The organism is Hamadaea flava, assembly GCF_024172085.1.
In the GTDB taxonomy this organism is placed as follows: domain Bacteria; phylum Actinomycetota; class Actinomycetes; order Mycobacteriales; family Micromonosporaceae; genus Hamadaea; species Hamadaea flava.
The window spans coordinates 5,197,290-5,254,650 of sequence record NZ_JAMZDZ010000001.1; the positions used below are offsets into that span (position 1 = coordinate 5,197,290).

Consider the following 57,361-nt stretch of genomic DNA (forward strand, 5'->3'; position numbering starts at 1 on the left):
AGCAGGCGGCCATCGTCCCGATGGGCAGCTGTGAGGTCGCCGTCGTGGTGGTGCTGTTGGTCTGCGACGGCTGGGTCGAGCAGCTGGCCGGGTCCGCCCTCGTCTCCGGCGACCCCCGGCAGGCGGTCGTACGCGCGACGCTGGCGGCGGTCAACCGACGATTGAGCGCCCTGCTGCCATGAAACGCGCCGTCCTCGCCGAGGACGACGAGCTGCCTCCCGGCGGCCCGCCCGTACCGCCCTGGCCTGGTCACGCCGTTCAGCTCGACGGTCGGTCGGTCTTCGTCCGCTCGACGCCGTCGCCCGGCGCCGAACCGGCGCTCTACGTCCACGGGCTCGGCGGCTCCTCGCAGAACTGGACCGACCTCGCCGGACTGCTCACGCCGCGCGTCGACGGGCTCGCCGTGGACCTGCCCGGCTTCGGGTACAGCGATCCGGCCCGCCGATACTCCCAGCGGGCGCTGGCCGACTGCGTCGTCGCCCTGATCGAACAGACCGACCGTGGTCCGGTGCACCTGATCGGGAACTCCCTCGGCGGTTCGGTGAGCGTACGGGTGGCGGCCTTGCGGCCCGATCTCGTCCGCACGCTCACCCTCATCTCCCCGGCGATGCCGTTTCTCGATCCGCGACGGTCCCTGCAAGGCCGCGTCGTGCCGTTCCTCGCCCTGCCCCGGGTGGATCGACTGGCCGCCCGGCAGATGGCAGCGATCCCGCCCGAACAGCTCGCCGCCGAAGTGCTCAAGGCGTGTTTCGCCGATCCCGACGCCGTACCGCCGCAACGGCTCGCCGAAGCGGTCGAGGAGGCGCGGCGGCGGTCCGAGGTGCAGCACTTCGCGAGCGCGTACACGGGGGCGATGCGGGGACTCGTCCTGTCGTTCCTGCGGGCGCAACTGCCCGGCCCCGGATCACTGTGGGCGATGGCTCGGCGGATCACCGTGCCGACGCTGGTCATCGCTGGGCTGCGGGACAGGCTCGTCGACGTCCGGGTGGTCTCCCGAGTGGCTCGGGCCATTCCGGACACCCGACTGTTGCTGCTGCCGTACGTCGGGCACGTCGCCCAGATGGAGGTCCCGAGAGTGGTCGCTCGCGCGATCCTCGGGCTGCTCGACTCGGTCTCGCTCGAGCACGTGGGGTTGTCGCGCCACCCTGGATGATTCGACTTCTCGTCGAGCTGCTTGCTGTGTCGCGCTGAGGCGCTTTGTCTTGCCGCGCTGGGTTGCTTGCTGTGCCGAACTGCGGTGCTTTGCTTTGTCGCGCTGCGTTGCTTTTGCTTTGTGGCGCTGCGGTGTTTTGCTTTGTGGCGCTGCGTTGCGGCGCTGGGTTGGCGTGCTGCGTTGTGGGCCCGCGGGCGGCGTTGGGTACGCGGGCCGTCACGACGGGTGCGAATCTTCGTGTGTTCGAGCCCGATGCGCCTGATCTCCTCAGATCTATGGCAGTCTGGAGCGCGTCATGAGCCACGATCGCCGGCACCCGCCCACCGAGCCGGAGCAGTACTACCCTCGCCAGGAGTCCGCCCGGTCACGGCGTACCGACCTGCGCGAGCGGCCGTCCTCCCGCTCCTCGGATGCGTACGCCCCGCAGTTCGACGGGGGCCCGCCCTGGGACGGGGCTTCTCCTCAGGACGGTCCTCCTCGGGACGGCGGACCGTATCGGGACGCCGCGCCCCGCCAGCCCGGACCCCGGGCGCAGCGCCGGGCCGCCCGTCGTCGAGCGCAGATGCGTCGCCGTCGCGTGCTGGCGCTGGCGGTCCTGGTCATCCTGGTCGGCTCGGTCGCCGGGTTGCTCCTGCGTAGCCCGTCGTCACCGACCGAGACCGCTGCGGGCCCGTCGGCGCCGGGACCGGCTCCGTCCGCGTCGGTCTCGGCGAAGGCGGCCGCTGCCCCCGACCCGTCCGGCGCCACCACCGCCACCGTCGAGTCGACCGGCGTCCCCGAGACCGGTCCGGGCACCTTCGCGTACGCCGGAGGCACCGGCAAGGTGCTGGGCACCGCCGGGACGCTGCGGAAGTATCAGATCGCCGTCGAGGACGAGAGCGGGCAGAACGCGGCCGCCTTCGCCACGGCGGTCGAGAAGATCCTCGGCGACTCCCGGAGCTGGATCGCCGGCGGCAAAACCAAGTTCCAGCGCGTCCCCAAGGGCTCCAGCCACGAATTCGTGATCTACCTGGCCACCCCGGCGACCTCGGAGAAGATGTGCGCCGCCGGCGGCCTGCACACCGAGCGCTACACCTCGTGCCGGATCAGCGGCCAGGTGATCATCAACCTCGCTCGGTGGCTGACCGCGATCCCGGACTACAACGCACCGCTCGACGTCTACCAGGCGTACGCGATCAACCACGAAGTCGGTCACCAACTGGGGCTCTACCACGAGGCGTGCCCGGGTCGGGGACAGACCGCGCCGGTCATGCAGCAGCAGACGTACGGGCTGAAGGGCTGTGTCGCGAACTCCTGGCCCTACATCGACGGCAAGCGGTACACCGGCCCGCCGATCCCGTGACGATGAGGCGTTGATCGCCGGGGGCGAATATATTCCCGCGTCCCACGTGGTAGACGTCATGGCCAGAATTCACAGGCGCGAGCAAGAATGGCCAAGTCGCCGCAACATCACGCATCGCAGGCAGGAGCAGAACGTGTCTTTGCCGCCGCTGGTCGAGCCGGCCGAGTCGCTCTCGGTCGATGAGATCCGCCGCTATTCGCGCCACCTGATCATCCCGGACGTCGGGGTCGAGGGGCAGAAGCGGCTCAAGAACGCCCGGGTCCTCTGTGTGGGCGCGGGCGGCCTAGGCTCACCGGCCCTGATGTACCTGGCCGCGGCGGGTGTAGGCACCCTCGGCATCGTGGAGTTCGACGTCGTGGACGAGTCGAACCTCCAGCGCCAGATCATCCACGGCCAGTCCGACGTCGGCCGGTCCAAGGCCGAATCGGCCGCCGCGTCGATCCGCGAGATCAACCCGTACGTCCAGGTCGAGATCCACAACACCGCGGTGGACCGGGAGAACGTCTTCGACATCTTCCGGCAGTACGACCTGATCGTGGACGGCACGGACAACTTCGCCACCCGATACCTGGTCAACGACGCCGCCGTCCTCCTCGGCAAGCCCTACGTCTGGGGCTCGATCTACCGCTTCGACGGGCAGGCCAGCGTCTTCTGGGCCGAACACGGCCCGTGCTACCGCTGCCTCTACCCCGAACCCCCGCCGCCCGGCATGGTGCCGAGCTGCGCCGAAGGCGGCGTCCTCGGCGTACTGTGCGCCAGCATCGGCGCCATCCAGGTCACCGAGGCGATCAAGCTCCTGGCCGGGATCGGCGAGCCGCTGGTCGGATCGCTCCAGGTGTACGACGCCCTGGAGATGACCTACCGCAAGATCAAGGTACGCAAGGACCCGAACTGCGTCCTGTGCGGCGAGAACGCGACCCAGACCGAACTGCTCGAAGACTACGACGACTTCTGCGGCGCGGTGTCGGTCGAAGCGCAGGCCGCGACCGAGAACTCGACGATCACGGCGTCGGAGCTGAAGGACTGGCAAGACGCGGGGAAGGACATCTTCCTCGTCGACGTACGCGAGCCCGCCGAGTACGAGATCGTGCGGATTCCGGGGTCGACGCTGATCCCGAAGGGAGACATCCTCTCGGGGCAGGCACTCGCGCAGCTTCCGCAGGATCGGCAGATCGTTCTGCACTGCAAGTCTGGGGTTCGGTCGGCTGAGGCGTTGGCTGCGCTGAAGGCTGCTGGGTTCTCTAACGCTGTGCATGTTCAGGGTGGGGTGTTGGCGTGGATCAAGCAGATTGATCCTTCGCTTCCCGTCTACTGACTTTTTGTTGAGCCGGAAATGAGTAACCCGCTCCGGGCGGTCAGGCTTGATCCCTCCGCGGGTTACTCATTTCCGGCTCTTTTTGGTGCCCGACCGTGGGTGGTTGCGGCGAGTGGGGTCGGACGGCGTTCGCATAGTTGAACGGCGTTCGTAGGCGCCGGTCGCTCTCCGTTTGGGTTCTGCTTTTGATTTAAGGCTGGTCGCGCCGATATTTGGTTCCTGGCAAGGCGCACGACGCCGACGTTGCCTGGTGGCAACGAGGTGGCGAGCAACGCCGCCAGGGAGCAAATAGCGGGGCGCTAACGACACGCCCTAATGGCGGCTAGGGTGGTGTGCACGTCGAAGGCGTCGCCGTCGTCGCTGGTAAAGCCGCCGTCGCTGCGTTGGAGTTGGCGGAGGCGGAGCATCGCGTTGATGATCAGCGGGTCGTCGTCGCGTACGCCGACACGCCGGTTGGCGGCCGCGAGCCAGGCGGCGTCGGCTGCGGTCAGCTCGGGCAGCCGTTCGATCAGGCGCTGCTGGAGGCGTACGGACTCGTAGAACATGTCGTGCCGGTAGAGGACGGCGGCGGACAGCCAGGTCGCGACCAGGAAGGTCGGCATCGTCCCGTCGGGTTGCACTTCGGTCCGTAGCGCTTCGGCCGCTTTCACGACGACGCCCGCGTACGCCCCGCCGGGCCGGTCGTCGAGGGGGCCGGCGGAGCGGGCGTCCTGCCCGGCGACGGTGAGCCAGAAGGCGGCGTTGGCCGTGATGTAGAGCCGAGCCTCGGGATCGCCGGGGACTGCCCACGGCGGGGCGATGTCGGCGAGGCTGGAGTCTTCCTCCCAGCTGCCGTCGGCGTGCTGTCGAGTGGTCAGCCAGTCGAGGGCGCGGCGGGCCGGCTGTCGGCCGAGCGCGCCGAGGTCGTCGAGTTCGGCCAGCCGGAAGCACGTGGCGTCGACGGAGGCGACCCCGTCGGCCCAGTACGCCGGCCAGCCGCCGTCGCGGCTCTGGCCCGCCTCGGCCTTGTCGCGGATCTCTTCGGACGGCGCGGCCCCGGTCCTCAGGTACGAAAGGCGGGCACGGTCGACCTGGTCGCCCTTGGCCACCACGAAGCCGATGGCCGCGTCCATGTCGATCACGGAGAAAGGCTAGACGGTCACCGAGCGCACCCTCAACGGCCGGACGTGTGATCTTCGGGGTACCAGGAGGTAGTCTGCATGATCACCCGACCGGCCCTAAGCTGCACGCCTTCCTCCGCAAGGAGCTGTGCGGCCCGCTGTTCGTGCCCCGGCGGGAGCCGTCCTGACGAATTGACGACACGATGCCATGGGACCCCGCCGCCGTAGCGGGCCATGATCGTGCCGACCTGACGTGCCGAGCAGCGGCCCGAGACGTCGGCGAGGTATTCGGCGATCGCGCCGTAGCTCATCACCCGGCCGGCCGGGATCCGCTCGACGAGCTGCAGGACCTGCTCGCGATACTCCTCAGGGCTCACATCGCGCCACACTATGGGATCCACCCGACATCCGCGGATTCACGCAGGTCAGAATGGTCCGGTGCGGCAGACAGTCACGAACGCGCGGCGCATCGTGGTCAAGGTGGGGTCCTCCTCGCTGACCACCGCGTCCGGCGGTCTCGACGCGGCCCGGCTGGGTGCGCTGGTCGAGGCGCTCACCGCGGCCGATTTGGCGGGCAAGCAGATCATCCTGGTCTCGTCGGGCGCGATCGCGGCCGGCCTCGCCCCGCTCAGCCTGCCGCGCCGACCGCGGGACCTGGCCACGCAACAGGCGGCGGCCAGCGTCGGCCAGGGGCTGCTCATGCACGCGTACACCGCGGCGTTCGCCGCCCATGGGCGTACGGTCGGGCAGGTTCTGCTCACCGTCGACGACGTCACGCGCCGCTCGCACTACCGCAACGCGCGGCGTACCCTCCAGCGTCTGCTCGACCTGGGCGTGGTCCCGATCGTCAACGAGAACGACACGGTGGCCACGAGCGAGATCCGGTTCGGCGACAACGACCGGCTCGCCGCCCTGGTCGCCGCGCTGGTCGAGGCCGACCTGCTGATCCTGCTCTCCGACGTGGACGGGCTGTACACCGGTGACCCCGCGCTGCCCGGCTCGACCCGGATCGACCTGGTCCGCGGCGAGGACGACCTCGACGGCGTCGCCATCGGCAGCGCCGGCAAGGCGGGCCTCGGCACCGGCGGGATGGTCACGAAGGTCCAGGCCGCGCGCATCGCCAACGGCGCCGGCATCCACGTCGTCCTGACCTCCGCGCCCCAGGCCCCTGCGGCCCTGTCCGGCGCCGAGGTGGGCACTCTCTTCACGGCCCAAGTGGTACGCGCATCGGCGCGCCTGTTCTGGTTGGCCCATGCCACCGAAGCGCGTGGGCGGCTTTTCCTGGATCCGGGCGCGGTGGCAGCCGTCGTCGATCGGCGGAAGTCCCTGCTGCCGGCCGGGATCACGGGAGTGGACGGGGCCTTCTCCGCCGGCGATCCGGTGGATCTCGTCGACGAGGCCGGCAAGCCGGTGGCCCGAGGGCTGGTCAACTACGACGCCCTGGAACTGCCCGGCCTGCTCGGCCGGTCGACGGTCGAACTCGCCGCGTCGCTCGGCCCGGCGTACGAGCGTGAAGTCGTGCACCGCGACGATCTGGTGCTGCTCTGAGAGGGATGAAGATGTCGGTCACCGAACTGGCGCAGCGCGCCCGCATCGCCGCCCGCACGCTGGCCACCGCCACCCGCGCCGTCAAGGACGACGCCCTGGTCGCCATGGCGGACGCGCTCGTCACGCGTACCGACGAGATTCTGCGGGCGAACGGCGTGGACGTCGCGGCGGCGCGGGAGGCGGGCACCAGCGAGTCGATCGTCGACCGACTGGCGCTGACCCCCGGGCGGCTGGCGGCGATCGCCGACGGCCTGCGGCAGATGGCCGCGCTGGCCGACCCGGTCGGCGAGGTGGTGCGCGGCTCGACGCTGCCCAACGGCCTGCAGTTGCGGCAGGTACGCGTGCCGTTCGGCGTGGTCGGCATCATCTACGAGGCGCGGCCGAACGTGACCGCCGACGCGGCCGGGCTGACCTTGAAGTCGGGCAACGCGGTGCTGCTGCGAGGCTCGTCGAGCGCGGCGAACTCGAATGCCGCCATCGTCGACGTCCTCCGCGAGGCGATCGCGAAGACGGGACTGCCTGCCGACTCGGTGCAGTTGGTCGATCCGTCCTCCCGCGAGACCGTACGCGACCTGATGCGCGCCCGTGGCCTGGTCGACGTGCTGATTCCGCGCGGGGGAGCGGGCCTGATCCGCAGTGTGGTCGAGGATTCGACGGTGCCGGTGATCGAGACCGGCGTGGGCAACTGCCACATCTACGTCGACGAGACCGCTGACCTGGACATGGCGCTGTCGATCCTGATCAACGCCAAGACGTCGCGGCCGTCGGTCTGCAACGCGGCGGAGTCGCTGCTGGTCCACTCGGCGGTGGCCGACACCTTCCTGCCTCGGGCACTCGACGCGCTGCGTGCCGCCGGTGTGGTCGTGCACGGTACCGCGCCGGTGGCGCGCTTCGGGGAGGTCGTCCCCGCGACCGAGGAGGACTTCGCGACCGAGTACCTCGCGCTGGAGATCTCGGTGGACGTCGTGGACTCGCTGGACGCGGCGATCGACCACATCACGCGGTACGGCACCGGGCACAGCGAGGCGATCGTGACCGGCTCGTTGAGCGCGGCGAACGAGTTCACCGCCCGGGTCGACGCGGCGGCGGTGCTGGTCAACGCCTCGACCCGGTTCGTCGACGGCGGCGAGTTCGGCTTCGGTGCCGAGATCGGGATCTCCACCCAGAAGCTGCACGCCCGGGGTCCGATGGGCCTGCCCGAGCTGACCTCCACCAAGTACGTCGTGACGGGGGCCGGCCACGTCCGTTAGAGGACGTGGGCGTGCCCGCCCCGGCGCGGATCGCCGGCCGCTCCGGTACGCCCCACCGCGCTGACCCCGCCGAAGTAGTGGTTGGTCTGCTCCCACTGCTGGACGACGAACCCGGCGTCGGCCAGCGCGTCGGCGCCGTCGGCCGGATAGCCCGGTTCGAGATGAGCGATCTGCCCGGCGACGTGCAGTCGGGGCGCGGCGACCGAGTCGGGCACCGAGCGCCCCTCCACCAGGTACGCGATCAGGGTGCTGAGCAGCGCCGACCGGATCCGGGACGCGCCCGCCGAGCCGACGGCGAGGTCGAGGTCGCCGTCAGGGGTCAGCACCACCAGCGGGCTCATCATCGAGTGCACCCGGTCGCCGGGGTGGATGTGCCCCGCCAACAGTTCGCCCTCGCCCAGCATCGAGTTGAGGTGGATGCCGAGGCCGGGCAGCCAGACGCCGGAGCCGAGCCCGAGGGTGTGCGTGACGACGCAGGCGTTGCCCTCGCCGTCGACCACCGAGATGTTGGTGGTCTCGCCCAGCCCTTCCGGCCGGTGCGCGTTCTCCTGGAGCGCGTGCGCGAGCGCGACGGCTCGGTCCGGGCCGCTGAGCGGGTCCAGCCGCGGCAGGGCGGCGATCGTGGGGAGCGTCCGGTTGAGGTCCAGCCGCCCGCACACGTGGCGGCCGCCCAGCGTCGCGGACCGGACCGGCCGGGAGATCGGCTGGTACGCCTCGACGTCCTTGCGGCTCAGGCTGCCGCCGCCGGCCTGGACCGCCTCGACCATGAGACCCGAGGTGTAGTCGGCGAACTCGTCGTAGCCCGAGGCGAGCAGCGCGAACGCGTCGTCGAGTCCGGGGTGCTGCAACGTGTCGCCGCCTTCGAGCAGCCGGCCGGCCGGGGCGTACGCCGGACCGCCCTGGTCGAGGATCATCGCGGGGGCGATCGACCGCAGCGCCTCCGCCTGCGGCGGCGGGATCGGAACACCCGTGTGCGCGATGTCGTACGCCGGTTGCACGATCTCGAGCCAGGGCAGATGACCGAAGCGCCGGTGCAGTTCGGCACACCCGGCCGCGACGCCCGGCACGGCGACCGAAGCACCGCCGATGGAGTAGGGAATCGGGACCCCGCCGAAGTCGATCTCGATCGGTACCATCGGTCCCGGAGTCTGGCCGGACAGTCCCGGCATGGCGCAGAAGAAGTCGACGACGGCGACGCTGCCGGAGTTGGCCGAGAAGACGGTGGCGAACCCGCCACCGCCCAGTCCGCACAGGATGGTCTCGGCGGCGCAGGAGGCGAAGGTCGCGGCGATCGCGGCGTCGACGGCGTTTCCGCCCTCGGCGAGGACGCGCAGGCCGGCCTCGACCGTCGCGGGATGTCCCGCGGCGACCCCAGCCGGTACGCGACTGATTCTCACTCCCGTACGCTCTGTGCCCATGGAGGCGGTGCCCATGCAGAACAGTGTGGCCGTCGCTCCCGCCGACAGCGAACTTCTGTCCCCGCGCGTCCGCATCGGGTACTCGCTCGGTTCGTTGGTGACGGGAGCGTTCGGCACTGTTCCCGGGCTGCTCCTGCTGCCCTATTTGACCGATACTCTAGGCGTTTCCGCTGGTCTCGCAGGGCTTTTGGTCCTCGCTCCCAAGGCCTGGGACGTCGTCGCCAACCCGCTCGTCGGCCGGGTCTCCGATCGCACGCATACGCGCTGGGGCGCGCGGCGGCCGTACCTCCTGGGGGCCGGGCTGACCCTCGCGGTGCTCTTCGTCGCCCTCTTCGCCGCGCCGTTCGGGCCCGTCCCGCCGGGCGGCAGCCCCGTCCTCGCCGTGAGCTACGTGGCGGTCGCCTTCCTGCTCACCGCGACGGCGTTCGCGTTCTTCCAGGTGCCCTACGTCTCGATGCCGGCGGAGATGACCGACAGCGCCGCCGAGCGTACGCGGATGATGACCTGGCGGGTCGGGCTCCTCGCCACCGCCATCCTCGTGTCCGGCGCGGTCGCGCCATGGATCGTGGACACCACCGGCGGCGGCATCGTCGGCCACCGGCTGATGGGTCTGTTCGTGGCGGCGCTCATGGTCATCGGCACGCTCTGCGCCTTCTACGGCACCGCCACCGCGCCGATCGGCGCCGTCCAGGCGTCCGAACCCTCGCTGCGCGCCCAGCTCAAGGTGGTCGCGGCCAACCGGCCGTTCCGCGTACTGGTGGCGTGTTTCGTCGTGCAGGCCACCGGGGTCGCCGCCATGCTCGCTGGCGTCCAGTACTTCGCCGACCACGTCCTGCACGACCACGGCGCGACGCCGTTGCTCTTCCTCACCGTGGTCTCCCCGGCCCTGGTCGTGACACCGTTGTGGCGCCGGATCGGCGAGCGGCTGGGCAAGGTCCGCGGCTACATCCTGGCCTCCGCCACCCTGACCGCGGCCACGCTCGCCCTGGTCACCGCGCCGCTCGTCCCGCATTTCCTCGTGTACGCGATGATCGCCGTGATCGGTTTCGGGTACGCCGGTCAGCAGCTGTTCGGCTTGGCGTTGCTGCCCGACTGCATCGCGTACGACACGGCCCGGACCGGCAAGCGGCAGGCAGGCGTGTTCACCGGGGTGTGGACCGCCGGGGAGACGCTGGGGCTGGCCCTCGGCCCCGGGATCTTCGGGCAGGTCCTCCAGCTCTTCGGCTACGTCTCCAGCACCACCGGCGTCTCCGCCGTCCAGACCTCGCACGCCGAGCTGGGCGTGCTGCTCGGCTTCACCCTCGTCCCGGCCGTCATCGTCGGCGTGGCCCTGCTCTTCCTGCGCGGATTCACCACGGAGGTCGTCCCGGCGGCCGCGTGAGGGTCGTACGGATTAGGCTGGACTCATGGCACAGCTGCCCGCGGTCCTCGGCCACCCCATCAAGTTCGTGCTGAACTGGGGTCGCCGCTATTCGCTGTGGGTGTTCAACTTCGGCCTGGCCTGCTGCGCCATCGAGTTCATCGCGTCCAGCATGGGCCGGCACGACTTCATGCGGATGGGCGTGATCCCGTTCGCGCACGGCCCCCGGCAGGCCGACCTGATGGTGGTCAGCGGGACGGTCACCGACAAGATGGCCCCGGCGATCAAGCGGCTCTACGACCAGATGCCCGAGCCGAAGTACGTCATCTCGTTCGGCGCGTGCAGCAACTGCGGCGGTCCCTACTGGGACAGCTACTCGGTGACCAAGGGCGTGGACCAGATCATTCCGGTCGACGTCTACGTGCCCGGCTGCCCGCCCCGCCCCGAGGCGCTGCTGCACGGCATCCTGCGCCTGCAGGAGAAGATCGCGGCCGAGGACCCGGGCATCGGCGGCGTCGACCGGCCCGATCCGCTCGCACTCACCGCCCCCGTGGTGCCGCCGCCCGCCCAGTGACCCGTCAGGGGCACTGGATGGAGGCGTAGCCGGTGAGGTTCTCGTCAGGGCGTCCGGTCGCCTCGTAACGGGCCGACACTCGCACGAAGTCGCCGGTCTCGGTGGCCGCCGTGGCACATGCCTGGTCGAGGCTCAGCCCGATGACCTCGACGAATTCGTTCCGTCCCGTCCCGGTGACCACGAAGGTCTCCTCCTCGGTCGCGTACGCGAACCTCCCGGTCGGATAGGCGAACTGGACCGTCACCCGGATCGACCCGAACCCGCTGGTACGCACCACGATGTGGGCGGCGACCTCGGCCTCGGTGAGCAGCGCGGTCACCGCCAGCGGCTGGACCTGCAACCGGGGCAGTGCCCGCGCTGGGGAGCTGATCGGCCGGCGATCGTCATCGCGACCGCCGCCGGCGATGCTGGGCGGCTCGGGCGGGTCATCCGAGGGGGTGGGTGGCGGCGTCACCGCCAGCGGCACCCGGTCGGGGCCGCGTACGTGCGGGGCGAGGAACAGGCCCGTGACGGTCAGTGCGACGGCCGCCCCGGCAGCCGCGGAGCGGGCGAGTTTCCTTCGGCGTACCCGTTGCTGCACGTGAGCGAGCGGCGGGACCGTGACGTGCGCGCGCAGCTCGGCCTCCGCATGCCTCAGCAGCGCGCGGAACCGGTCATCCGACATGATCCACCGCCCGCTCGGGGAGGAGGTGTTCGGCGAGGGTGGCGCGGGCCCGGTGCAGCCAGGACTTGACCGTCCCCTCTGCGGCGCCGGTCAGCGAGGCGATCTCGGCGATCGTCAGATCCTCCAGGTAGAACAGGATCACGGCCTGGCGGTGGCGGTCGGGCAGCAGCCGCAGGGCGCGATGCAGCGCGACCCGGTCCGGCGTGGGGCCCGGCGTCTCCACCTCGACCCGATGCTGATGCATCAGCTCCATCCCGCGCCGCATCCGCCGCCACCGGCTGGTCGCCAGGTTCCAGGCCACCCGGCGCACCCAGGCCATCGGATCGTCGTATCCGCCGACCTCACGCCAGCGGATCAGGGCGCGGCAGAACGCCTCCTGCGCGACGTCCTGCGCCTCGGCCAAATCCCCGGTATGCAGGTAGACCTGGGTGGTCAGCGAGGAGAACGTGCTCGCGTAGAACTCCGCGAAGTCGCGGGGCTCCGGCACATCGCCTCCCGAGGGGACACCGGCGGCCGAGCCGCCGAGAGAAACCTGAGTGTACAAACGGGCCGCATCCGCGTAGCTCCCGATTCCCAGCAGCGGTTTAGGATCGGCGCATGACTCCCGAAGAGGTCGGCGCCCGGCTGACCGGCCGGCTGGCCTCCGCCGGGCTGGACGCGGCCGAGGTCGGCGTCTCCGGCGGCGGCGCACACGCCCGAGCCGTGGCCGACGTGCCGTCCGCCCAGTGGGTCGCGGCCGCGCGTACCGCCCGGGACGGGCTCGGCCTGGACTTCTTCGACTGGCTGTCGGCCGTTGACGAGCTGGACGAGGGCTTCACCGTCGTGGCGCACCTCTGGTCCATCCGCGAGCGATTCGGGCTGCTGCTGCGTACGCGGCTGCCGCGGGAAGACGCCAGCCTCGCCTCGATCGTCGAGGTCTATCCGGGCGCTTCGTGGCACGAACGCGAGACCAACGAGATGTTCGGCATCGGCTTCCCCGGCGACCTGCCGCGCCTGCTGCTCACTCCGGAGTTCGAAGGCCACCCGCTGCGCAAGGACTTCGTCCTGGCCAGCCGGGTCGCCAAGCCGTGGCCTGGAGCGAAGGAGCCCGGCGAAGGCCACGGCGACGCGCCGCGCCGACAGGCGGTCCGGCCGCCCGGCGTACCGGCTCCCGGCGAATGGGGACCCTCGCCCTCAGCCAAATAGAGGGCGCGCAGTGCGTTGGCGCGGCTATAAGATCACGCGCACTTGATCTCTCTCACCGGGGAATCCGCATGCTCTCCTTCCGGGCCGTGTCCTTGTCCGCCGCTGTCGTCGCGGTGTTGTTCGTCCAGACCGCGAGTGTTTCCGCGGCTGAGACCCCGCGACCGCGCGGAATGTCGACGACTGCCGACGTCGTCGCGTCCGCTACTCGCGACACCGTCCTAACGGCACCCGCCACGGGCAAGACCGCGGCCCGCGGCGCTCGGGAGGAAGCCGCCGGGCTATGGGACATGACGCTGACCGGCACGGTGATCGATTACACCACCGGCGCGGCGTTGGCAGGCGCGTGCGTCGACCTGCTCACCAGTGAATCCGTAGTCGTGGCCGGCAACTGCACCGGCGCGGACGGCCGTTACTCGATCGTCGCCCCGAAGGGGGACTACGCGGTTCGGGCGACCTCGGCCGGATACCGCGAACTGTGGTGGAAGAACCGGTTGACCGCGGCGACGGTCTTCTTCGGCTCCGACTCGACCGCCGACTTCCGGATGATCCACCAGGCGCCCTCAGCGCATGGCCGGATCACGGATGATCAGGGGCAGCCGGTCAAGGACGCGCAGGTCACCTTCAGGAGCGCCGGCAAGGGCGATCCGGACGTTCTCGTCCGCACGGATGCCGAGGGCGATTACTCGATTCCCGAGCTGCCCCCAGGTCCCCGAACCATCTGGGTCTATGCGATCGGCAAGGGCAGCCAGCAGGTGCCCGGGCAGACGTACGGCGGAAACGTCTATCAGCTGGACGACGGCACCGACCTGGTCATCAACGAGCAGTTCCTGCCGATGTCCCGGATCGAGCTGACGATCACCGATTCCGGGACGGGCCAAGGCGTCCCGAACCTCTGCGTGGAGATCACGCCGAATCAGCTCCAAACTCCGATGTGCACCGACGCGACCGGGCATTTCGCCTCAGACATCCCGTGGGGTTCATACGCGGTGACCGTTCCAGACGCGTTGTCGAGCACCCAAACCGTCCGCTACTACCCTCAGCCTGGACAGAGTGAGAGCCACGCCCTGGTCGTGTCGCTCGGTGGGCGGCTGCACATCCCGTCCCTCACGAGTGTCAAGACCGGATCGACCGTGCCTGGCTGCGTCCTCGTCGTTCCAGTCGATACCGGCGGCGGGCGATCGGTCGTCAACGGACGCTATCCCTCGGCCTGTAGCGGGCTGACGAACGACTTCACGATCTTCCTGCCGTTCTCTGGCAAGGTGCGGCTGTTCGCGTACTCGCGCACCGGCTCCTACGGAGCCCAGTGGGTCGGACCGACCGGCGGCACCGGCGACATGACCGAGGCGCGTGTCGTGGACGTCGGCTTCAGCGCGACGACGGAAGCCCCCGCGATCCGGTTCGACGGCTACGGCGAGATCTACGGATCGTTGTCCACCTCCACCGGCGCGGACGGGGTCTGCGTCAGCCCGCTGGGGCTGCCGTTCGTCGACACCGATCCGGTGGGCGCCTGCGCTTTCACCGTGGCTGAAGGCTCGCCTCGATTCGTCGTCAAATACCTCGGGCCGTACACCTGGCCGTTGCGCTTCACCTCGGCAAGCGGCCGACCGGCAATCTGGTCGGGCGGCTCCCCGACTCGTGCGGGCGCCCTGCGCATCCCCGTCAGCGAAGACCGGCGGACCACCATTGACCAGGCAATCCCCGAGGTAGTCGGTGGTCGCGTCCAGGCCACGGTGAAGTCGGCCGCCGACGGTGACCTCCTTCTGGCGTACGACGCCGCCACCGGCGACTACCTCGGCAAGGGCACGGTCAGCGGCGGTGTGGCCATGATCGGCGGCCTCACCAACCGGCGACTGGTCCTCCAGTACTACTCGCCCGGAAAGGTGTGCTGGCCGCGGCCGCCCGCGACATCGATTCGCACTCGTGGCGACGCCAGCGTGGCCGTGACCATCGGGCAGCTCACCACCGTCAGTCTCGACGTCACGCAGCGGTGCTCGCTGCAGACGACGGTGTCCACCCCGCTACCGCGCCGCTGAGCTACGGGGCCGCTGCCGGTGGTCCCGTATGCTGCGCGTGAGAGGGGCTGCGCACGACGATCGGGATGGGGTGAGCGATGCCGGTCTGGCTGGAGTTGGCGCTGCGGGTGGGCGGCGTCATGATCGCCTTCCTCGTCCTGCCCCTGATCGTCGGACAGACCGAGCACAAGGTGATGGCGCACATGCAGGGCCGGCTCGGCCCGATGTACGCCGGCGGCTTCCACGGCTGGGCGCAGCTCGTGGCCGACGGCGTGAAGTTCGCGCAGAAGGAGGACGTCACGCCCCGGGCGGCCGACCGGCCGGTGTTCAAGTTCGCGCCGATCATCGCGTTGCTCCCGTACATGCTGGCCCTGCTGGTGATCCCGCTCGGACCCGGCGACCTGGTCGGGCAGTCCCTCGACATCGGCCTGTTCTTCGTCCTCGCGGTCCTCGGCATCGGCGTGGTCGCCGTGCTCATGTCCGGCTGGGCCTCGGCGAACAAGTATTCGCTGCTGGGCGCTTTGCGGGCGGCGGCACAGCTGATGGCGTACGAGTTGCCTCTTGTGCTGTCGGCGGCCAGTGTCGCCATGGCGGCCGGGACCCTGTCGCTGAGCGGCATCGTGGAAGCCTGGCGGCCGTGGTGGCTCGCCTGGCAGCTGCCCGCGGCGATCATCTTCTTCATCGCCGGCCTGGCGGAGATCCGGCGTCCGCCGTTCGACATGCCGGTCGCCGACTCCGAGCTGGTCTTCGGCTACATGACCGAGTACACCGGCCTCCGCTTCGCGTTCTTCCTGCTCGCGGAGTACGTCGGCATCGTGGTCATCTCGGCGTTGACCTCGGTGCTGTTCCTCGGCGGCTGGCACGGTCCCGGCCCGGACAGCCTCGGCTGGCTCTGGATGCTGATCAAGACCTTCGCCGTGGCGTTCGTCGTGATCTGGATCCGGGTCTCCTACCCCCGCCTCCGGGAGGACCAGCTGCAGCGGTTGTGCTGGCTGGTCCTGGTTCCGGTGGCGTTGGCGCAGCTCGTGCTGACCGCGGTGGTACGCGTACTGGGGTGAGCCCGCGAGGGCGCACTCACAGGGATGCGGCTCGTCCGATCTGATGATCAATCGGCGGATCGGCCGAGTTCCGCCTCTGGTGCTGACCCGGTGCTCGCGCGTGTCGGCTGTACAGGGAATGATGTGCGCATGAGTGAGGGCGGTTTCCCGGGAGCGGGCCTGGCGAAGGGGCTGGCGGTCACGCTCAAGACGATGACCCGCCGGTCGCACACCCAGCAGTATCCGGATGTCGCGCCGGATCTTCCGCCGCGGTCCCGGGGGGTGATCGCGCTGCTGGAGGAGAACTGCACCGTGTGCATGCTCTGCTCGCGCGAGTGTCCCGACTGGTGCATCTACATCGACTCGCACAAGGAAGAAGTCCAGGTGCCGGGCGCGGCCCGGCCTCGGCAGCGCAACATGCTGGACCGGTTCGCGATCGACTTCTCGCTCTGCATGTACTGCGGGATCTGCATCGAGGCGTGCCCGTTCGACGCGCTCTACTGGACGCCCGAGTTCGAGTACGCCGAGTACGACATCCGTGATCTCCTCCACGAGAAGGAGCACCTGGGCGCGTGGATGCCCACGGTTCCGCCGCCGCCGGCGCACGATCCGATGGGCGAGCCGGCCAAGGAGGAACAGGCCGCCACGAAGAAGCAACAGGCTTCGTCATGACGGGTCTCGACCTGCTGCTCGCGGGGGTCGGTCTGCTCGCGGTCGGCGCCGGCTGGGCGGTGGTCGCCACCAACCAGGTGGTACGCGCCGGGCTCTGGCTGGTGGTCTGCCTGGGTGCCCTGGCGGTGGAGTTCCTGCTGCTCGGGGCCGAGTTGGTGGCCTGGACGCAGGTGCTGATCTACCTCGGTGCCGTCGTCGTGCTGCTGCTGTTCGCGGTGATGCTGACACGGGCTCCGATCGGGCCGAGCCAGGACTTGGACCGCCGGATCGGCCCGGCGAGCGTCGTCGGCGTCGGCGTCGGGCTGAGCCTCGGCACGCTGTTCGCGGTGGCGTACGGGTGGACGAGGTATGAGCTGCCCGCCCAGCATGGCAACGCCGAGACGGTCGGCGGGCCGATCTTCACCACCTGGGCGCTGCCCTTCGAAGTCGTCTCCGTCCTGCTGCTGGGCGCTCTGATCGGGGCCGTCGTGGTGAGCCGGGGGGCCAAATAATGCACCCCTTCATCCCGTACGCCGTCGCCAGCGCACTCTTCGGCCTCGGCGTCCTCGGCGTGCTGCGGCGGCGGAACGCGATTCTGCTGCTCATGTCGGTCGAGCTGATGCTGAACGCGGTGAACCTGATCTTCGTCACCGCCGACGCCACGCTGCCCAAGGCGGCGCCGACCGGCCAGATCTTCACCTTGTTCGTGATCGTCCTCGCCGCCGCCGAGATCGGCGTGGGCCTGGCCGTCGTGCTGCAGCTGTTCCGGCTGACGGCGGCGATCAACGTCGACGAGATCCCGCTGGCGGTGGCGGGCGACGACGACGCCGATGACTCCGGTGTGGCCGGTGCGGCGGCCGAGACTGCTGTTTCCGCTGACAAGACGGGGGTGACGGATGTCGCCTGACACCCTCGGCCCGCTGCTGCCCGCCGTTCCCGCCGTGCTCGGCCTGGCCGGCTTGCTGACTCCGCGGGGCAGCCGGCGGATCGGGGCGGCGCTCGGCGTGACCGGCGCGGCCGTGTCGCTGTTGATCGTGATCGCGCTGCTGGCGAACGACACCGCGCGCGCCGGGTTCGAGACCACCCGGGACTGGGTGACCTTGGGGAGCTTCCGGGTCACCCTCGGCGTCGCCATCGATCTGCGGGCCTTGTTGGTCGCGCTCGCCGTCGCGATCGTGGCCCTGGCGGTGCAGGTCTACTCCATCGGCTATCTCGGCGGTGCCGCTGTGGGCGGCACCGGCCGTCCTCCCGCCTCGCCTCGCGCGGCGGATCGAGCGACCGGAGCCGCTGGTGACGACCGCTACGGCCCGTACGCCGCACAGATCAGCATCTTCACCGCGGCGATGCTGGCGGTGGTCGTCGGCGGCGACCTGATCCTGGTGCTCGTCGGCTGGGAAGTGATGGGCGCCTGCTCGTACCTGCTGATCGCGCACGATCGGAGCCTGCCCGAGGCGCCGGCCGCGGCGATGAAGGCGTTCCTCGTGACCCGGGTCGGCGACGTCGGCTTCCTGCTGGGCATCGCCCTGCTCGGGGTGAACGCGCACAGCTTCCGGATCGCCGAGGTCATCCCGGCGCTGCCCCAGATGAGCCCCGGTACGCTCACCGCCGCCGCGATCCTGTTGCTCGCCGGAGTGGCGGGCAAGAGCGCGCAGTTCCCGCTGCACACCTGGCTGCCCGACGCGATGGCTGGTCCGACGCCGATCTCGGCGTTGATCCACGCCGCGACGATGGTCGCCGCCGGGGTCTACTTCGTGGCGCGGCTCTACCCGGTCTTCGAGCAGGCTCCCGGCGCGTTGACCGTCCTCGGCGTGATGGCCGCCATCACGCTGTTGCTGGGTGCGTTCGCCGCGACCGCGCAGGACGACATCAAACGCGTACTGGCGTGGTCGACGGTCAGCCAGCTCGGTTACATGACCGGCGCGCTCGCCGTCGGAGCGCCCGATGCGGCGATCTTCCACCTGCTCACCCACGCCGCCTTCAAGTCACTGCTGTTCCTCGCGGCGGGCTGCGTGATCCACGCCGTCGGGACGAACCTGATGTCCCGGATGGGTGGCCTGCGCAAGGTGCTGCCGGTGACCTTCTGGTCGATGACGATCGGGCTGGCCGCGCTCGCCGGCATCCCGCCGATGGCCGGGTTCTGGAGCAAGGAGGCGATCCTCGCCGCCGCCGAGCACGGCTCCGGCGGGACGGCGCTGGCCGTCTACCTCGCGGGTCTGCTCGGCACCTTCGTCACCGCCTGGTACGCGACCCGCCTGTGGCTGCGCGTGTTCTTCGGACCGGGCTACAACGACCACGTGCACGTGCCGAGCTGGGTGATGCAGGCTCCGGTGCTGGTCCTGGCGGTTCCGTCGGCCGGGCTGGGGCTGGGGGCGTACGCCGCGAATCAGGAGCTGACCGAACTGGACGCGCTGGCGCTGCTGCCGATCGTGCTGGTGATAGCCGGGATCGTCGCCGCCTGGTGGGGCTGGCGGCGTACGGGGGATCCGGCGAGCGTGCTCGGCGGGGCGCGCGGCTTCATAGCGTCGGCCTTCGGGCTTGACGCCGTCCAGAACGCGCTGGTCGTCGCCCCGGTACGCGGGCTGGCCCGGCTCACGCGTACGGCCGACGAGTCCGGCGTGGACGGCGTGGTGACCGGCGTCGGGGTGGGCACGCTTGCCCTCGGCGGCTCGCTCAGCCGCTGGCATCGCTCGGGCATCCCCCGGGCGCTGGCTGGGGTGCTGATGATCGCCGCGGCCTCCGTCGTGGTCTTCGCCCTGAATGGACTGCTGAGATGAGCGTGCTGCTGATTCTGCTGCTCGCCGTGCCGCTGGCCGGTGCGATCGCCGCCGGGCTGCTGCCGGATCGGGCCGGGCGGATCGTGGCCACGGCCGCCGCGGCGCTCACGTTCGTCGCGTCCTTGCCGTTGGCCGCCGATCGGGGCGACGGACTCTGGCATCAGGTCGGCTACGACTGGGTGGAAGGCTTGGGGATCCGCTTCGCCCTCGGCGTCGACGGGATCTCCTACCCGCTGATCGTGTTGACGACCCTGTTGACGCTGCTCTGCTGCGCGTACACGGCGTGGCGGGCTCCGGCGGACCGGCCGTCCGGCGGCAAGCTCGCCGCGCTGCTGCTCGCCATCGAGGTCGGCCTGATCGGCGTCTTCACCTCGCTCGACCTGGTGCTGTTCTTCATCTCGTTCGAGGTCGTGCTGCTTCCGATGTACGCCGTGATCGCCGGCTGGGGCGGGCCGGACCGCCGCCGCGCCGCCCGGAAGTTCGCGCTGTACACGCTGTTCGGCTCGGTGCTGCTCCTGGTGGGCGTCCTGGGCATCGGAACCTCGGCGGGAACCTTCGACATCGCCGCTCTGACCGCCAACCCCACCCTCTCCCGCGGTACGCAGATCGGCCTGTTCGTGGTGCTCGCCATCGCGTTCGCGGTGAAGGCGCCGTTGTGGCCGCTGCACACCTGGCTGCCCGACGCGCACACCGAGGCGCCGACGGTCGGCAGCGTGATCCTCGCCGGCGTGCTGCTGAAGATGGGCACGTACGGGCTGATCCGGGTCGGGCTGGGCGTCCTGCCCGAGGGCGCGAAGGCGGTCGCCGGCGTGCTCGGCGTGCTGGCCGTCGCCGCCATCGTCATCGGCTCGCTGGTGTGTCTGGCCCAGCGCGAACTCAAGCGGCTGATCGCGTACTCCAGCGTCGGGCACATGGGCTTCGTCCTGCTCGGCATCGCCGCCGGGGCGGCGAGCGGCGGGCTGGCCCAGTCCACCGGGGTTCAGGCAGCGCTGCTCGGCAACATCGCCCACGGCATCATCACCGGCCTGCTGTTCTTCCTCGCAGGCGCGATCAAGGACCGCACGCACACCGGTGACCTGCACGATCTCGGCGGACTGCGGGAGACCTCCCCCGCCCTCGCCGGGATCCTCGGCTTCGCCGCCCTCGCCAGCCTCGGACTGCCCGGCCTGGCCGGCTTCTGGGGCGAGGCGTTCGCCGTCGTCGCCGCCGTTCAGCAGGGTGGCGGCTGGCTCTGGCTGGCCGTCATCGCCGCCGTCGGCGGAGCGCTGACAGCGGCGTACCTGTTGAGATTGTTGAGGCGGGTGACCCACGGTCCGGCGGCGCCCGCGGTGACCGGGATTCCCGCGGTGACCGTGGCCGAGGGCCTGGCCTGGGCGCCGCTGGTGCTGCTCGCGCTGCTCATCGGCCTGGTGCCCGCGCTGGTCAACGGGTACGTGCTGGAGTCGATGCCGAGTCTGGTCGAGGCGGTGGCGCGATGATCGACCATATCGGACTGTTGCCGCTCTACCTCGCGGCCGGCACCGCCGTCCTCGTCCTCGTCGCGGACCTGCTGGTCGGCCGGGTCGCGGTCACGCTCGGCGCGGGCGTGCTAGGCGCGCTCGCGACCGCGGTCGGCTCGGCGATCGTCGGCTCGGGCGACGCACGCACCGCGTTCTGTGTGGACAGTGGCTGCTCGTGGGTCTTCGGCGACACGGCCACCCTCCTCGCGGTCGCGGTGGCGGCGATCGCCGCGCTGGTGCTGCTGCTCTCCGCGCCTACGCTCACGCGCGGCGACCTGCCCACCGGCGAGTACGCCTTCCTGCTGGCCGCCTCCATGACGGGCGGTGTGGCGCTGGGCGGGGCCCAGGATCTGATCACGCTCATCGTGGCGCTCGAAACGCTGACCTTGCCGCTTTACGCGCTGGTCGGGTTGCGCCGCAAGTCCGCCGAGTCGGCGCAGGCGGCGGTCACGTTCCTGCTGACCAGCGTCGCCGCGACCGCGGTGACCCTGCTCGGCGCGGCGCTCATGTACGCCGCCACCGGTCAGGTGCACTTCCGGGCGCTGTCGACCGCGCTCGACGTGACCGGACCCGGGCGGCCGCTGGCCGGGGCGGGCCTGGTCCTGCTGCTGGTCGGGCTGGCGTTCAAGGTCGCCGCCGTCCCCGCGCACGCCTGGGCGCCGACCACCTACGACGGTGGTCCGCTGCCGATCGCGGCGTACCTGTCGACCGCTTCGAAACTCGGCGGCCTGGTCGCCATCGTCTACGCCGCCGTCCAAGTCGGACCGGCGTGGACCCGGGTCACCGGCCCGGTGCTCGGCATCATCGCCGTCGCCACGCTGCTCGTGGGTACGCTCGTCGCCCTGCGCCAGCAGCGGATGGTGCGCCTGCTCGCGTGGTCGTCGGTGGCGCAGGCCGGCTTCATGCTCGCCCCGTTGGCCGCCCTGCACGTCGTCGAGGCCGGCCCACTGGTCACCGCTACCTTGGCGTACGCCGTGATTTATGTGGCCGTCGAACTGGGCGCCTTCGCCGGAGTGATCTCGTTGCGTCCGGCCGGAGCCGACGGCGGCACCCTTGCCGAGTACGCCGGACTGGGCCGGACCGCGCCGGTGCGTTCGGCGGCGTACGCGTTCGCGGTGGTGGGGCTCGCCGGGCTGCCGCCCGCGCTCGCCGGCCTGTTCGCCAAGGTCTTCGTGATCCGGGCGCTGGTCGACGCCAAGGCGTGGTTCGTGGTGGCCGCCGCTGCGATCGCCGCCGTCGTCGGGCTCGCCGTCTACCTGCGTGCGGTTCTGCCGCTCTACCGCGACGGGGAGGGTACGCCCGCGCCGCGCGCCTCGATCGCTGTCGCGATCGTGCTCGCTGTCGTGACGCTGGCCGCGGTCGTGGTCGGCTTCTTCCCGCAGTTCGTCCTCGACCTCACCACCTGACCGTTCGCAGCTCCCGCCGGCCGCACGTTCGCTGCTCCCGCCGGCCGCACGTTCGCTGCTCCCGCTGGCCGCACGTTCGCCGCTCCCGCCGGCCGCACGTTCGCTGCGGATCACGGTTATGCAGCCATCCTGGGCCGCGGGAGGCATGCGTAACCGTGATCTGCACGGAAGCACTGAGGAGCGAAAAGGGGTCAGGCGGAGGAGCGGACGACGAGTTCGGTCGGCAGCACCACCGACGAGGGGATGTCCTCCCCGGCGACGAGCCGGAGCAGCTGCCGGGCCATCTCCCGGCCCTGGCCGATGATCGGCTGCCGCACCGTCGTGAGTGGAGGTTCGGCGTATCGGGCTTGTTCGACGTCGTCGAAGCCGACCAGGGCCACGTCGTCCGGCACTCGCCGACCGGCCTCGCGGAGCGCCGTCAACGCGCCGAACGCCATCAGGTCCGACGCCACGAAGACGGCGTCGAGGTGGGGGTCGTCCGCGAGGAGCTGGCGCATCGCGACCGCACCGGATTCGCGGGTGAAGTCGCCGACGGCGACGATCGAGCGCCGGTCGGAGTCCTGGAGTTCGCGCCGGTAGCCGGCGAGCCGGTCGATGCCCGCGACCATGTCCTGCGGGCCGGCGACGGTGGCGATCCGGGTCCGGCCGCGCTCCAGCAGGTGGCGTACGGCCAGCCGGGCTCCGCCGACACTGTCGACCTCGACATACGGAACGGTGCTGCGCCCGAGCGGGCGGCCGCCGCAGACCACCGGGATCCCCATCCGGTGCAGCGAGTTGGGCAGCGGATCCGCTCCGTGCATCGAGGCGATGATGACCCCGTCGACGTGGCGTGCGAGCGCGTACCGCTCGATCCGGTCGTGGGCCGACGGCGAGCCGCCGACCATGAGGACGAGCTGTTTGTCGGCCGCTTCGAGTTCTTGCGACACGCCCCGGATGAAGCCGGGGATGGCCTGGTCCTCAGAGAAGACCCGGAACTCGCTCTCTGGGAGGATCAGCGCGATCGAGTCCGTACGCTGCGTGACCAGGCTGCGGGCGGCCTGGTTCGGCACATAGCCGAGTTCGGCGATGGCCCGCTGGACCGTCTCGCGGATCGCCGGGGTGACGGTGGGGGAGCCGTTGACGACGCGGGAGACGGTCGCCCGGGACACCCCCGCGCGCTCAGCCACCTGCTCCAGAGTGGGTCTGCCGGTCATCTTTCCACCCCGCATCGCCGCGTTGATCATGGACTTTTCACCCCCGACACTCTGACTGCACTCCTGGCGGCTCGCGCAAGCGCTCCCCGGCGCGAGACCAGGGTTAACTCCATGATCGACGAGGCGGGAAGAGGCCAGGGGTCAGCCGACTCGGAGCGCCTCGAGCAGGGACTCGTCCCCGGCCAGCTCTAGCACGTCGAAGCCGACGCGGCCGTACATCGCCAGGAGCAGGTCGGACGCGGTCCCGGACGCGGAGACGCGCGGGTCGGGCTCCTCGCTGTCGAGGATCGTGTCGGTGTCCAGCAGGGCGACTCCCGGGCCGCGCAGCCGCAGGAACCACTCCTCGTCGGTGTCGGCGGCGAGCAGGTGCACCACCCCGATCTTGTCGATCGGCCCCTTGCGGCGCGTCCCGCCCGCCGGGAGCCAGGTGTCGAGCACCTCGCTGACGCCGTCGGCGGCCAGCTTGTCCTCGATCGGTTCGGCACGTGCGATCGCCATCTGGGCGTCCCAGCGGTGCACCGCGGTCTCCAACGCGAGGCGGCGGTCCCAGAACGCGACCTTCTTCGCCTGCGGCGCCCAGTTCCAGGCAGGCATGTCGGGGTCGAGCGCGTCCAGCGTGGTGAGCAGCCGCTCGGCCCGTTCGTCGAAGACCCCGATGGCCTCGGCGGCCGGGGGACGCTGGTCGGCGGGGGTGCCGGCGTCGATCGGGGGTAGCTGCGGGTCGGTGCTCAGCCCGCGGCTGAGGTGCGACAGGTGCCGTTCATAGACATAGGTGAGGTGGTGAACCAGATCGAGGATGGTCCACCCCGGGCATGAGGGAACCTCGATGTCCGGGTCGGCGTCGAGCGCCTCGGCCGCCGCCGATCGGAAGGCCGAGATCTCAGGCCGCAGAGCGGCCAGCCAGAACTCCTTGCTGCCGTGCGTCCTGCTCATCCGGTCCTCCCGCGTACCGCCGTCCCGAGCACAGCTTAGGGTGAGTGCGTGCCTGAGGTCAGCCCTGATGTGTCGCTCGCTCGCTGGACCACCCTTGGCCTGGGCGGTCCCGCCCAGCGGATGATCGTCGCGAACAGCGTCGATGAGATCGTGCAAAGTGTACGGTCCGCCGCCGACGGCCCCGCGTTGATCCTGGCGGGCGGGAGCAATGTCGTCGTCGGAGACGACGGCTTCCCCGGTGTCGTCGTGCTCGTGCGGTCGGCCGGCTGGACGGTGACCGCCGACGACGGCGGCACCGTTGACCTGGTGGTTCAGGCCGGTCAGGACTGGGACGGCTTCGTCGCGTACACGGTCGCCGAGGGGCTGGCCGGAGTCGAGTGCCTGTCCGGCGTACCGGGGTCGACGGGCGCCACGCCGATCCAGAACGTCGGCGCCTACGGCCAGGACGTGTCCGAGGTGATCACGGCGGTGACGGTCCTCGACCGGCTCGCCGACGAGGTCGTGGAACTGTCCGCGGCCGAGTGCGAATTCGCGTACCGCGGCAGCCGGTTCAAACACAACGACCGGTGGGTGGTCCTGTCCGTGGCCATGCGCCTGGTCCGTTCGCCGCTCTCCACGCCCATCCGGTACGCGGAACTGGCGCGACGCCTCGGCGTGGAACCCGGCGACCACGTGAATCTGGGGCAGGTTCGCGAAGCGGTGCTCGCCCTTCGCCGGGGCAAGGGCATGGTGCTGGATCCGGAGGATCCCGATACCCGGTCGGTGGGCTCCTTCTTCATGAACCCCGTGCTGTCCGCTTCCGCGTACCAGATGTTCTTGGCGAAAGCCGACGGCCGGGAGGGTACGACGTGGCCGGAGGCGGACGGCAAGGTGAAGGTGAGCGCGGCCTGGCTGATCGAGAACGCCGGATTCCGCAAGGGGTACGCGCGCGGCGGCGCGGCGATCTCGGGCAAGCACACGCTGGCCCTGACCAACCGGGGTGGCCGGACCGAGGATCTGCTGGAGCTGGCCCGCGAGGTACGCGACGGTGTGCACGCGCGATTCGGCGTGACCCTGCGCCCGGAACCGGTACTGATCAACTGCGAGCTGTAGGTCGTTACAGCAGGTCAGGGCGGTCGTTACGTCCAATATGGGCGTTTTGCTAAAAACGCGGCGATGGGGTACGCCCGTCGCCGCTCTTCTTATGGCGGCCGGATCATCCGCTCTTCTGGCCGCCGGATCATCCGCGGTGGCGCATGCCGCACCAGTCGCCGGACCGCGGGCGCTGCCCGCTCCGCCGGCCGCGACGGACGCGTGGGCGACCTGCCCGAACTACGCGTACATGGTGACGTTGCCGGAGGGCAGCGGACGGTCGACCTTCAACCGGTACGACATCGGCACGGCGTCGCTGGTCCCGATCAAGCAGTTCGATTTCGTCGTGAACGCGATCGGCTACTCCAAGACGCAGAACCTGGTGTGGGGCGTGCACTCGGTCGACAACGAGCCCGACACTCTCGTCCGGTTCGGCTCGCAGGGCGACCTCGTTGAGGTGGGCGTACCGGAGGACGCGTCCGGCAACCCGTTGACGAAGTTCGAGGCGCTGGCCGGCACGGTCGACGGAAACACCTACATCGCGCATACGCGTACGCCGGCGAACCACCTGATGACGATCGACATCGACCCGGCCAGCTCGACGTTCGGCCAGGTGAAGACGGATGTGGCGCTGTCGCGTACATCGCCGGGGCGGAGCTATCTCAACGTCGGCGACTGGGACGTCTACGACCAGGACGGCCTCCTGTACGCCGTCGAACTGGACAGCAACTTCCGCAAGCTGGTCAAGATCGACCCGGCGACGGGCCAGGTGACCGACGCGGCGACCGTGACCGCCGACCTGCCCGACAGCGCCAACTACGGTGCGGCCTTCATGGAGGACGGCAGCGGCAACTTCTACGTCGGCGCCAACAACGTGCTCTCCGGCGGTACGCCGACCGGCCAGAGTCAGACCTTCATGCTGCGTACCGGGCTCACGCCGCCGCTGACCACGGCGTACGGGAAGGGCGGGGCGCTGCGTGTCAACGACGGCGCGGACTGCCTGCTCGCGACGGACTTCGGCGACGCGCCCGACTCGTACGGCACGCTCGACGACTCCGGCGGTCCGGCACACGTGCTGTCGTCGTACCTGCACCACGGCAAGAAACTGCGGATCGGGGCGAACATCGACGCCGACCTGGACGGGTTCAACGACGCGGACGCCAAGGTCGACGACGACAACGTCCCCGGCATGAACGACGAGGACGGCGTACCGGCCGGGACGAGGTTCACCTCGACCAAGCCGAAGCTGACGGTGAAGATCACGAACACGACCGGGCTCGCGGCCGTGCTCGCCGGGTGGCTGGACAGCAACCGGAACGGCGAGTTCGACGACGCCGAACGGGCCATGGTCCCGCTCAGCGCCTCGGCGACGAGCGCGACGCTCACGTGGAAGGCGTTCTCGCTGCCGAGCGCGTCGGCGAAGTCGTTCCTGCGGCTGCGTGTCTACGAGGCGGGCCGGACCGAGGCCGCCGGGCGTACCCGCGCCGGCCGCACCGAGGCCGGGCCGACGCCGGGCGGCTGGGTCGACGGCGGCGAAGTCGATGACCACGAAGTCACCCTGGTACGCACCACCGCCGCGCGCGCGGTGACCGCGGTGTCGAAGCCGAAGGTTCAGATCGACCCGGACACCTGGCCGGCGAACAGCGACGGACCGAAAGACCTCGACGACGACGGTGACGTCGACCAGCACGACCTGGACCTGGCGCTCGCCGCCACCGGGTTCGTGCTGCGGCCCTACCTGTTGCTCGGGGTCGGCATGGTGCTGCTCGGCCTGGTCATCCTGATCCTGGCCCTGATGGTCGGCCCCAAAAAGGTACGCCGCCGGATCTGATCCAGCCGAATCCGCGTCTGACCAGCATCTCGGGCATGATCGACTCGTTGGGTATTTCGTGCTGTTTATCCGAATCGGGAAACTTGTCGGAATAGCGGTGATCGGCTCGGCGGCGGTGGGACTCGCGCCCACCGCCGCCTTCGCCGCGCTGACGCCGCCCGCCCCGCCGACCGTGCCCTTCACCGAGTGCCCCAACCTCGGATACCAGGTCCAGTCGCAGGACGGGAAGACGTCCACCTACGGCTACTTCGACCTGAACACCTCGACGTTCGTGCCGATCAAGAAGTTCGCGACGGCCGTCAACGCGACGGGGTACTCCCGCGCGCAGGGCGTCTTCTGGGGAATGCTCACGAACTACGACAACAACCACCTGGCGCGCTGGGATCGACTCGGGAACCTCGTGGACGTCGGGCCGCTGGACGGCGTACCGGCGGGTCAGGTGATCCGGACCAATGTGGGCACCATCGACGACCAGGATCACCTGCTGATCCAGACCCGGGACCCGGCCGCCGACAAGCCCGGCCTCGTCGGGCCGACCAACGCGCTGATCACCGTCGACGTCGACCCGGACAGCGCGACGTTCGGCGAGATCCTGGGCAACGTGCCGTTGAGCCGGGCCACGCCCGGCATGGACTTCCTGCGGATCGGCGACTGGGACTACAACCCGACCGACGGAATGCTCTACTCGCTGGAGATGGTGGGCGACACCAAGCGAGAACTGGTCAAGATCGACCCGTCGACCGGGCAGGTCACCGACGTCAAGGACCTCACGGCGCAGCTGCCCGACTCGCAGAACTACGGCGCGGTCTACGTCGAGGACGTCAGCGGCACGGTCTACGTCTCGGCGAACGACGTCGACGACAAGCTGGCGCACAAGCAGCCCGGTGCGTCCAGCCGGACCTACGCGATCTACGCGCCGTACTCGAATCCGCACATCATCGCGTACACGCCGGGTGCGCCGCTGCTCATCAACGACGGCGCGGACTGCCTTGTGGCCACCGACTTCGGGGACGCACCCGACAGCTACAAGACGCTGAACCCGCACGGCGGACCCGGGCACATCTTCACCGAGGTCGAGCACCCCGGTCAGCAGTTGCGCATCGGCAAGCTGATCGACCCCGACCTCGACGGCATCCCGACCCCGAACGCGGACGGCGACGACAAGAACCTCCCCGTCAACGACGAGGACGGCGTAAAGCCCGGTACGACGATCTTCGCCAACTCGCCGGCGTTGAGCGTACCGATCACGAACACGACCGGGGCGAAGGCGACCCTGGCCGGATGGCTGGACCTGGACGGCTCGGGCACCTTCGAAGACTCCGAGCGGGCCATGGTCACCCTCGAACCCGGGCAGACCAGCGGCGAGCTGACCTGGCCCGCGCTGGAGAACGGCCGGACCGAGAGCCTGACGCAGACCTTCCTGCGGCTGCGGCTCTACCCGGGCGAGGTCGCCGACCCGAAGCCGACCGGAGCACGGTTCATCGACGGCGGCGAGATCGAGGATCACAAGGTCGTGTTCGGACTTCCCGCCACCGGCGACAAACTGATGCCGATCCTCGGCCTGGGACTTGGACTGCTCGCGGCCGGCCTGGTCATCACCGGGGTCACCGGGCCCGGCCGGCGACGGCCGACCCCGGCCGGGCCGACGAACCGGCGGCCAAGCCCTCGCCCCGCCCGCACCTGACCCGCCCGCTCACGCCCGACGCGCCTGCCCGCACATACCCACCAGATCAGGGATATGCATGCGATCTTGGCCCAAGATCGCATGCATATCCCTGATCCAGCGCCAGAGCGGGGAGCGCCAGAGCGGGGAGCGCCAGAGCGGGCGCGTACTAGAGGGAGGGCCAGGGGATGGTGAGTTCGCCGAGCCGCCACCGTGACGGCCCGTCCAGCACGGCCTGCCCGCTGTCGGCGTACGCCCGGAGGGTCGCCAGCCAGCGTTGACGTGACCCGAAGACACCCATCGGGGCGGCCCGTTCCCAGTGCTCGGTGAGCGTCGCCAGGACGGTGTGGATCGGCGATCCCGGCACGTTGTGGTGGATCAACGCCTTGGGCAGCCGTTCGGCGAACACCGCCGGGCTCTCCAAGGTGGACAGTTTGGCCGCGAGCGTAAGGCTGTCCGGGGCGGTGGAACCGGCGGCCAGCAGCGCCCAGGTCGCGATTCGGCCCAGTTCGTCGCAGGTCCCTTCGACCAGCCAGCCGCCCGGGGCCAGCCGCTCGGAAACCGTACGCCACGCGTCTGCCACGGCCGATTCGTCGTACTGTCGCAGGACGTTGAACGCGCGTACCACTTGGGGGCGCAGCCCCGCCAGCTCGAAGCCGCCGCGGCGGAACTCCAGCCGGGGCGGGTCCGCCGCCGGCTGCGCCGCGGCTACGCGTACGGGATCGATCTCCAGTCCGATGACGTGGGGCCGGAACCGGGCCAGCCGGTCGGCCAGTTCCACGGCGGTGATGGGCGTGGCCCCGTAGCCGAGGTCGACGACGAGCGGCGAGTCCACCGAGGCGAGCGTGGCGGCCAGCCGCCACGCGATCCAGCGGTCGACGCGGCGCAACCGGTTGGGATTGGTCGTGCCGCGCGTGATCTCGCCGAGCGGCCGCCTCAAAGCTTGCGGGCCACCTTGTGCTGGGCGGCCTGAGCGATCGGGCGAACCACGAGCCGGTCGACGTTGACGTGGTGCGGCCGGGTGGCGCACCACGCGATGCAGTCGGCGATGTCGTCGGCGACCAGCGGTTCGGCGACCCCCGAGTAGACGGCCGCGGCCTTGCCGGAGTCGCCCCCGAACCGGTTGACCGCGAACTCGTCGGTCTTCACCATGCCCGGCTCGATCTCGATCACCCGGACGGGTTCGCCGTTGAGTTCGAGGCGCAGCGTGCCGGTGAGCGCGTGCTGCGCGTGCTTGGCCGCGGTGTATCCGCCGCCGCCCTCGTAGACGATGTGCCCGGCGGTCGACACGACGTTCACGATCGTGCCCGCGCCGGACTCGATCAGTGCCGGAAGCAGCGCTCGCGTGACCCGGAGGGTGCCGAGGACGTTGACGTCGAACATCCACTGCCAGTCTTCGACGGAGCCGGACGCGACCGGGTCGGCGCCGTGCGCGCCGCCGGCGTTGTTCACGACCAGGTAGAGCGGTTCGCCGAGGTCGGCCACTGTCTCCGCCAGCGAGCCGACCGAGGTGTCGGAAGTCACATCGCAGGCCACGGGAGTGATCCGGCCCTGGGCGACAGCGGCGAGCGCAGCGAGCCGTTCACTGCGACGAGCTGCGGCGACGACGTGGAAACCCTCTTCGGCCAGCCGCCGCGCCGTCGCGGCGCCGATGCCGCTGGACGCGCCGGTGACCACCGCGATGCCTCTGGACTGCATGGCACGATCATGCCCGGTTCACCTCGGCACTCGACCGCCGGGTTGGGCCGGTCCGCCCGCCGGGACGGACAACCGCAAAATCGGCACAGCGTGATGTGGATCACGTCTGGCTGATGTGTCGGGATTATGAACAACCGCTGCGCTGTTGGAGGCACCGTGAGCCCTCGGACCCCACGCCGCATCGCAACGCTGTCGGTGCACACGTCTCCCCTGCACCAACCCGGTACCGGCGATGCGGGCGGCATGAACGTCTATATCGTCGAGGTCTCCAAACGCCTCGCCGAGGCGGGGGTCGAGGTCGAGATCTTCACTCGAACCACCTCCAGCGATCTGCCACGCAGTGTCGAGCTGGCTCCGGGCGTACTGGTGCGGCATGTGAACGCCGGTCCGTTCGAGGGGCTGGCCAAGGAAGACCTGCCCGCTCAGCTCTGCGCCTTCACGCACGGGGTGCTGCGGGCCGAGGCGTCCCGGCCGCCGGGTCATTACGACCTGCTTCACTCGCACTACTGGCTGTCCGGCCAGGTCGGCTGGCTCGCCAAGCAGCGCTGGGGCGTACCGCTGGTGCATACCGCGCACACCCTGGCCAAGGTGAAGAACCTGCAGCTGGCGGCGGGCGACCGGGCCGAGCCGCGGTCCCGCGTCATCGGTGAGGAGCAGGTCGTCGCCGAGAGCGATCGGCTTGTCGCGAACACGCCGACCGAGGCGCGCGAACTCATCGACCTCTACCAGGCCTCGCTCGACCGGGTCAGCGTCGTCGAACCCGGCGTGGACCTCGATCGCTTCCAGCCGCTGCCCCGGGTCGCCGCGTCGGCCGGCAAGCTCGCCGCCCGGAAGCGGCTCGGCCTGCCCGAGCGCGGGCGGATCGTCACCTTCGTCGGCCGCATCCAGCCGCTCAAGGCACCCGACGTGCTCATCCAGGCCCTCGCCGAACTCTGCGCGCGCGATCGCGATCTGGCCGCGGACACCACGCTGGTCATCGTCGGCGGCCCCAGCGGCAGCGGCCTCGACCGGCCCACCGCGCTCATCGAACTCGCCGCGTCGCTCGGGCTCCGCGACCGCGTGCGCTTCCTGCCTCCGCAATCCGGCGACGACCTGGTCGCGGTCTACCGCGCCGCCGACGTGGTCGCGGTCCCGTCGCACAACGAGTCGTTCGGCCTGGTCGCCCTCGAAGCACAAGCGACTGGTACGCCGGTAGTGGCGGCCGCCGTCGGCGGGCTCGTCACGGCGGTACGCGATGAGGTGAGCGGTGTTCTCGTCGACGGCCACGTCCCGGGCGACTGGGCCCGGGTGTTCGACCGGCTGCTCCGGGCGCCGCATCGGCTGACCGAGCTGGCCCACGGCGCGGTCGAGCACGCCCGCGCGTTCTCGTGGGCTCGCACGGCGTCCGGGTTGCTGGACGTCTACCGTGAAGCCATGGAGGAGAACCGGGCACGCCTGCTGCTCCGCGACCACGCGGATCTCGCCGGCGCCGCGACGTGGTAGAGCTGGGCGCCCTGCTCGACGAGCTGGGCGTCGCGTACGAGGTGTCGGCGCAGGGCAGCCTGGTCGTCGTGCTGCCCGGTACGCACAAGCTGAAGACGACGGTCAACCTCATCCCGGGTGAGCACTCCCTGCGGATCGAGGCCTTCGTCGTCCGCCACCCCGACGAGAACCACGAAGCCGTCTGGGCTTGGCTGCTCCGCAAGAACGCCCGGATGTACGGGGTGTCCTTCTCCATCGACGGCAACGACGACATCTACCTGACCGGCCGCCTGCCGAACCACGCGGTGACCGCCGAGGAACTCGACCGGCTGCTCGGAGCGGTGCTCTCGTACGCCGACGAGTCCTTCGACGCGCTGCTGGAGCTCGGGTTCGCCGAGGCGATCCGCCGCGAATGGGCTTGGCGGATCAGCCGTGGCGAACCGACGGAGAACCTGCGCGCCTTCCAGCACCTGGCGCCGGCGGATCACTTGCAGGAGTAGGTGACCTCGGCGTTCGCGGTCATCTGCACCGGGGCCAGGATGTTCAGCGTCGCGGTGCCCTTGTGGCTGCCCTTGCCGCTGAAGCCCCAGTAGTAGTGCACCTGCACCGAGCCTTCGCCCTTGCGTACGGTCTGGTCGAGGCGGCCGCTGCGATGGCCGTCGCTGTCGACCCACTCGTACGCGAAACTGCCGGGCTCGCCGTTGGTCACCACGGTCCCGACGACGTCCGCCTGCGTGTTGCACGTCGTCACGGCCACCTTCTGCACGGTGACCCCGGTGATCTGCGTCGAGCTGAACAGGCCCAACGGGTTGGGGATCCCGGCCTCCGGCAGGAACCGGAGCAGGAGGACGTAGCCCACGCCGAGCACGAGCAGCAGCGACACCAGGCTGCCGAGCACCCCGGTGACCCGCTTGAACAGGCTTTTCTTCGGCGGCTTGTACGCCGTCGGCGGCGGCGTCCAGTTGGGCGTCACCGGTGTCGCGACCGGCCCTTGGCCGAACCGCAGTACGCCGTCCGCGTTCCGTTCGACGGGGGCCGGCTGCTGCGGCTGCGGTTCGGTCGTCCGCCGCGCCATCTGCGTGGCCAGATGATCCTGCGCCACCGGCTGCTGTCGCACACCCTGCTGCATCGGCTGCTGCGGCATCGCCTGCTGGGGCATCGCCTGCTGAGGCACGGCCTGCGGCATCGGCTGCTGGGGCACGGGCTGCTGGGGGACCGCTTGTTGCGGGACGGTCTGAACGGCGGCTTCGGTGGCCGCGCCGGGGAGCAGCGTCGTCGACTCCGGCGGGGGGATGTCCAGCGGCACGACGATCGGCGGGGGCTGCTTCCGAAGCGCCGCGAGCGCGGGGCGATCGCCGAAGCCCGGCAGGGCGGAAGCGTGCGCCGCGAGTACCCGCAACCCGGTCTCCAAACCGGCGGCGGCCGCGGCGGCCACGATCTGCAGCGTCTGGTCGCCGCCACCGATGCGCCGGGCCAACTCCGCCCACGCGGCGGCATCCTCGGCCGCGGTGGGCTGCCGGCCCGCGGTGGCCGCGGCGACGCCGACCTCGCTCAGCAGCGCGACCCCGGCCGGGCTCACCACGACCGTGCTCGGATCGACCGCGCCATGCGCCAGACCGGCCTGGTGCAGGCGCATCAGGGTCTGGCCGGTGTCGGACAGGACGGTCGCGGCGGTCCCGGGGGTCATCCGCGTCGCCAGGTCGGCCACGGACGGCCCGACCGGCGCACCCGAGATCAGCCAGGCGCGCCCGCCGTGCCCCACGAGGTCGGCGACCGGCACAACCCCGGGCAGGGCGAGTTTGCGTACGGCGTTGACGGCCGCGACGACCCGCGTCAGCTGCTCCCGGTCCTGCTGCGGCAGGGCGAGCGCGCCCACCTTCCGACCGTCCGCAGTGGACGTCTCCTGCCACGTGCCGATGCTCACGGCCCGCCCCCTGTCTGACTGCGCTCCCGCCGGCTCGCCCGACGGCTCCCCGGCTTGATCGGCGTCAGGCTACAACCGGCCGGATGGGTCGCACACTGGCCGAAGGTATGGGCCACTGTCCGGAGCACGACGCTCAGGCCACGAGGCCCGACTGAGCGGCCATCACCGCCAGTTGTACGCGGTTCCCGCTGCGCGTCTTCGTCATCAGATTGGCGACATGGGTCTTCACCGTCGTGACGCCGAGATGCAGTCGCTCGGCGATCTCCGGGTTCGACAGGCCGGTGCCCACCAGGGCCAGCACTTCCCGTTCGCGGTCGGTGAGGTTCGTCAGCGCGGGTCGCGGCGGCTCAGCCGGTCGCAGCGCCTTAGCGACCAAGCGCCGCAGCACGTCCGGGCTGAACGGGCTCTCTCCAGCCGCCGCTCGGCGTACGCCGTCGAGCAGTTCGCCCGGCGACGCGTCCTTCACCAGGAAACCGCAGGCACCGGCCGCCAACGCCGGGTACAGGTGATCGTCGTCGTCGAACGTCGTCAGCACGAGGATTCGCGTACTGGGGCGGTCGGCGAGGATGCGCGCGGTCGCGGTGGTGCCGTCGACGCCGGGCATCCGGAGATCCATCACGATCACGTCCGGACGGAGTTGCTGGGCCATGCGGACCGCCGGGCCGCCGTCGGCCGCTTCGCCGACCACCTCCATTTCGGGATCCGACTCGCACAGCATGCGCAGCCCCGCGCGTACAAGTTGTTGATCATCGACCAGGAGCACCCGGATCATGACGCCGCCCGCATGGCCGGGACCAGCGCGGACAGGCGCCAGCCGGGGGTGGCTGGGGCGGCGAGCAGCCCGCCGCCCAGCAGTTCCACGCGCTCGCGCAGCCCCACGAGCCCGTGCCCGCCGTCGCCGGTCGGTGCGGCGCTGCCGCCGAAGTCGCGCAGCTCGAAGGCGACCTGCTCGCCGCGGACGTCGATGGACAGTTCGGCGCGAGCCGCTGTCCCGGCGTGCTTGGCCACGTTGGCGAGTCCTTCCTGGGTCAGCCGCAGCACCGCCAGCGCGGTACGCGAGTCCAGCTCGGTCACGGTCGGGTCGATCGCGGCCTCGACGGTCAGGCCGAGCCCCCGGCTGCGGTCGACCGCCGACTCCAGCGCGAGGACGAGCCCGGCCGGGTCCACGAGATAGTCCGCCGGTTGCACGTCCCGGAGCACGGCGACCAGCCTTCGCAGATCCGTCAGCGCGGACGACCCCGTCGTACGCACATCGTCGAGGACCTTGCGGACCCGGGCGTCCTCGATCGGCAGCACGTCGGCCGCGACCGAGACCCGGAGCACGATCGACGCGACGTGGTGCGCCACGATGTCGTGCAGTTCGCGGGCGATCGTGGCGCGCTCCTCGGCTCGGACGCGGGACACCACCTGGGCCGCCCGGTCCGACGCCTGCCGGGCCAGTTCCCGCGCCATTCGCAGCTGTACGCCGATGAGCAGCGGCACGACCAGGATCGCCGACGCGAAGAAGACGGTGATCGGTTCGCGCCAGGCGTCGTCGAGATCGGAGACGACACTGCCCAGCAGTCCCGCCGCGAGACCGATCCACATCGGACGCCCGGACCGGCGCATGCCCAGCTCGAACATGGCCCAGGCGAGGCCGACAGTCGGCACGACGTCGTTGTCCGCGCCGAAGAACCAGCCGGCGCCGATCGCCGCCGCGAGCCCGGTCACCGACCAGAACGGTGACCAGACCGCGGCGAATCCGTAGATCAGCGTGCCGATCGACAGAATCCAGTCCACAGTGTTGATCGACGCGCCGTCCGGCCGGATCGCGAGGTACCCGACGCCGGCCAGGCCCACGATGCTCAAGCGGCCGAAGGTGTGGCGCTCGGCGAACAGCCACTCCACCCAAGGCATGACGCGGATCCTATCGAGTCACCGCGTGACGGCGGACCATCGTTCGATCCCAGAACAACCCGATCACCGTGCCGACGACGAGCACTCCGGCAGCCGCCAGGGTCAGCCCGTCCGGCTGGGTCAGCGGCTGACCGCGCAACGCCTGCCAGGTCACGAGCGCGAGAAGCCCGGCATAGGCGCCGCCGGCCACCTGAATCAGCCGCGGCCGCCCCGGGAACAACATCGCCAGCAGGATCATCGCCTGCAGGCCGTGCACCCCTACGAAATGGCCCACGCGCAGGTCGCCGCCCGTGGTGCTCCATCCGGTGATCGGCAGTCCAGCTCCACCATCGGGTACGCCGACCGCATGTGCGCCGAGCATCGGCTGATCCTCGATCTCGTCCAGCCGCAGCTGTTCCTTCGTCGGCACCACCATCAGGGCTGCCTGTCCCATCCCGGCGAGCAGCAACAGCAGCCCGACCTTGGCGGCCACCATCGTCGTCCGATCCCGCACCGCATTGCGCCAGATCACGACCGCGACGATCGCCGTACCGACGCCGAACAGCGCCGCCATCGAACCCATCGCGTTCCAGATCATGTTGTCCAGCGCCGTCTCGACGTGGAAATGGCTCGCCCTGCCCCGCGCCGCCTGCGCGACGATAAGCGCGACCTCCAGATAGGACCCCACGATGATCAGGCCGACCGCGATCTTCTTCGTCCGCGTCGGCGTCACGAAACTCAGCAACCACGCCAGCGTGATGGCGTACACGGCGAACGAGGTGCCGAACTTGAACGGCTTGAGCCACGTCGGCTGGCCCAGCACGGTACGGTCGTCGACGATCAGCCCCAGCAGCGCCACGACAGCGAGCGCGGTCATCGCCGCCGCCATCACGGTGAGCCACGAACTTCCCCGGTACGCGTTCCTCAGTGCATTCCTCATGCACCTGACGGTCCTCGGAATCGGCGTACACCTCTTCCTGCTGTCAGCCGCAACGCCTCCTGCTATAGCAGGAGGCCGTCCTCCTGCCTTTACTGCTGTGGACAACTCGCCGGCCGGCCGTCGTCGGCGCGCCACTCTTGTCCGATGCGCCTCCCGATCGAGCCGTTCCGGGCACGTGACCTGCTGGCTACCGGCGCTCTCAGCCGCGACAAGCTTCGAGGACCACGGTGTCGACGGCTCTATCGGGGCATCTACGTCGACGCCGACATTCCGGTGGATCACCGGTTGTGGTGCTCGGCGGCCGCGTTGCTGCTTCCGCCCGGAGGTGCGATCGGTCTGCTCAGTGCGGCGGCCCTCTGGGACGTCCCGCTGCTCGGGCCCGCCGACCCGGTCACCGTGGTCGTGCCGCTCGGCACGAGCCTGCGTACACAGAAACACCTCGTGGTACGGAGAGCGCAGCTTTCCGCGCTGGACGTTTCGGAGATCTTCGGGGTCCAGGTGACGTCGGTTCCCCGGACCGTGTTCGACGTCGCACGGTTACTCCCCAGGGTGGACGCCGTCGTCGCCCTGGACGCGTTCTTCAAGCGGCGCAAGGCGTTCCCCGATCAGGTGCTGGCTTACCTTGACGCGCACACGGCCTGGCCCCACGTGCGGGCGGCTCGCACAGCGCTGTCGCTCAGCGACGGGCGGGCCGAATCCGTGATGGAAACCAAGCTGCGGTTGGTTCTCCTCGACGGTGGCCTGCCGTCGCCCGCATTGCAGGTCCGGATCACCCGTACGCTGCCCGACGGCCGGGTTCGGTTCCTGGCTCGGGTCGATCTCGCGTACGAGGAGTGGAAGCTCGCCATCGAGTACGACGGCGATCACCATCGGGACAAGGCCACCCACCGAAACGACATGGAACGGCAGAACGAGCTCTACGCCGCCGGGTGGACCGTGATCCGGTTCAACGCCGACGACGTTCTCCGCTTTCCGGACAGAACGGTCGCCCTGGTACGCACAGCCCTCCACCGGCTGGGGTGGCGGGATCCCCGTTAGTGCTGCGAGTGATGCGTTTGGGGGCTAGTTGATCTCCCCTCCACCCCCCAAACGCATCACTCACCTCACTTTCGACGCTAGCGTCACCCGATGCAGACGTAGTCGGCGACGTTGTAGGGCGAACCGCTCTCCTTCGCCGGCGTCGTGATGATCGAGACCTTGATCTGGTAGCCGGAAGTGCACCGGTCGCGCCAGAGCGTAGCTACGTCGAAGTCATCGGTGTCGGAGTAGGAAAGCGAACCCTGGAGCGTCTTCGTGTCCGTGTAGAGCACGGTGCCGTACTCTCCGCCGTTGGGGTCGACCTGGACGAAACGGAGCCGGTAGGTCAGCTTGTTCGTGTTGGAGGCGCGGATCGCCCAAGTCGCGCGGATGAGACTGGTCGATGCGCCGCATTTGCCGGAGAAGTAGCACGCAGTCGTCACAGAGGCCGTTGTCACGCGCGGCGCGGTGGGGCTGGGCGACGGGCTCTTGGAGGTGGGCTTGGGCGTCGGCGACTTCGTCTTCGACTTCGTTGGCGTCGGCGATGCGGTCGTCGGCGACACCGAGGGCGACGCCGACGGAGAGTCGGACGGCAACGGGGAGTCGGTCGGCGAGGCCGAGGGGGACTCTTCCGGAAGCACGGAAGAAGGCGACGACGACGGGAGGGCGGACGTGTTGGCGGCGTCCGTCGGGTTGAGGGCCACACAGCCGCCGACGCTGCCGCCGACGACGACAACCGTGATGGTCCCGGCGACCAGGGCCTTCTTCACCCCGCTCGACAGCGAACGGAGTCGGTGGCCGACGCCCTTGCCCAGGGCGGAGTCCGCGACGGCGGTGCCGGACATCGAGGCGAGCGCGAGTGGGAAGAGCGCGGCGAGCAGCAGGGCGCGGCGGGCGAGCTTCTTCTTGCCCTCTTCCTCCCATTGCGGGCCATACGCCGCGCCAGCCACAGCCTCCAACTCGCGGAGAAACATCGAAGCGTTGGTGGGGCGCTGCGCCGGGTCCTTGGCGAGCCCGCGTCGCAGCAGTCCGCGTATCCCTTCGGGCGCGGCGTCGACCGGGATGGGCGCGGACTCGTGCTGCCGGCGGAGCTGGACCAGGTCGCCCGGGGCCCGGTAGGGCGGCGCGCCGGTGAGGCACTCGAAGAAGGTGGCGGTGGCCGCGTAGATGTCGGTCTGCGGGGTGGCCGTGCCGGCCGCCCACTGTTCGGGGGCCATGTAGCTGGGTGTGCCCGCGAGCGCCCCGGTACGCCCGGCGCGGACGGCGATGCCGAAGTCCGCGAGCTTGCTCTGGCCTTGCGCGTCGACCAGCACGTTCTCGGGTTTGTAGTCGCGGTGGACGATGCCGAGTCTGTGTGAGGCGGCCAGGCCCAGAAGCGAGCCCTTGAGCACGACGAGCGCGGCCTCGGGTTCGGCCGGGCCCTGCTCCCGGATGATCTTGCGGAGGGCGACGCCGTCGACCAGTTCCATGACGATCGCCGCGCCGCCGGGGTTCTCGACGTACTCGTAGAGGCGGGCGACGTGGTCGTCTTGGACCTCGGCGAGGATGCGGGCCTCGGCCCGGAACTCGCGGAGGAAGGTCTCGTCGTTCTTCAGGTTGTCGGCGAGGTACTTGATCGCGACGGGCACCCCCGTCTGATCGTGCGTGGCGAGCACGACCAACCCGGACGCGCCGCGCCCCAACTCCTGAACCGCCGTATATCCCGGCACCGACCAGGTCATGCCGTCGCCTCCCCAGGCTCGGTCAGCGAACGCTTTGCCGCCGTTCGCCGCACCAGTGTGGACACCTTCTTGTAGATGCGGAACCAGATCGGAAACATCAAGACACCCAGCCCGATGACGATCACCGGAATCGCGAAGCCGGCCGGGAGGTACTTCTGGACCATCCCGTCGAGTCGCGTACGCCAGCTGAACACGGCCATCACCATGAAGGCCGTCATGCCGACAACGGCCGTCATCCCGTAGGCCGCCATGCCCCACTGCTTCAGCCCGGGACGCTTACCGCCCCGCAGGTCGGCCCAGATCCCCTTGGTGAAGTAGGCCGACGCCTCCTCCCGCAGCCGTGGCATGCGAAGCGCGTCGGACAGCGCCTGGTAGCCGTCGAGCGGCATGAGCGGATTGAGGTTGTAGATCGTGTTCAGATAGAGCGCGAAGGCGATCTGGAAGGCGATCCCGGAGACGACCGGCTGCGGCACATAGGCGGCGACGACCGAGGCGGCTCCCGCGACGGCTGCGGTCGACAGCGGACCCGACAACGTCACCACGATGCGCGACCAGCGCGTACCGAACCACATGTCGCTCGTGTCCACAAAGGCGAACGGCATGCCCATCATCAGCATGAAGCCGCCGCGGGTCACTTTGCGGCCATACGATTTCACGGCCAGCGCGTGCGCGCTCTCGTGGATCGCCAGCGCGATCAGGCAGACCGCCGCCACCACGATCGCGCCGGCCAGGCCCGCGCCGCCCACATCGAACAGCTGCTGCTTGCGCTGCGCGACGAAGAAGGCGTAGAGACCACCCAAGATCAAAATCCACAAGCCGACCACACTTGTACGCGTGAAGAAGCGCCACCCGAACGCTCGGTACATCCGGCCGACCAGGGCGTCCAAGCCCTTCACCGACAGCTCCAGCCGTAGCAGCGCCCGGAAGATCGCCTGGCCGATCCGCTTCAGCAGCGGCGGCCGCTCCGGATCGCGTTGACCATAGAGCCCGCGGACGAGCCCGATCGCGGCGAACGTCCGCAGGGTGTGCTCGATCCGGGGGAGGGCCAGTTCGCCGTACTTGTCGGCGTACAGGAAGAGCAGGTCGCGAACGCTGTTCTCGCCGTCCAGACTGGTCCACAGGAACGCGTCCCGGTCGTCGAGCTGAAGATATTGCCCCGTACGCGTGTTGCTCAGCACCCACTGCTCGACCCCGCGACTGTCCGGGACCTGCTTGAGCGCCCAACCCGACCGCCGCCGGGGAACCGCCGACAACGGCTCGGTCGCGGTGGCCGCCTCCGGCTGTTGCCTCGCCGCGGCGAGCATCGTGTATTCGGTGCCCTTGACCATCGTCTTGGAGCCGACAGCCGCGCTCCGCGGTTGCGCGAAGCGGACCGGGACGTCCCCGAAGAGCAGCTCCATCTCGTCGTTGAGGGCCGCTCGATCGCCGTGGAGCGTACGCCCGCCGACGGTGGTCCCGTTGAACGAGCTGAGATCCTCAAGCACGAAACCCTCGGGTCCCCGGGTGATCCGGGCGTGGTGCCGGGAGACGCTCGGGTCGTCCAGGATCAGGTCGTTGTCACTGGTACGCCCGATCGTCGTGACCGGACCGACCAACGGGTACGCCTGCCCCGCGTGCCGCAGCTCCGGAGCCGCGAACTCGGCGATCTTGGCGCCTTTGCGCAGCGTGCCGCAGTGCAGGCAGTACGGGTAGTCCCGGCGCAGGTGCACGTGACAGGCGTGGCAGAGCATCTCGGGCCTTTCTGACTCGGCTCTGTTCCCTGCGGATCACGGTTATGCAGGTGATCTGGGGCCGAGATCGCATGCGTAACCGTGATCCGCAGCCTTCGGGCTGACGGGTAGGGCCGGCCGGGGCGAGCACGGGGGAGACTCGGCCCCGGCCGGCGTACTCGGCGGAGGGTGGGTGCTCTCCGCGAGTCGGTGCTAAGCGTTGGGTTGCGTCTTGTCCTCGTCGTCGTCCTTGCCGGCGAACTTCGCGCCCGCGATGCCGCCCGCGATCCCGCCGACCACCACGCCGGCGACCACGCCGCCCGCGCCCATGGCCAGCTCGGTCATGCCGATGCCGCCGTCGTCGCTCGCGCCGCCGCCCTGGGCGCCGCCCGCCTGACCGCCGTCGGCCGGCGGGGTCGTCGTGCCCGGGGCGTGCGAGGCGGCTGCCGCGTCGGCCGCGGCCACCGGGGACTCCGTCTCGGGCTGCTCGGCCGGCGGCTGCTCGGTCGAGGGCTCCGGGGTGGGCGTACCGGTGTGGCCGGTGCCGCCGCCCATGCCGCCCGTCCCGGTTCCTTCGGTGCCGGTCCCGCCGTCGGTTCCAGTGCTGTCGGAGGGCTCCGGCGTCGGCGTGCCGCCGTCGCTGCCCGGGTCGGTGGGACCGGGGTCGGTGGGACCGGGGTCGGTGGGACCGGGGTCTGTGGGACCGGGGTCTGTGGGACCGGGGTCTGTGGGGCCGGGGTCGGTGGGACCGGGGTCGGTGGGTGCGCCGCCGTCGCCCGGGTCGAAGACCGGCGGGTCGCCGAGTACGCCGCCCGGGTCGACCGGGTGCACCGGGTCCACGATGATGCCCGGGTCGAAGACGAGGTCGCCTTCGAGGATGTCCGGCGTGCCGTCGCCGTCGCTGTCGGCCAGCGTGCCCGGGAAGATCGGGTGGACCGGACCGTCGGGCGTCGGGTCGAGGTAGTTCGGCGTGCCGTCGCCGTCGTTGTCGCCGAACAGACCGGACAGATCCAGATCCGGCAGGCCGCCGGGGAAGACCGGGCTCGGCGGCGGGTCGCCGTTCGGCGTCGAGTCGAAGATGTCCGGGGTGCCGTCGCCGTCGGTGTCCAGCCCCAGGCCAGGCAGCCCGCCCGGGAAGCCCGGGAATCCGCCGGGGGTGTCTGCGCCGCCGTCGCCTTCGCCGCCGAGGCCCGGAATTCCGCCCGGCCAGGTGCCCAGCCCTTCCAAGGAATCGGGCAGGCCGTCGCCGTCGGTGTCGGGGCCGAAGTCCGGGAGGCCGCCGTCTGGTGCGTCGCCGCCGTCGGTGCCGCCGTCCCCGCCGAGGCCGGGAATGGCACCCCAGGTCCCGAGTCCTTCGAGCGAATCGGGCAGGCCGTCGCCGTCGGAGTCGGGGCCGAAGTCCGGCAGCCCGCCGTCCGGTGCGTCGCCGCCGTCCGAGCCGTCACCAGTCCCGGGAATGGTGGGGAAGATGTCGGGGAGCGATTCCATGAAGTCGGGCACGCCGTCGCCGTCGCTGTCCGGGCCCCAGTCTGGTCCGCCGGAGCCGTCCGAGTCGGTGTCCGTCATGTTCGGGATGCCGTCGCCGTCGGCGTCCTCGAACGCGTCCGGCGTACCGTCGCCGTCGCTGTCCGGGCCGAAGTCCGGCAGGCCGAGGCCGCTCGGGAACGGGCTGCCGCCGTCCTCGCCACCACTGTCGCCGTCGCTGAGGTTGCCGAGGTCGGGCAGGTGGAAGTCGGAGCCGACGAGGCCGGCGAGCCGACCGCCGGGCGGCAACGTGGCCAGCTCCTCGCCGCCGCCGGAGTCGCCGCCGCCGGAGTCGCCGCCGTCGGGACCGCCGCCGTCCGAGCCGCCGTCGGAACCGCCGTCACCGGTGCCGAAGTCCAGGTCGCCGATGAGTCGCAGCGGCTGCGGTGCGTCGCCGCCGGGCGCGATCGGGTCCGGCGAATCCGTGTGACCGAGGTCGGGCAGGACGAGGTTCATCGGCGTCGGGTCGCCGCTGGGCGGCGTGGGCGGAGTCGGCAGCCCACCGGGCCCACCGCTGGGGCCGCCACCGGGTCCGTCGTCGCCACCGGTGAGGTGCAGCGCGCCCGGGGTCAGGTGCAGGCTGCTCGGCGGCGGAGGCGCGGGGTCGTCCTGCTTCGGGCCGATCTCCAGACCGCCGTGGCCGCCGTCGCCGCCACCCGCGCCGTCCGGGGTCGGGTGCAGTCCACCCTGGACGATGATGGCCGGGGACGGCGTACCTCCGTTGCCGGACGGGGGCTCGCTGCCGCCGGGCGGGGTGGTGCTCGGGCCGTCGTCCGGGCCGGAGTCGCCGCCGCCCGAGTCGCCCGGACCGTCGTGGCCGCCGTCGGCCGGGGTGACGGTGTGCGGTGCGATGTGCACCTCGGGCGCCACGTGCGCGTCCACGTGCAGGTCGGGGCCGGAGGTCAGGGCGGTCGCCAACCCGCCGGTCGTCACACCGCTCTTGGAGAGGCGTACGCCGAGCGCCTGCGGGCCGCTGCCCGTGGAGGCGTCGGCCAGGCCGCGGAGGCGGTCGGACTCCTCGGAGGTCAACCCGTACTCGGCGGCCACCTGGTCGGGGTGGGATCGCGCATGCCGGGCGAACTCCGCGTCCACCGCCATCCGCGCGATCACGTCGCGGAACTGGGACATGTCCTTCGATCCTTTCTCGGTGGCTGTCTGGGGGCTTGCCAGGAACGAGTACGAAGGTAGGAAGCGAGCCGCTCGGTGGTCATCGGGCCGGGTACGGAACTTTCCCATGCGCGGGTTCTCCGTACTGCCATCCGTACCGCTCTGGGTACCCTCCGGGCGGAGGATGGCCGGTCGGCCGCAGGAGTGAATAGCGTCGCCGGAAAGGGTGGGGGTGAGGACGTGCGGTTCGTCGGGCGCGCGGTGGAGCTGGGGGCTCTGGCCGGGCACGCCCGTGCGGTCGTCGACGAGCGGCGGCTCCGCGTGGTGCTGCTGATCGCCGAACCCGGCCGGGGGGCGAGCGGGCTGTTGGAGGAGTTCCATCGACGGACTCCGGCACTTCGATACGCACGTGTGGCGCCGCCCCGAGCCGCGGGCGCGCCCGCGCTCTGGCCGTGGCAGCGGGTGCTGGCCGACCTCGGTTCGCCGTCGGCTGTGGACGACGTCTGGTCGGCGCAGGCCGCCTTGTCCCAAGCCTTCGCGGAGACCGGGCCGGTGCTCGTCGCGCTGGACGACCTGCACCGCGCCGCCGAGGAGACGCTGACGCTGCTCGCCGAGTACGCCGATCAGCCGCCCGCGACCCCGACACTCGTCGTCGCGGTGGTACGCCCAGCCGTCGCGGAGACGCTGCCGTCCGGTCCGGCCGCGTACCGGGTGTGGTTGCCGGGGTTGAGCCGGGACGAGGTCGGCGAGATGCTGGCCGGAACGGTCGCCTGGCCGGTGCCGGAGGCGCTCGCGACGCAGCTGCGCCGCCGGACCGACGGCAGCCCCGCGTTGCTGACCGCGGTCGCCGGGCAGCTGCGGGAGTCCGACGACGGGCGGCGCCGGGTCGCCCTGCGCTGGCCGGAGTCGGCGACGGCACCGATCACCGGCCGCCTGGCCGCGCTGACCGAGCCCGCCCGGCACGTCCTCGGGATCGCCTCGGTCGTCGGCCGGGAGTTCGATCTGTCCATCGTGGAGGAAGTTGCCGGGGACGCCGCGTTGCCCGCGCTGGAGGAGGCGATCACGGCCGGGCTGATCCGGCCCGTGACCGATCGCGTCTTCGCCTTCGACTCCGCGCTCGTCCGTGAACTGAGCTACGACTCCCTCGGCCTGACCGAGACCGCCGGCCTGCACGAGGCGGTCGCCGACGCGTTGCTCTCGGTCGGCGCGCGGGCGGGCGAACGTGCGCCCACTGTGGCCGAGCTGTCCCATCACCTGGTCGCGGCGGCGGTGCTCGGCGGCGACGAACGCCTGGACCGGGCGGTCGCCGCCACCGTCGCGTCCGCTCGGGCCGCCGAACGTCCGGCGGAGGCGGCGGACGCTTTCGCCGTCGCGGTGGAACTGGCCTCCCGGGCGCAGTGGTCCCCCGGCCACCTGGGCCGGCTGCTGGTCGCGTACGGGTCCGCGCAACTGCAGTCCGCGCACCGGGAACAGGCCCGAGACGCGTTCGCGGCGGCGGTACGCCTCGGCCGCCAAGCGAAGGACGCCGGACTGCTCGCCGAGGCGGCGTTGGCGTACGGGCCGCGATCGGGGTCGGGTGCGACGGCGGAGCCGACCGACCCGCAGCGGGCGACCGCGCTCACCGAAGCACTCGCCCTCCTCAACGCCCCGCTGCCGCCCCGACCGCCCGCCCCTGAAGACGAGCTGCGCGGCTATCTCCGTGGCGCCGATCTGTCCACTGTGGCTCGACTGCGCGCCCGGCTGGCGTTGGAGTCGACCGGAGCGGCGGCTCGCACGCTCGCCGAGCAGTCGCTGGCGGCGGCCCGCGAATGCGCCGACCCCCGCGCGATGGCTGAAGCACTGCTCGCGCAGGTCGAGCCGGACGCCGACCAGCTGCGGCAGGCGCTTCGTGAGGCCGGGGCGCTGGACGACGGCGTACTGCTGAGCCGGGCGCATCGGGCGGTGGCCGCGCTGTCCATGCGGGACGGCGACCTTGGTCTGGCCGACCGGCATCTGGCCGAGGTGGACGGCGTACCGGAGATCGCGGCGCATCGCCTCGTCCTGGCGGGCAAGGTGGCCGCCGCCCGAGAGCACCTCACGGTGACGGCTGACTTGGAAGGGCTCGCGGCATACGCCGGACTGCGGTTGCTCGACGGCGACCCGGGCGACCTCGGCGATCGGTTGCGGGACGTCGGCGGTCCACTATGGATAACCGCCGCCCAGTCCTGGATCGCCCGCGCCGACGGGCGCGACGAACTGGCCGGCGCGCTGATCGAGGAGCTGGCCGCTCAGCCCCTCGACCCCTGGACGATCGCGTTCGTCGTCGCGGCCGAGCCCGACGCCGCTGCCGCCGACCGGCTCGGTGCGCGGCTTTCCGCGTATCAGGGGAAATGGATCGTGGCGGGACCGGCGACGGCGAGTGCCGGACCCACGGCGCTGATGGCAGCTCGACTGGAAGCGGACCCGAAGCGCGTCACGGCCTGGCTGGACGACGCGACGCGCGTGGTCGGTAACACGCCGTGGCTCGCCTGGCTCCGTTGGGAGCGGGCGCGGCTGCGCGCGGACGCGCAGGACGTGAAGGGCGCGCGGACGTTCGCCGCCGAGCGCGGCCTTTCCGGCCTGGTACGCCGAATCGACCGGTTCGAGCCGCCGGACGGCCGGACGCTGACCCGGCGCGAGCAGGAAGTGCTCGAATTGGCCGCGGCCGGAGCCTCCGCGCGGGAGATCGCGGAACGGCTGGTGATCGGCGAGCGAACAGTCGAGACCCACCTCGCGAACATCTACCGCAAGCTCGGCGTGCGCAGCCGGGTGGAATTGGTGGCTCATCTCCGGGACAGCAGGAGACCCGTGTGATCACCGTTACAGATTGTGACAGTAGAGACACGGAAACCGGTGGACGACGGAATACGCCCGGCGTAGCGTGATCCGTAACGCGCCTCGCTTGTGCAAACCGGGGGTTCGCCTAGTTGATCTGTTTCGACTTTGGCGCCGAGCGAGGAGCTGGGGGATGGGTGGCGTGACACCGTTGGGGGACGGTAGCCACCTGAACCGGCGCGCTGGCTGGCGACGCTAACGGGGGTGAGCGTCGCCAGCCGCCGCCGGCTTTTTCGTATCTGACACTTGTGGGGCGCCGCGATGCGACGCCCCACAAGTCGATCGTCGGTTGTCAGGAGTCCAGCAGCGTCGGCTCGTATTCGACCGGCGCCTCGTAGCCGAGCAACTCGATCAGGGTCGACGCGACATTCGCGAGCCCGCCCTTCGGCACGTCGTCCCGGAACGTGACGTCGCGGTCGGCGTAGTCGGCGATGATCAGCGGGATCGGGTTCGTGCTGTGAGCGGTCTTCCAGCGCGGCGTGCCGTCCGCGAGGAACACCGGCTCGCCCTGCTTGTCCCGCTCGATCATGTCTTCCGCGTTGCCGTGGTCCGCCGTGACGACGAGTGTTCCGCGGGCCGCCTTGACCGCCCGGTCGATCCGGTCGATCGCCAGGTCCACCGACTCCATCGCGACCACGGCCGCCTCGAAGACCCCGGTGTGGCCGACCATGTCGCCGCCGGGGAAGTTGGCCCGGATGAAGCGGAACCGGCCGGAGTGGATCGCCTCGATGATGGCGTCGGCGGTCTCGGCCGACTTCATCCAGGGACGCTCGTTGAACGGCACCTGGTCCGAGGGGATCTCGAAGTAGGTCTCGGTGGCTGGGTCGAACTTCTCCGAACGGTTGCCGTTCCAGAAGTAGGTCACGTGGCCGAACTTCTGCGTCTCCGCCCCGGCCCACTGGGTCACCCCGGTACGGGCGAGCAGCTCGCTGATCGTGTCCGGCACGGGCTCCGGTTCCACCAGCCGAAGTTTCGGCATGTCGGTGTCGCCGTCGTAGAGCGTCATCCCGGCGAAGAGCACGTCGGGCACGCGCTGCCGATCGAATCCCGCGAAGTCCGCGCCGGCCGTGAACGCCCAGGACAGCTCGATCGCCCGGTCGCCGCGGAAGTTGAAGAACACGACGCAGTCGCCGTCCTGGATCGCCCCGACCGGGCGGCCGTCCTCGTCGACGATCGTGTACGGGGACAGCAGTTGGTCGCTGATGCCCGGGGTCTCCTTGCGGAGCTGCTCGATCGCCTCGGTGGCGGAGGCGAACGGTCGGGCGGCGCCCAGAACGTGTGCCTGCCAGCCGCGCTCGACGATGCGCCAGTCGGCCTCGTACCGGTCCATGGTCGTGACCATGCGGCCACCGCCGGACGCGATCCGGTAGGTGCCGCCGGTCGCCTGCGCCGCCGCGCCCAGCTCTTGCTCGACCTCGGCGACGTACTTCTCTGCCGTCCGATCCGGAACGTCCCGCCCGTCGTGCAGAGCGTGCACGAACAGTCGGTGTACGCCTTTGTCGCGAGCCTTGCCGATCAAGGCGGCGAGGTGGGTCATGTTCGAGTGGACGTTGCCGTCCGACAGCAGGCCGATCAGGTGCAGCGCGGTGCCTCGCTGGGTGACCTGCGCGATGATCTCCTGCCACGTCCCGGTCCAGATGGCGCCGGAGTCCACCGCGATGTCGATGCGCTTGGCGCCCTGGTCGAAGATCCGGCCCGCGCCCAGCGTGTTGTGGCCGACCTCAGAGTTGCCCATGTCGGTCTCCGACGGCAGCCCGACGTAGGGCCCGTGGGCGAGGATCGTGCGGTACGCGGCGTCCGAGCGGAGCGAGTCGAGGGCGGGCGTGCGAGCCACGGAGACGGCGTCGTAGGCGTCGTGCCGACCCTCGCCAACACCGTCCATGACCAGCAGGACGACCGGGCCCGGCGGCGGTGCCAGGCGAGGGTGCGGAGCGAGCTGAGACTTCTCAAGATCGGGCATGAACGTTCCTTCCCGGATTCGTCGCGGAGCCGGTCAGCATCGACCGGGCACACAGACGCCATCCTGCCCTACGCACGGAGAGTGACCACGGACACGTTCTAAATCGCGTGACCCTGTTACGGAGGCTGGCCTAGGTTGTAAGGCGTCCTTCTCGAAACGCTCATTACTCCTGGTGGTGGCACGTGCGGAGCCTGCGTACCTGGGCCGGCGACACGGTAGGTGGCCTTCCGGCCACCTTCTGGTATCTCTGGCTAGGCACGCTGATCAACCGCCTCGGTGCGGTGGCCGTGCTGTTCCTGGAGATCCACATGGTCTCGGGGTACGGCTTCTCCGCCACCCTCGCCGGCCTGGTGCTCGGTCTCTACGGCGGCGGCATGGCGCTCGGCTCCATCGCGGGCGGCGTCCTGGCCGACCGGTGGGGCCGCCGGCCGACGCTGCTACTGGCCAATATCGCGGGCGTCGTCACCGCGCTCGCTCTCGGGATCACCCTCACGCCCTGGTTCGTCGCGCTCACCGCGCTGGTCTACGGCTTCTGGAACGGTCTCGGGCGGCCGGCGTACAGCGCGACCCTGGTCGACGTGCTCGGCCCGACCAAGCGCATGCGCGGCATGAACCTCAACTACTGGGCGATCAACCTCGGGTTCTCCGGCGCGGCCTTCCTGGCCGGCGTACTGGCGCACACCCCGCGCATGGTCGTCTTCGTGCTGAACGCGGCGGTGCTCGCGATCACCACCGTGATCATCGCGGTGAAGGTCCCCGAGACCTCGCCTGGTCCGGCGTTGTCCGCGCCGAAGGAGGGCGGGGGGATCTCGCTAGTCCTGCGCGACCGGGTCTTCATGATCTACGTGCTGCTCAATCTGGGCCTGTGGTCGATCATCGAGTCGTGCAAGCTCATCCCGATCGCCATGGTCAACCAGGGGATCGATCCCGCGAACTACGGCTCGGTCATCGCGGTGAACGGCGTCATGATCGTGGCGCTGCAACTGTTCATCCCCAAGCTCGTCGGGCGGCACCCGCGTAATCGCGTACAGATCGCCTCGGCGCTGCTGGTCGGGCTCGGGATGGGCGCGGTCGGCCTGGCCGGCAGCGTGCCCACGCTCGCGCTCACCGTCGCGGTGTGGACGCTCGGCGAGATGATCAACGCGCCGGTCAACGGCACGACCATCGCCGACCTGTCGAGCCCGGCGATGCGCGGTCGCTACCAGGGCGTCGCCTCGATGAGTTTCACGGCCGCCAACTTCTTCGCGCCGATCGTCGGCGGCCTGGTCCTGGACAACAGCCCGCACGCCACGCTGTGGTTCGGCCTCGGGGTCCTCGGCCTGATCCTCGCGGTCGGCCATCTCCTCTCCGGTCCCGCGCGCGAGCGCCGGGCCGCGCACCTCACTCAGCCGGAGGTGGTACGCGATGAGGCGCTGGTTGCGTGACACCACCGGCGGTCTGCCGCGACAGTTCTGGTATCTCTGGACCGGGACGCTGATCAACCGCGTCGGCGGTTTCGTCGTCATCTTCCTCACCATCTACCTGACGACCGTGCGGCACTTCACACCGTCCCAAGCCGGCCTGATCATGGGGGTCTGGGCGGCCGGCGGCGCGTTGGGCAACATGCTCGGCGGTGTGGCCGCTGACCGGATCGGCCGCAAGGTAACCCTGCTCACCGGCCAGGTCGCCGGGGCGGCGACGCTGCTCGCGATGGCCTTCACCTCGGCGTACTGGGGCATCGCCGGGTTGGCGTTCCTCTTCGGGGTGTTCGCCGACGGGGCCCGTCCAGCGTTCGGCGCGATGCTGATCGACATCGTTCCGGAGAAGGACCGGCTGCGCGCGTTCACCCTGAACTACTGGGTGATCAACCTCGGGTTCGCGTTCGCCGCGACGCTCGCGGGCCTCGCCGCGGCGGCCGACTATCACCTGGTCTTCCTGGTCGACGCGGCGACGACGCTCGTCACCGCCACGTTCCTGTTCTTCACGTTGCGGGAGTCCAAGTCCGCCCGCCCGGCCTCCTCCTCGTCGGCCACCTCCTCCTCGTCGGCCTCCTCGTCGGCCGCCTCGGCGGTGGCGTCGGCCGCCAAGGGCGGGCTGCGGGTCGTGTTCACCGACCGGATCTTCCTGATCTTCGCCGGGCTGAACATCCTCAGCGCGTTCGTCTTCCTTCAGCACCTCACGACGCTGCCGATCGCCATGGCCGCCGACGGCATCTCCGGGCAGACCTACGGCTACGTGATCGCGTTGAACGGCGTGCTCATCGTGATCGGGCAGCTGTTCATCCCCAGGCTGACCAGAGGCATGACCCGTACGCGGATGCTGGCCGTCGCCTCGATCGTCACCGGGCTGGGCTTCGGGCTCACCGCGCTGGCGAACACCCCGCTGTTCTACGCCGCCACCGTCTTCGTCTGGACGCTCGGCGAGATGGTCAACGCCCCGGCCAACTCCACCACCATGGCCGCTCTCTCCCCAGCCGACCTGCGCGGCAGATACCAGGGCGTGTTCTCGCTCTCCTGGTCGATCGCCGGGTTCGTCGCGCCGACCGTCGGCGGATTCCTCCAAGAACACGTCGGCAACACCTTCCTCTGGCTGCTGTGCGCGGGCATCGGATTGGCCGTCGCCGCAGCTCAGGTAGCCTCGGGACCGGCGCGCGAACGCAGAGCCGCGATCCTCGCCCCACCCCCACCGGCTGTGTCCCGGCAGCCGACCCCCGTTTCGTAAGGATTCGCGTCTTGTTCTCTCGCTTCTGGTCGCAGACCGCCGGAGGACTGCCCCGTGTCTTCTGGACGCTCTGGTCGGCGATCCTCGTCAACCGGATCGGCGCCTTCGGCATGCTGTTCCTCCCGCTCTACCTCAGCGCCGGGCGTGGGCTCTCGCTCACCGCGGCGGGCCTGGTCACCGCCGGGTACGGCATCGGCGGCGCGGGCGGCAGCCTGATCGGCGGCGTACTGGCCGACAGCTGGGGCCGCCGCGCCACCATGGTCACCGCGAACGGCATCGCCGCCGCGTTGATGCTGGCCCTCGCGTTCGCTCAGCCGCTGTGGCTCATCGCCGGGCTGACCCTGTTCATCGGGATCTTCCACTCGATGCCCGGCCCGGCGACCGTCGCGGCCATCATCGACATCGTTCCCGAGGAATCCCGGTCCCGCGCGTTCAACCTCCAGTTCTGGGCGTTCAACCTGGGCATGGCGATCGCCTCCGCCCTCGCCGGCGTGATCGCCGAGGTCGGCTTCTTCTTCCTCTTCGCCCTGGACGCGGCGACGACCGCGATCACGGCGTACGTGCTCTTCCGGCATGTGCCGGAGACGCTGATGCTGCGGCAGGGCCGCCCGTCCCGTCCGTGGGCCACCCGGCCCTGGCCGGCCCGCCCGATCGGCTCCCGGCCGCACCCGGCCAGCGGGCAGGTCAAGCGCTCGACCACCCCGGGCGGCCTCGGTACGGCGCTCACCGACCCGATCTTCATGGTGTTCGTCGGGCTGACCTTCATCGCGGCGATCCTCAACTCGCAGACCTCGATCCTGCAGCTCGCCATGAACGCCGACGGCCTCTCGCCGGCGGCGTACGGGATCGTGGCGGCGGTGCCGGGCCTGCTGATCGTCCTCGGCCAGCTCTTCGTGCCCCGGCTCATCCAAGGCCGGCTGAAGGGCCGAGTCCTCGCGCTGTCCCTGGCCGTCTCCGGGATCGGCTACTTCACGCTCACCTTCGCCGACGTCTTCGGGGCGTACCTGATGGCGGCGGCGATCTGGACGATCGGCTCGATGATCGCGGCCCCGCCGAACGCCGAAGTCATCGCCGAACTCGCCCCGGCCCGGCTGCGCGCCCGCTACCAGGCGGTCTTCTTCCTGACCTTCCCGGCGGCCGGGTTCGTCGCCCCGGCGGTCGGCGGCTGGTCGCTGGAGCACCTCGGGGACGTGCACTGGGTTCTCATCGGCGTACTCGGCCTCGCGGCCGCCGCCGGGCACCTGCTCGCCAGCCGGCCGCGGGAACGCCGCGTCGCGCGGCTGCTGGCCGCGCCCGCCGCCCTCCCCACCAGCGCCACCGTCTAACCCCCGCTTTGGTCCGCCGCTTTGGTCCGCCGATCATGAACTTATGTGCGTGATCGACCGGCGTGTCGTGTCCGTGGCGCCCTGATCATTCCCCCGAGGCCGTGATCGATCTCGGGTGTCCGGTGCAGAAGTCGATCAGGCCGATACGGAGTTGATCAGGGTCTGGCGAACACGACACGCCGGTCGATCACGACCGATAGTTCATGATCGCGCGGAAAGGGTGGTGAGGTGTTGGCGGGCGAAGGTCAGCGCCTCGGCCAGCAGCTCTTCGCGTTCGGCTCGGCTGGCCGAGCGCCGGGTCGCGACTTCCACCGCGATGGACCCGGTGAAGCCGCGTTGGGCCAGCGACGACAACAGTTCGGCGCAGGGTTGCTTGCCTCGGCCGGGGACGAGGTGTTCGTCGCGGCCTTCGCCGGTGCCGTCGCCGAGGTGGATGTGGGCCAGGCCGGTGCCCATCGCGTCGGCCATCGCGAGCGAGTCCATCTTGGCTGCCGCGCAATGCGAAACGTCCAATGTGTACGCGGCGTATCCGGTGCGGGTGGGGTCCCAGCCGGGGGAGTAGGGGACGAACTCCCGCCGGGCCATGCGGACGGGGTACATGTTCTCGACGGCGAACCGGATCTGCGGGTAGCGCTCGTTCAGCAGTCGCAGCCCCGACTCGAACGTACGCGCGTACTCCCGTTGCCAGGTGAACGGCGGGTGCACCACGACGGTGTCGGCTTCCAACGTCTCCGCCAACGCCGCCGCGCGCCGGAGGCGTACCCAGGGGTCACTGGACCAGACCCGCTGGGTGACCAGGAGGCAGGGCGCGTGGATGGACCCCACGCGGACCCCGTAGTGCGAGGCGAGGCCGCGCAGCGCCCCGGCGTCCTGGCTGACCGCGTCGGTCCAGACCATGACCTCCACGCCGTCGTATCCGAGTGCGGCCGCCAGCTCGAACGCGGCGGCGGTGGGCTCGGGAAATACGGACGAACTGGAGAGGAGCACCGGAGTTCTGGGCATGCCTCCTAGGCTAGCCCGGTTCACGAAATGCGCCGGGAAGCCGAGCGCTGCTCAGCCGGCCGGATGGGGTGCGACCAGGCCCTTCTTCGCGCGGGCCGCACACAGCCGAGCCAGCTCGTCGTACGCGGGCTGACCGATGAGCGCGATCAACTCCGGCGCGTAGGAGACGTAGACCGGGGTGCGATCGACCCGGGCGTCCGGCGACGAGGTGCACCACCAGTGCAGGTCGTGACCGCCCGCGCCCCAGCCGCGCCGGTCGAACTCGGTGATGCTGGTGATCAGCACCTTGGTGCCGTCCGGGCGCTTGTGCCACTTCTGATCGCGGCGGATCGGGAGCTGCCAGCAGACGTCGGGCTTGTACTCCAACGGGTGAACGCCGTCCCGCAGCGCCTGGCCGTGCAGCGCGCAGCCGCCGCCCCCGGGGAAGTCGGCGTCGTTGAGGAAGACGCACGGGCCGTCCTCACTCTGGGTCGCCGTACGCCGGGCGGGCTCCTCGTCGTTCAGCTCGTCGAGTTCCGTCCAGTTCTTGAAGCCCTTGCGGTAGTGCTGCCACGTCTCCGGGGTCAGCTTCCGGACGGCGGACTTCACGCGGCGGATGTCGTCGGCGTCGGTCAGGAACGCGCCGTGCGAGCAGCAGCCCTCGATCGCGCGGTCCTTGATGATGCCGTGGCAGCCCTTGCCGTAGACGCAACTCCACCGGCTCAGCAGCCAGGTGAGGTCGGCCCGGATGAGCTGCGTGTCGTCGGCGGGGTCGGCGAACTCCACCCACTCACGCGGGAAGTCCAGCCCCACCTCGCGGTCGCGGGGGTTCACCGGCGTCACCGGCAAGGTCTTGCGCGGCGCGGGCGCGCCTTGGCGCTGGGTGGTTTCGCTGATAGACACACACCCAGCCTACGGCGACGCGCGTCCCCGGTACGGTATTCCCGTGCGTCTGGGCGTGCTCGATGTCGGATCCAACACGGTGCATCTGCTGGTCGTGGATGCCTACCACGGAGCTCATCCGTGGCCGGCCCACTCGGAGAAGGCGGTGCTGCGCCTGGCCGAGCAACTCGGCCCGGACGGCTCGCTCACTCCAGCGGGCGAACAGGCCCTGCTCGCCGCGGTCCGCGACGCCCGCCTGGCCGCGGACCGGCTCGGCGTCGACGAACTGCTGGCCTTCGCGACCTCGGCGGTACGCGACGCGCGCAACTCCTCACAAGTGCTGGCGCGCGTACGCGCGGAGACCGGAGTGGAGTTGCGAGTCCTGTCCGGCGCGGACGAGGCCCGGCTGACCTTCCTCGCCGTACGCCGCTGGTTCGGCTGGTCGGCGGGGCGGCTCGCCGTCCTCGACATCGGCGGGGGTTCGCTGGAGATCGCGGCCGGCATCGACGAGGAGCCGACCTTCGCCGTCTCGCTTCCGTTGGGGGCCGGGCGGATCACCCGCGATCGGCTCGCTGGGGATCCGCCGGCCGCGTACGTCATCGACGAGGTGCGGGCGTACGTGGCGGCGACGATGGAGGAGTTGGACGTCTCCCGGCTGGAAGGGTTCGATCGGGCTGCGGCGACGTCGAAGACGTTCCGGTCGCTGGCCCGGCTCGCCGGGGCCGCCCCGAGTGGGAAGGGCCTCTGGGCGCCTCGGGCGTTGACGCGTACGGGGTTGAAGCAGGTCCTGGGCTTCATCCGGCGGATGCCCGCCGACGCCATCGCCGAGCTCGACGGGGTCAGCCCGCAGCGGTCGCACCAGGTGCTCGCCGGGGCGATCGTGGCGCTCGCCGCGATGGATCGGCTCGATCTCGACGCCGTCGACATCTGCCCGTGGGCGCTCCGGGAGGGCGTCATCCTCCGCCAGCTCGACCTCTCGACCTGAGCCCTGGATCAGGGGTCCGGGTCGAATCTTGGCCTGACTGCACTCCTGGCGGCTCGCCCGAGAGGCTCCCCGGCGAGATTCGGCCGAGATCGCTGATCCAGCGCCCAACGGCGTCCGTACAGAGCCGCGTTCACGGATGTGGACGGCATGCCATATTCCGAACGGTCGTTGACTGTATGGACAGCGATCCATTAACTGTCTTTCATGATGGACGCCCACCGATCTCTTGCCGGCGCGCTCGCCGCCGCCCTGACGGCCACCACGCTCCTGTCCGTCGCCCTGCTGACCCGCTCGGTCGTCGCCGACGAAGCCGCCGACCAAGCCGTCCCGCCCGGAGCCGCCCGCACCGGGCTCGATCTGTCCAGCGCCAATCGGCGTACGCCGGTCGCCGGGCTCTATGACTGGAGCAAGGCCGGGTATCGCAACGGGGCGAACCTGCCCGGCACGAGCGAAGTGAATCCCGACGCCGCCTGCCAGATCACGCCGGCTGAACTCGCCAGTCAGTACGCCGTGCGCCCGGACGACGGCGTGGACGACACGACCGGTCTCCAATCCGCGATCGACTTTGTGCGTACCACTTGTTCGACGACCGCGAGTTTCACGAAGCTGTCGCTGATCACGCTGCCCGCAGGCGTCTTGAAGGTGACCCGCCAACTGGGCGTGGACGCGGACTATCTGATCGTGCGCGGGGCCGGCGGCGACCCGGCGACCGGGACCCGCCTGGTCTTCGAGCCGGACGCGAACACGCGCTACGACACGCTGACCGACGACGGCTCGGACTGGGACGAGGACGGCATGGTGTCGGGGCAGGGCAAGGGCGGCTGGCTCTGGCCTGGCCGGGGCCTGTTCCGGGTGCAGTCCCGTCAGGTGCACAGCGCCTACGCGAGCGATTACGCCGCCGCGCCCGCCAACCGGAAGGACATCTTCGAGGGCACGGTCAACGTCCACTGGAAGGCCGGGCAGAAGCTGGCCGCCAAGCCGGGCGAGACCGCCTACGCCGCGCGCACCGGCGATTCCGTGGTCTACGTCGCGAGCCTGACCGGGCTGACCGCCGGGACGCTGGTGAACATCCGGGCCGCCAACTCGGTGAAGTTCTACAACTCGCAGAACGTCTTCGACACCGCGCTGATGAGCAACCTGCACATGCGGCAACAGATCTTCACGATCACCGCCGTGAACTCGTCGGCGAAGTCGATCACCCTGGACAAGCCGGTGGAGTACGACGTCCCGATCACCTCCACGTCGGACGGCTCCGCCGCTATCGGCGGCACGGTGTACGACTCGAAGGCCGCCCCACTGGTCGACCCGGTCGTCGGCGTCGGTTTCGAGAATTTCTACTTGACCCAGGCCGAGCCCGGTCTGTCCGCGGCCGACGCCGTCCACAACTACGGCAACATGGATCCGGCCGGAGAGATGCACGGCATCGTCTTCAAATGGGCGGCGAACTCCTGGGTCCGCGGCATCCGTACGTCGATGACCGGTTCACATCCGATCGTCACGGAGGAGGCGGCCCATCTCACCATTGTGGACAACTATCTGGACGGCGCCTGGAACAAAGGCAAGGGCGGCAATGGCTACTTCCGCGGCTCCCGGGTGTGGGACTCGGTTTATGCCGGCAACACCAGCCGCAATCTGCGCCACTTCACCTTCCAGTGGTCCGCCTCGGGCGACGTCGCGATCGGCAACGACACCGACTCCGACTTCAATCTCCACGGCGGAT

48 protein-coding genes and 1 pseudogene (2 of these 49 only partly in view) are annotated in these 57,361 nt (G+C 70.4%); 30 read left to right on the forward strand and 19 right to left on the reverse strand.

Features of this window, described 5'->3' with window-relative positions:
* From HDA40_RS24555 to moeZ, 4 genes are all read left to right on the forward strand, one after another.
* Positions 1–182 carry the end of a hypothetical protein gene (locus tag HDA40_RS24555; protein ID WP_253763971.1) on the forward strand. 2,386 nt of this gene lie to the left of the window's left edge, so the window shows 182 of its 2,568 coding nt (coding positions 2,387–2,568); its start codon lies off the left edge, out of view; its stop codon occupies positions 180–182.
* Complete coding sequence (locus tag HDA40_RS24560; protein WP_253759802.1) at positions 179–1,153, forward strand: alpha/beta fold hydrolase; 975 nt, start codon at positions 179–181, stop codon at positions 1,151–1,153. Before HDA40_RS24555 ends, HDA40_RS24560 begins: the two co-directional genes overlap by 4 nt.
* Positions 1,154–1,448: 295 nt before the next feature.
* On the forward strand, positions 1,449–2,495 hold the full coding sequence (locus HDA40_RS24565) for a DUF3152 domain-containing protein (RefSeq protein ID WP_253759804.1): 1,047 nt from the start codon (positions 1,449–1,451) through the stop codon (positions 2,493–2,495).
* Positions 2,496–2,628: 133 nt separating this feature from the next.
* A complete protein-coding gene (gene moeZ, locus HDA40_RS24570; RefSeq protein WP_253759806.1) occupies positions 2,629–3,810 on the forward strand; it encodes an adenylyltransferase/sulfurtransferase MoeZ in 1,182 nt (393 codons plus the stop codon).
* A gap of 299 nt (positions 3,811–4,109) precedes the next feature.
* Here the strand turns inward: moeZ and HDA40_RS24575 are convergent, their stop codons facing one another.
* Both HDA40_RS24575 and HDA40_RS24580 read right to left on the reverse strand, forming a co-directional pair.
* Entirely contained in the window at positions 4,110–4,922 is an 813-nt protein-coding gene (locus tag HDA40_RS24575) for a prenyltransferase/squalene oxidase repeat-containing protein (protein WP_253763788.1), read from the reverse strand.
* A gap of 41 nt (positions 4,923–4,963) precedes the next feature.
* Complete coding sequence (locus tag HDA40_RS24580; RefSeq protein ID WP_253759808.1) at positions 4,964–5,287, reverse strand: MGMT family protein; 324 nt, start codon at positions 5,285–5,287, stop codon at positions 4,964–4,966.
* 61 nt (positions 5,288–5,348) lie between these two features.
* On the opposite strand from HDA40_RS24580, the gene proB reads away from it, so the two are divergent.
* Positions 5,349–6,458 carry a glutamate 5-kinase gene (gene proB, locus HDA40_RS24585; RefSeq protein ID WP_253759810.1) on the forward strand — a complete coding sequence of 370 codons (1,110 nt, stop codon included), beginning with the start codon at positions 5,349–5,351 and terminating at the stop codon, positions 6,456–6,458.
* An 11-nt stretch (positions 6,459–6,469) separates the two neighbouring features.
* Entirely contained in the window at positions 6,470–7,708 is a 1,239-nt protein-coding gene (locus HDA40_RS24590; RefSeq protein ID WP_253759812.1) for a glutamate-5-semialdehyde dehydrogenase, read from the forward strand.
* On the opposite strand, the gene HDA40_RS24595 is transcribed toward HDA40_RS24590, so the two are convergent.
* Complete coding sequence (locus tag HDA40_RS24595; protein WP_253759814.1) at positions 7,705–9,141, reverse strand: gamma-glutamyltransferase; 1,437 nt, start codon at positions 9,139–9,141, stop codon at positions 7,705–7,707. The genes HDA40_RS24590 and HDA40_RS24595 overlap by 4 nt on opposite strands.
* Here HDA40_RS24595 and HDA40_RS24600 point away from each other — a divergent pair.
* Together HDA40_RS24600 and HDA40_RS24605 are read left to right on the forward strand one after the other, a co-directional pair.
* Positions 9,125–10,507, forward strand: a complete 1,383-nt coding sequence (locus HDA40_RS24600) for an MFS transporter (RefSeq protein WP_372502943.1) — start codon at positions 9,125–9,127, stop codon at positions 10,505–10,507. The two genes, HDA40_RS24595 and HDA40_RS24600, sit on opposite strands and share 17 nt — an antisense overlap.
* Positions 10,508–10,532: 25 nt before the next feature.
* Entirely contained in the window at positions 10,533–11,060 is a 528-nt protein-coding gene (locus HDA40_RS24605; RefSeq protein ID WP_253759818.1) for an NADH-quinone oxidoreductase subunit B, read from the forward strand.
* A 4-nt stretch (positions 11,061–11,064) separates the two neighbouring features.
* Here the strand turns inward: HDA40_RS24605 and HDA40_RS24610 are convergent, their stop codons facing one another.
* Together HDA40_RS24610 and HDA40_RS24615 are read right to left on the reverse strand one after the other, a co-directional pair.
* On the reverse strand, positions 11,065–11,724 hold the full coding sequence (locus tag HDA40_RS24610) for a hypothetical protein (RefSeq protein WP_253759820.1): 660 nt from the start codon (positions 11,722–11,724) through the stop codon (positions 11,065–11,067).
* The gene (locus tag HDA40_RS24615; RefSeq protein ID WP_253759822.1) at positions 11,714–12,211 is read right to left on the reverse strand and encodes a SigE family RNA polymerase sigma factor; all 498 of its coding nucleotides are present in this window, start codon (positions 12,209–12,211) and stop codon (positions 11,714–11,716) included. Before HDA40_RS24615 ends, HDA40_RS24610 begins: the two co-directional genes overlap by 11 nt.
* Positions 12,212–12,321: 110 nt before the next feature.
* Here HDA40_RS24615 and HDA40_RS24620 point away from each other — a divergent pair, with 110 nt between their 5' ends.
* From HDA40_RS24620 to HDA40_RS24660, 9 genes are all read left to right on the forward strand, one after another.
* Positions 12,322–12,909: an NADH-quinone oxidoreductase subunit C gene (locus HDA40_RS24620; protein WP_253759824.1), complete on the forward strand. Its 588-nt coding sequence runs from the start codon at positions 12,322–12,324 to the stop codon at positions 12,907–12,909.
* 68 nt (positions 12,910–12,977) lie between these two features.
* Positions 12,978–14,942, forward strand: coding sequence for a carboxypeptidase-like regulatory domain-containing protein (locus tag HDA40_RS24625; protein ID WP_253759826.1), 1,965 nt, complete (start codon positions 12,978–12,980; stop codon positions 14,940–14,942).
* A gap of 77 nt (positions 14,943–15,019) precedes the next feature.
* Entirely contained in the window at positions 15,020–15,979 is a 960-nt protein-coding gene (gene nuoH, locus HDA40_RS24630) for an NADH-quinone oxidoreductase subunit NuoH (RefSeq protein WP_253759828.1), read from the forward strand.
* Between the two features lie 129 nt (positions 15,980–16,108).
* On the forward strand, positions 16,109–16,630 hold the full coding sequence (locus HDA40_RS24635) for a NuoI/complex I 23 kDa subunit family protein (RefSeq protein WP_253759830.1): 522 nt from the start codon (positions 16,109–16,111) through the stop codon (positions 16,628–16,630).
* A complete protein-coding gene (locus HDA40_RS24640; protein ID WP_253759832.1) occupies positions 16,627–17,121 on the forward strand; it encodes an NADH-quinone oxidoreductase subunit J family protein in 495 nt (164 codons plus the stop codon). The genes HDA40_RS24635 and HDA40_RS24640 overlap by 4 nt, the downstream gene beginning before the upstream one ends.
* Complete coding sequence (gene nuoK / locus HDA40_RS24645; RefSeq protein WP_253759834.1) at positions 17,121–17,516, forward strand: NADH-quinone oxidoreductase subunit NuoK; 396 nt, start codon at positions 17,121–17,123, stop codon at positions 17,514–17,516. Before HDA40_RS24640 ends, nuoK begins: the two co-directional genes overlap by 1 nt.
* Positions 17,506–19,383: an NADH-quinone oxidoreductase subunit 5 family protein gene (locus HDA40_RS24650; RefSeq protein WP_253759836.1), complete on the forward strand. Its 1,878-nt coding sequence runs from the start codon at positions 17,506–17,508 to the stop codon at positions 19,381–19,383. Before nuoK ends, HDA40_RS24650 begins: the two co-directional genes overlap by 11 nt.
* Complete coding sequence (locus HDA40_RS24655) at positions 19,380–20,861, forward strand: complex I subunit 4 family protein (RefSeq protein ID WP_253759838.1); 1,482 nt, start codon at positions 19,380–19,382, stop codon at positions 20,859–20,861. The genes HDA40_RS24650 and HDA40_RS24655 overlap by 4 nt, the downstream gene beginning before the upstream one ends.
* The gene (locus HDA40_RS24660; protein ID WP_253759840.1) at positions 20,858–22,288 is read left to right on the forward strand and encodes an NADH-quinone oxidoreductase subunit N; all 1,431 of its coding nucleotides are present in this window, start codon (positions 20,858–20,860) and stop codon (positions 22,286–22,288) included. The genes HDA40_RS24655 and HDA40_RS24660 overlap by 4 nt, the downstream gene beginning before the upstream one ends.
* A gap of 191 nt (positions 22,289–22,479) precedes the next feature.
* On the opposite strand, the gene HDA40_RS24665 is transcribed toward HDA40_RS24660, so the two are convergent.
* Positions 22,480–23,481, reverse strand: a complete 1,002-nt coding sequence (locus HDA40_RS24665) for a LacI family DNA-binding transcriptional regulator (protein WP_253759842.1) — start codon at positions 23,479–23,481, stop codon at positions 22,480–22,482.
* 141 nt (positions 23,482–23,622) lie between these two features.
* A complete protein-coding gene (locus tag HDA40_RS24670; protein WP_253759844.1) occupies positions 23,623–24,414 on the reverse strand; it encodes a maleylpyruvate isomerase family mycothiol-dependent enzyme in 792 nt (263 codons plus the stop codon).
* A 48-nt stretch (positions 24,415–24,462) separates the two neighbouring features.
* Here HDA40_RS24670 and HDA40_RS24675 point away from each other — a divergent pair, with 48 nt between their 5' ends.
* From HDA40_RS24675 to HDA40_RS24685, 3 genes are all read left to right on the forward strand, one after another.
* On the forward strand, positions 24,463–25,506 hold the full coding sequence (locus HDA40_RS24675) for a UDP-N-acetylmuramate dehydrogenase (protein WP_253759845.1): 1,044 nt from the start codon (positions 24,463–24,465) through the stop codon (positions 25,504–25,506).
* Between the two features lie 136 nt (positions 25,507–25,642).
* On the forward strand, positions 25,643–27,316 hold the full coding sequence (locus HDA40_RS42190; protein ID WP_253759847.1) for a GEVED domain-containing protein: 1,674 nt from the start codon (positions 25,643–25,645) through the stop codon (positions 27,314–27,316).
* A 58-nt stretch (positions 27,317–27,374) separates the two neighbouring features.
* Positions 27,375–29,000, forward strand: a complete 1,626-nt coding sequence (locus HDA40_RS24685; protein WP_253759849.1) for a DUF6923 family protein — start codon at positions 27,375–27,377, stop codon at positions 28,998–29,000.
* A 148-nt stretch (positions 29,001–29,148) separates the two neighbouring features.
* Here HDA40_RS24685 and HDA40_RS24690 read toward each other — a convergent pair whose 3' ends face one another.
* Positions 29,149–29,919, reverse strand: coding sequence for a class I SAM-dependent methyltransferase (locus tag HDA40_RS24690; RefSeq protein WP_253759851.1), 771 nt, complete (start codon positions 29,917–29,919; stop codon positions 29,149–29,151).
* Positions 29,916–30,677, reverse strand: coding sequence for an SDR family oxidoreductase (locus tag HDA40_RS24695; RefSeq protein WP_253759853.1), 762 nt, complete (start codon positions 30,675–30,677; stop codon positions 29,916–29,918). Before HDA40_RS24695 ends, HDA40_RS24690 begins: the two co-directional genes overlap by 4 nt.
* A gap of 126 nt (positions 30,678–30,803) precedes the next feature.
* On the opposite strand from HDA40_RS24695, the gene mshA reads away from it, so the two are divergent.
* Both mshA and HDA40_RS24705 read left to right on the forward strand, forming a co-directional pair.
* Positions 30,804–32,159, forward strand: a complete 1,356-nt coding sequence (gene mshA, locus HDA40_RS24700; RefSeq protein WP_253759855.1) for a D-inositol-3-phosphate glycosyltransferase — start codon at positions 30,804–30,806, stop codon at positions 32,157–32,159.
* A 2-nt stretch (positions 32,160–32,161) separates the two neighbouring features.
* Positions 32,162–32,638, forward strand: a complete 477-nt coding sequence (locus HDA40_RS24705) for a type III secretion system chaperone family protein (RefSeq protein ID WP_275979341.1) — start codon at positions 32,162–32,164, stop codon at positions 32,636–32,638.
* On the opposite strand, the gene HDA40_RS24710 is transcribed toward HDA40_RS24705, so the two are convergent.
* From HDA40_RS24710 to HDA40_RS24725, 4 genes are all read right to left on the reverse strand, one after another.
* On the reverse strand, positions 32,623–34,062 hold the full coding sequence (locus tag HDA40_RS24710; RefSeq protein WP_253759859.1) for a protein kinase family protein: 1,440 nt from the start codon (positions 34,060–34,062) through the stop codon (positions 32,623–32,625). The two genes, HDA40_RS24705 and HDA40_RS24710, sit on opposite strands and share 16 nt — an antisense overlap.
* A gap of 133 nt (positions 34,063–34,195) precedes the next feature.
* Positions 34,196–34,834, reverse strand: coding sequence for a response regulator (locus tag HDA40_RS24715; protein WP_253759862.1), 639 nt, complete (start codon positions 34,832–34,834; stop codon positions 34,196–34,198).
* Entirely contained in the window at positions 34,831–35,958 is a 1,128-nt protein-coding gene (locus HDA40_RS24720; RefSeq protein WP_253759864.1) for a sensor histidine kinase, read from the reverse strand. Before HDA40_RS24720 ends, HDA40_RS24715 begins: the two co-directional genes overlap by 4 nt.
* 10 nt (positions 35,959–35,968) lie before the next feature.
* Positions 35,969–36,877, reverse strand: a complete 909-nt coding sequence (locus tag HDA40_RS24725; RefSeq protein ID WP_253759866.1) for a hypothetical protein — start codon at positions 36,875–36,877, stop codon at positions 35,969–35,971.
* Positions 36,878–37,021: 144 nt separating this feature from the next.
* Here HDA40_RS24725 and HDA40_RS24730 point away from each other — a divergent pair, with 144 nt between their 5' ends.
* A complete protein-coding gene (locus tag HDA40_RS24730) occupies positions 37,022–37,915 on the forward strand; it encodes a DUF559 domain-containing protein (protein WP_253759868.1) in 894 nt (297 codons plus the stop codon).
* An 83-nt stretch (positions 37,916–37,998) separates the two neighbouring features.
* Here HDA40_RS24730 and HDA40_RS24735 read toward each other — a convergent pair whose 3' ends face one another.
* From HDA40_RS24735 to HDA40_RS24745, 3 genes are all read right to left on the reverse strand, one after another.
* A complete protein-coding gene (locus HDA40_RS24735; RefSeq protein WP_253759870.1) occupies positions 37,999–39,615 on the reverse strand; it encodes a serine/threonine-protein kinase in 1,617 nt (538 codons plus the stop codon).
* Entirely contained in the window at positions 39,612–41,324 is a 1,713-nt protein-coding gene (locus tag HDA40_RS24740; protein WP_253759872.1) for an FHA domain-containing protein, read from the reverse strand. Before HDA40_RS24740 ends, HDA40_RS24735 begins: the two co-directional genes overlap by 4 nt.
* A 213-nt stretch (positions 41,325–41,537) precedes the next feature.
* Positions 41,538–43,976, reverse strand: coding sequence for a hypothetical protein (locus HDA40_RS24745; protein ID WP_253759874.1), 2,439 nt, complete (start codon positions 43,974–43,976; stop codon positions 41,538–41,540).
* Between the two features lie 219 nt (positions 43,977–44,195).
* Here HDA40_RS24745 and HDA40_RS42195 point away from each other — a divergent pair, with 219 nt between their 5' ends.
* On the forward strand, positions 44,196–46,787 hold the full coding sequence (locus HDA40_RS42195; RefSeq protein WP_253759876.1) for a helix-turn-helix transcriptional regulator: 2,592 nt from the start codon (positions 44,196–44,198) through the stop codon (positions 46,785–46,787).
* Positions 46,788–46,979: 192 nt separating this feature from the next.
* Positions 46,980–47,051, forward strand: a pseudogene (locus HDA40_RS42575) (hypothetical protein); the annotation flags it as partial.
* A 49-nt stretch (positions 47,052–47,100) separates the two neighbouring features.
* Here HDA40_RS42575 and gpmI read toward each other — a convergent pair.
* Positions 47,101–48,768, reverse strand: coding sequence for a 2,3-bisphosphoglycerate-independent phosphoglycerate mutase (gene gpmI, locus HDA40_RS24755; protein WP_253759878.1), 1,668 nt, complete (start codon positions 48,766–48,768; stop codon positions 47,101–47,103).
* 182 nt (positions 48,769–48,950) lie between these two features.
* Here gpmI and HDA40_RS24760 point away from each other — a divergent pair, with 182 nt between their 5' ends.
* The 3 genes from HDA40_RS24760 to HDA40_RS24770 are packed head-to-tail and all read left to right on the forward strand — an operon-like array spanning position 48,951 to position 52,793.
* Entirely contained in the window at positions 48,951–50,192 is a 1,242-nt protein-coding gene (locus HDA40_RS24760; protein ID WP_253759880.1) for an MDR family MFS transporter, read from the forward strand.
* Entirely contained in the window at positions 50,173–51,468 is a 1,296-nt protein-coding gene (locus tag HDA40_RS24765; protein WP_253759882.1) for an MDR family MFS transporter, read from the forward strand. The genes HDA40_RS24760 and HDA40_RS24765 overlap by 20 nt, the downstream gene beginning before the upstream one ends.
* Positions 51,469–51,479: 11 nt before the next feature.
* On the forward strand, positions 51,480–52,793 hold the full coding sequence (locus HDA40_RS24770) for an MFS transporter (protein ID WP_275978297.1): 1,314 nt from the start codon (positions 51,480–51,482) through the stop codon (positions 52,791–52,793).
* Positions 52,794–52,994: 201 nt separating this feature from the next.
* Here the strand turns inward: HDA40_RS24770 and HDA40_RS24775 are convergent, their stop codons facing one another.
* Together HDA40_RS24775 and HDA40_RS24780 are read right to left on the reverse strand one after the other, a co-directional pair.
* The gene (locus tag HDA40_RS24775) at positions 52,995–53,795 is read right to left on the reverse strand and encodes a sugar phosphate isomerase/epimerase family protein (RefSeq protein WP_253759884.1); all 801 of its coding nucleotides are present in this window, start codon (positions 53,793–53,795) and stop codon (positions 52,995–52,997) included.
* A 51-nt stretch (positions 53,796–53,846) separates the two neighbouring features.
* On the reverse strand, positions 53,847–54,617 hold the full coding sequence (locus tag HDA40_RS24780) for a DUF3109 family protein (protein WP_253763791.1): 771 nt from the start codon (positions 54,615–54,617) through the stop codon (positions 53,847–53,849).
* Between the two features lie 103 nt (positions 54,618–54,720).
* Between HDA40_RS24780 and HDA40_RS24785 the strand changes: the two genes are divergently transcribed.
* Both HDA40_RS24785 and HDA40_RS24790 read left to right on the forward strand, forming a co-directional pair.
* A complete protein-coding gene (locus tag HDA40_RS24785; RefSeq protein WP_253759886.1) occupies positions 54,721–55,641 on the forward strand; it encodes a Ppx/GppA phosphatase family protein in 921 nt (306 codons plus the stop codon).
* Between the two features lie 204 nt (positions 55,642–55,845).
* Positions 55,846–57,361 carry the 5' portion of a cellulose binding domain-containing protein gene (locus HDA40_RS24790; RefSeq protein ID WP_253759888.1) on the forward strand. It continues 809 nt past the right edge of the window, so 1,516 of the gene's 2,325 nt are visible here — the first part of the coding sequence; its start codon is at positions 55,846–55,848; the stop codon falls past the right edge of the window.

Coding starts and splice junctions, on each gene's coding strand:
- HDA40_RS24735 (WP_253759870.1), bottom strand. CDS start 39,615: ATGACCTGGTCGGTGCCGGGATATACGGCGGTTCAGGAGTTGGGGCGC.
- HDA40_RS24650 (WP_253759836.1), top strand. CDS start 17,506: ATGTCGCCTGACACCCTCGGCCCGCTGCTGCCCGCCGTTCCCGCCGTG.
- HDA40_RS24665 (WP_253759842.1), bottom strand. CDS start 23,481: ATGACCGGCAGACCCACTCTGGAGCAGGTGGCTGAGCGCGCGGGGGTG.
- nuoH (WP_253759828.1), top strand. CDS start 15,020: ATGCCGGTCTGGCTGGAGTTGGCGCTGCGGGTGGGCGGCGTCATGATC.
- HDA40_RS24640 (WP_253759832.1), top strand. CDS start 16,627: ATGACGGGTCTCGACCTGCTGCTCGCGGGGGTCGGTCTGCTCGCGGTC.
- HDA40_RS24605 (WP_253759818.1), top strand. CDS start 10,533: ATGGCACAGCTGCCCGCGGTCCTCGGCCACCCCATCAAGTTCGTGCTG.
- gpmI (WP_253759878.1), bottom strand. CDS start 48,768: ATGCCCGATCTTGAGAAGTCTCAGCTCGCTCCGCACCCTCGCCTGGCA.
- nuoK (WP_253759834.1), top strand. CDS start 17,121: ATGCACCCCTTCATCCCGTACGCCGTCGCCAGCGCACTCTTCGGCCTC.
- HDA40_RS24720 (WP_253759864.1), bottom strand. CDS start 35,958: ATGCCTTGGGTGGAGTGGCTGTTCGCCGAGCGCCACACCTTCGGCCGC.
- HDA40_RS24610 (WP_253759820.1), bottom strand. CDS start 11,724: ATGTCGGATGACCGGTTCCGCGCGCTGCTGAGGCATGCGGAGGCCGAG.
- HDA40_RS24715 (WP_253759862.1), bottom strand. CDS start 34,834: ATGATCCGGGTGCTCCTGGTCGATGATCAACAACTTGTACGCGCGGGG.
- HDA40_RS24775 (WP_253759884.1), bottom strand. CDS start 53,795: ATGCCCAGAACTCCGGTGCTCCTCTCCAGTTCGTCCGTATTTCCCGAG.
- HDA40_RS24655 (WP_253759838.1), top strand. CDS start 19,380: ATGAGCGTGCTGCTGATTCTGCTGCTCGCCGTGCCGCTGGCCGGTGCG.
- mshA (WP_253759855.1), top strand. CDS start 30,804: ATGAACAACCGCTGCGCTGTTGGAGGCACCGTGAGCCCTCGGACCCCA.
- HDA40_RS24765 (WP_253759882.1), top strand. CDS start 50,173: ATGAGGCGCTGGTTGCGTGACACCACCGGCGGTCTGCCGCGACAGTTC.
- HDA40_RS24575 (WP_253763788.1), bottom strand. CDS start 4,922: ATGGACGCGGCCATCGGCTTCGTGGTGGCCAAGGGCGACCAGGTCGAC.
- HDA40_RS24670 (WP_253759844.1), bottom strand. CDS start 24,414: ATGAGCAGGACGCACGGCAGCAAGGAGTTCTGGCTGGCCGCTCTGCGG.
- HDA40_RS24565 (WP_253759804.1), top strand. CDS start 1,449: ATGAGCCACGATCGCCGGCACCCGCCCACCGAGCCGGAGCAGTACTAC.
- HDA40_RS24600 (WP_372502943.1), top strand. CDS start 9,125: ATGGAGGCGGTGCCCATGCAGAACAGTGTGGCCGTCGCTCCCGCCGAC.
- HDA40_RS24725 (WP_253759866.1), bottom strand. CDS start 36,877: ATGAGGAATGCACTGAGGAACGCGTACCGGGGAAGTTCGTGGCTCACC.
- HDA40_RS24590 (WP_253759812.1), top strand. CDS start 6,470: ATGTCGGTCACCGAACTGGCGCAGCGCGCCCGCATCGCCGCCCGCACG.
- HDA40_RS24560 (WP_253759802.1), top strand. CDS start 179: ATGAAACGCGCCGTCCTCGCCGAGGACGACGAGCTGCCTCCCGGCGGC.
- HDA40_RS24695 (WP_253759853.1), bottom strand. CDS start 30,677: ATGCAGTCCAGAGGCATCGCGGTGGTCACCGGCGCGTCCAGCGGCATC.
- HDA40_RS24745 (WP_253759874.1), bottom strand. CDS start 43,976: ATGTCCCAGTTCCGCGACGTGATCGCGCGGATGGCGGTGGACGCGGAG.
- HDA40_RS24625 (WP_253759826.1), top strand. CDS start 12,978: ATGCTCTCCTTCCGGGCCGTGTCCTTGTCCGCCGCTGTCGTCGCGGTG.
- HDA40_RS24660 (WP_253759840.1), top strand. CDS start 20,858: ATGATCGACCATATCGGACTGTTGCCGCTCTACCTCGCGGCCGGCACC.
- HDA40_RS24730 (WP_253759868.1), top strand. CDS start 37,022: ATGCGCCTCCCGATCGAGCCGTTCCGGGCACGTGACCTGCTGGCTACC.
- HDA40_RS24620 (WP_253759824.1), top strand. CDS start 12,322: ATGACTCCCGAAGAGGTCGGCGCCCGGCTGACCGGCCGGCTGGCCTCC.
- HDA40_RS24635 (WP_253759830.1), top strand. CDS start 16,109: ATGAGTGAGGGCGGTTTCCCGGGAGCGGGCCTGGCGAAGGGGCTGGCG.
- HDA40_RS24595 (WP_253759814.1), bottom strand. CDS start 9,141: ATGGGCACCGCCTCCATGGGCACAGAGCGTACGGGAGTGAGAATCAGT.